The organism is Croceivirga sp. JEA036 (assembly GCF_011882165.1).
Classification (GTDB): Bacteria; Bacteroidota; Bacteroidia; order Flavobacteriales; family Flavobacteriaceae; genus Croceivirga.
In genome coordinates this window covers 1-57671 of the sequence record NZ_JAATON010000003.1, presented here as the reverse complement: position 1 = coordinate 57671, position 57671 = coordinate 1, and the positions used below count along the sequence as shown (strand labels likewise).

Here is a 57671-nt window from a genome sequence, read left to right as displayed (position 1 = left end):
GATATATCGCCATAGCTTCATGGTTTATAAAATACGTGTAGCTTTTACAAAAGCACCATTCCAATAACCTTCTTTAATAGAAGATACAATTACGCCTCTGGAGGTGGTAGAATGTATAAATTTAATATCCTTTCCGTCTACTTCTACTACTAGGCCTACATGATTTATGCGTTTACTGCGTTTGCTCGTTTTAAAAAATAATAAATCGCCTTTTTGTACCTGATTAAGTTTTATGCGTTCCCCTTCATTGGCCATCTGATAAGAAACTCTAGGAAAAGAAATATTGTTTTCTAGTAAAGAAACGTATACCAGACCACTGCAGTCCATTCCTTTTCTGGTGGTTCCTCCATAACGGTACCGTGTACCTGCAAAACCTAATGCTACGCCAACTATGGCATCTGCCTTAGTAACCCCAACTTCTTCCTTGCGCTTAGGTTTTCTACCAGGCTTCTCTTTTTCTAGTTCAATTGGGTCTGCATTAACGGTAATACTGCGTTCTTGATCCTTCGCATAAGTAGTTTTCTTTTTCACCCCGCAATTTGCTAGGCAAAACAGTAAAGATAAAAGGGATAATTTTTTGAACATACAAGGTGGGTTGTCTCTTGTAGGTTAAAATTAAGCATTTTCTATAATCAATTGGGCCGTTTTTTCGCTAGCACCAGCACCACCAAGTTTGTGGATTAAAGCATCATACTGCTGTACGACAGAATTTCTGTGAGACGGTTCTAAAATTTTGGCTAACTCTTGTTTTAAATTTTTAAGGTTTAAATCGTCTTGTATTAACTCTTTTACCACCTCTTTATTCATTATTAAATTGACTAAAGAGATGTATTCCAAAGTTATGATTCGCTTTGCGATTTGGTAAGATACCCAATTACCGCGGTAACAAACCACTTGTGGTACTCTAAACAAGGCCGTTTCTAAAGTAGCGGTACCACTAGTGACCAAGGCAGCATGTGCATTAGATAGTAGCGAATACGTCTGATTTTTTACAAATGCCACATAATCTTTTTTTAGAAATTTTTGATAAAATTCATTATCTAAACTTGGAGCACCTGCAATAACAAATTGATACTCTGGAAAGTTGTTTGCAGTTTGCAGCATTAATGCCAACATTTTTTCTACCTCTTGTTTTCTGCTGCCTGGCAATAACGCAATAATCTTTTTGTCTTTAGATAAATTGTTTTGAGCACAAAATATGGATAAAGACTGGGTTGGTGTGTTGGCAATAGCATCTAACAAAGGATGCCCAACAAAATCTACCTTATAATTGTATTTGGCGTAAAAAGCTTTTTCAAACGGTAGGATTACATACATTTGGTCAATGTATTGTTTTATCTTTTCAACTCTGCTAGCTCTAGAGGCCCAAACTTGCGGACTTATATAGTAATTGGTGTTGTAATTTTTGGTTTTTGCCCATTTTGCAATCCTGAGGTTAAATCCGGAAAAATCTATAAAAATCAATGCGTCAGGAGAAAAAGCAGCAATGTCTTCCTTACAAAAGGCCATGTTTTTAAATATTTGCCTTATGTTTTTTACTACCTCTAAAAAGCCCATGAAAGCCATTGCCTTATAGTGTAAGGCTAGTGTTGCGCCTGCCTGTTGCATAAGATCACCGCCAAAAGCACGTATTTCTGCTTCTGGGTCTTTTGCTTTTAGAGCTTTAATAAGATTAGAGCCGTGTAAATCGCCAGAAGCTTCGCCTGCAATGATATAGTATTTCATTCTAGAAAATCTTAAAATACAGAATGGTCAGTGCAGTAATGACCGTGGCAATCATTACCCCTCTAGCTCGATAATCCCTTTTTAATCGCAAGAAACCAAAGAATGCTAATAAATTCAGGATAGCACCTAAGGCTAATATGCTCCCTAAATGATCTTGTTGGCGTGCTACTTTTAAGGTTTCTAAAATGCCCAATTTAGAAAATAGGACAATGTATAGTAAAGAGCCAAAAGTATTAGCAATTAACCCTACCACCAACCCAATCAGAACGTCTTTTTTACTTGTATTCATTTAAATATTCCAACTATTTATTGTTTGTATGGCATGGTGTGCTGTTAAGTCAAATTGGGTGGGGACTACAGAAATATAACCGTTGTTTAACGCGTAGATATCTGTGTCTTCACCTTTGTCTAGAAGCTCAAATTCCCCAGTTAACCAATAATATTCTCTGCCACTAGGACTAAAACGTTTATCAAATTTTTCTTTCCAATTGGCCTTTGCCTGCCTACATACTTTTATGCCTTTTGGCAACTTGCCATCCGTCTTGGGTATGTTTACGTTTAATGCCGTTCCTTGTGGTATCCCATTAGTTAGCGCTTCTTGTACTATTGTTTTAATAGCCTCAGTGGCGCCATCAAAATTAGCATCCCAAGTATAATCACATAACGAAAAACCTATAGCAGGGAGCCCTTCTATTCCTGCTTCTATGGCAGCACTCATGGTTCCAGAATAAATAACATTTATAGAGGCATTAGACCCGTGATTAATGCCACTTACCACCAAATCTGGCTTTTTATCTAGTAATTCTTGTAGTGCCAATTTAACGCAATCTGCCGGAGTACCACTACAAGAATACTCTAAGGGAGCACCGTGCTCATGGTCTATTGTCATTTGCTTGGAATGTAGCGTATTATCTATAGTTATGGCATGGCCCATACCAGATTGGGGACTGTCTGGCGCTACTACTACTACATCACCTATCTCCTTCATAATAGCAACTAATTTACGTAGTCCTGGTGCTGTAATGCCATCATCATTGGTTACTAAAATCAAAGGTTTTTCCATTGGGTATAATTAATAGTGTAAAAATACGTTTTTCATAAGGATGAGACGGGTTTTCCGTTTAACAAAAAATTAAAAGGGATATAGCAAACTGGCATGGTTTTTTCTGTATCTTAGTTAATTAAGAGTGGTTTTTACGGTGGTAGGAAGCCAAGGAAATCGTGAGTTTAAACCTAAAAACACTTCTAGCAATATATTATGAAGAAGAATTTAATCTTAGTCCTTTTGGTCAGTATGGTGGCAGTTGCTTCTTGCAGCTTTACCAACAAATCTTTTGAGAATGATGATAAAGACAAACTCCTATTAGACTTAATTACCTACGTTTTAGAGCGTGGGCATTATGAGCCTAAACAAATAAATGATAAATTTTCTGCTAATGTTTTTGAAGATTTTCTAGATATCCTAGATCCAACAAAACGTTACTTTTTAGAGGATGATATTAAAGAGTTTGAAAAGTACAAGTACCAGATAGATGACCAAATTAAGAATACAGATATTACATTCTTCAACTTGGTTTACCAACGCCTCATGACTCGTATGGACGAAGCTCAGGCGGTTTACACAGAAATCTTATCGGAGCCTTTTGATTATACCAAGAAAGAGGAAATAAAAGTGGACTACAAAGACGAGCCTTACGCCTCTAATAAAAGAGAATTAAAGGAACGTTGGAGAAAGCAATTAAAATATAACACCCTGGGTACCTACGATAATAAAATTAAAATCAGAACTAAATCCATAGCTTCTGGTGGTAGTGGTGAAAGTGCTGTTGGAGAAGACTTAGCAGCAGTAGAATTTGAACGTGCAAAGAGTGATGGCAAAAAGCCACTTAGAGACATGACCTTAGCGGAGGTGGAAGCTTCTTCTAGAGAAAGCACCAAAAATACTCTGGACGAATTTTTTGATTTTGTTGCTGGTTTAGAGCGTAAAGATTGGTTTGTACAGTATATAAATACTATTGTGGACGAGTTTGACCCACATACATTCTACTTTGCTCCAGAAGAAAAAGATAAGTTTGATATTAGCATGTCTGGTAAATTTGAGGGCATTGGTGCCCGTTTGCAGAAAAAGCCAGAAGGAGCAAAAATTGTTGAAATTATTAGTGGCGGTCCAGTTTGGAGAGAAAAAAGCCTAGAGGTAGGGGATGAGATTTTAAAAGTAGGTCAGAACGGAGATGAACCTATAGATATTGTAGGTATGCGTTTAGATGATGCTATAAAATTAATAAAGGGTCCAAAAGGTACTATTGTAGATTTAACAGTGCGTAAGGTAGATGGTACCGTTGAGGTTGTGTCTATTACCAGAGATGTGGTTGAATTAGAAGAGTCCTACGCTAAATCTGCTACGGTAATCCAAGAGGATAGAAAATATGGGCTTATCCATTTACCTAAATTCTATGTGGATTTTGAGGATTATACGGAGCGTAACGCGGCTACAGACGTGGCTAAAGAAGTAGAACGCTTAAAAGAAGCCGGTGCAGAAGGTCTCATCTTAGATTTAAGAGATAATGGTGGTGGGTCTCTAAAAACCGTGGTAGAAATGGCTGGTTTATTTATTAAAGATGGCCCTATTGTACAGGTCAAATCTTCTGGTCAACGCAAAGAGATTCATGAAGACAATGATGAGCGAATTCAATGGGATGGTCCTTTGGTAATCTTGGTAAACGAATTATCCGCTTCTGCTTCTGAGATTTTAGCAGCCGCAATGCAAGATTATAAGCGAGCTATCGTAATTGGTAGTAAGCAGACTTTTGGTAAAGGAACCGTACAAAATGTAATTCCATTAGAAAATATAGTGCGTAGTAATGAGCACGGAGATTTAGGTGCCATCAAACTAACTACACAAAAATTTTATAGAATTAATGGAGGTTCTACCCAGTTAGAAGGGGTTAAGAGTGACATTGTGGTTCCAGACCGTTATAGTTATATAGATTTAGGAGAACGTGATCAAGACAATCCTCTGGGTTGGGATAAAATTTCTCCTGCGGATTATAATACATGGGATGGCTATATTGATTACGAAGGTACCGTCTCTAGAAGTAAAAATCGACTAGAGAATAATCCGCAAATAAAGCTATTAGAAGAAAACGCAAGATGGGTAAAAGAGCAACAAGATGAAAATGTGGTTTCTTTGAATTATGAAGCGTATAAGAAAGATCAAGAGGCGAATAAAGAAAAGTCTAATTACTTTAAAAAATTAAGAGATTACGATTCTAAATTGACATTTCAATCCTTAGAATATGAGCAAGAATTATTTGCTCAAGATGAGGTGTTAAGAGAAAAGCGTGATCGTTGGCATAAAGATTTAGCTAAAGATATTTATGTAGAAGAGGCAATAAACGTGTTGCAAGATTTAAAGTTAAATGCAATTAAACATGAAAAGCATAAACTAGCCGTTAAAGGCTAGTCAATACTAAACAGCAAAGTAAAGCCCTAATGGATTTTCCGTTGGGGCTTTTTCTTTGCAAAAAAGTATTTTTGTAGCATGAAAAAAAAGACGACTTACTCCCTTATTTTAATTGCGCTCACTGTTGGCTTTTGGTTATTCCAGAATTTTTACACACCCGCTGCCTATTCTAATCCTGCCCAGCAATCTCAGCACAGTCCTTTTTTAGAACAATTACAGCCTAGTTCCACATATGGAGCAACCGTGGAGCATGACCATTACATGTTGTCTTATAGTGAGGCGCACGAACAGGCAGAATGGGTAGCTTACGAGTTAAAGCGAGAGCATTTAACGTATGACGATAGAAAACGTCCATATTTTATAGAAGACCCTAAGGTAAAGAGTAAATCTGCAGATTGGCGTAATTATAGAGGTTCTGGTTATGATAGGGGGCATTTAGTACCGGCTGGTGACCGTAAGTTCACAGAATATGCGTATAACGAAACATTTTATACCAGTAACATATCTCCTCAGAATAGAGCTTTTAATGCAGGTGTTTGGAACGAATTAGAAAAACAAGTAAGGCGTTGGTGTAAAAAGTACGGTGACCTATATATAATTACGGCTGGAGTGTTAGAAGATGGACTAAAGGAAATAGGGGATGAAGATGTAGATGTGCCCAATAGTTATTATAAAATTGTAATACGCCCTAAAGGCGATGATTATACGGTTTTAGCTTTTTTAATGCCAAACAGACCTACAACGGCATCTTTTATGGACTTTGTTGTACCAGTAGATGTAGTAGAAAAAGCTACAGGAATCGATTTTTTTCCAAAGCTACAAGACAATTTAGAAAACCAGCTAGAGTCAAAAACGTATCAATCAGATTGGGAGTTCTAAAGTTCGCTCAATCGCTCCGCATCAAACTTTAAAAAGATAAAAAGCATACCAGTAAAAAAGAGTAACCCAGAACCGCCGTAACTAAAAAAGGGTAAGGGAATGCCTATGGTTGGTAGTAAACCTATTACCATACCAATATTTACAAAATAGTGGGTTAAAAGTATAGATATAATGCCATAGCCATACATGCGTCCAAAATCTTTTTTCTGTCGCTCTGCAAGCATAATAAGACGTAAAAAGAATAAAGAAAAAACAAGTACAACAGCGGAGGTTCCTAAAAAACCCCACTCTTCACCTACCGAACTAAAAATGTAGTCTGTGTCTTGTTCAGGAACAAAATCTCCTTTAGTTCTGGTGCCTTCTAAAAATCCTTTCCCTTTAAGACCTCCAGATTCAATAGCCTTTTCGGCTTGGTATGTATTGTAGCCAATCGTTTTTTTAATTTGTTCTAATCGCACTGGGTCCTTCTCTAAACCCAACCATAAGCTAAAGCGATCTCTGTGGCGTTGCTCAAAAACATTATTGTACACAAAGTCTACGGATAAAGAAACAACAAGGCTTGCTACTAAAAATAAAATTAGAGGTACGGTCGGTATTTTTAATTGAGGTTTTTTGAACAAGAAAAATAAAGAGGTTAGAATACCCATACCAATAACTACCCAGATTACTCCATATTTTAATGTACAGACAAAGAGTAGAATTAGCATTAAGGCAAAACCTAAATACTTTAAGGGCATACCTTCTCTAAAGAGCACAAAGAACAAGGAAAAATAGACCAGAGCACTTCCTGGGTCTGGCTGCGGTAAAATTAAGATGATAGGTATTAAAAGGATAAGTACAGCGTACCATTGGTGTTTTCCTTTTCTTAAATCTGTTTGTATGTCACTCAAATATTTTGCTAACGCGAGAGCGGTGGTTAATTTGCCTAATTCTGAAGGTTGAAAATTGAAAAATCCTAAATCATACCAGCTAATAGCGCCGCCAATCTTTTTGCCAAAAAGGAAAAGACCTATTAGAAGAACAATAGAAATGATGTAAAATAAGCTGGCAAACCGCTCAAAAAACGAGTTTTCTATGGCTAATATGATGATAATAAAAACCAAGGAGGCGCCAACGAAAAACAGTTGTTTACCATAGCGGGTAGACATGTCAAATACAGAAACATCAGCGTCTACAAAAGTGGTACTGTATATGTTTACCCAGCCAAAAAACACTAAAATTAAATAAAGTAAAATGGTAACCCAATCTAATTTTTTAAGCATGCTACTACCAGACATACTCATTTATTTTAAACGGTTCTCCGCTAAACGGTTTGGCATACTCATGCTCCAAAGTCTTTTCTAGCATACGCTTTTCCAAATCTGTACGTGTAATTTCACCATTTACATATTTTTCTATCATTAATGATGCAATATGGCCAGCATAACGCGCTCCGTAGTATCCATTTTCTATGTAAACAGCAATAGCAATTTTAGGGCGTTTTAAAGGTGCAAAGGCGGTGAAAACAGAATGATCAGTAAGTTGTACACGTTCTCCATCTATTTTTGTGAAATTCTCTACAGTGCCTGTTTTGCCAGCAATTTCTATCCCAGGAATGTTTAGATAGCGTGCAGTCCCCACTCTATACACATTAGCCATACCTTCTATTACAGGTTCAAAATGTTCTGGCGAAATAGTAGTGTATTTCTTTTCTGTAAAACTCTCATCAATAGTAAGACCGTTGCCTATTTCTTTGATGATGTGGGGTGTATAGTAAAACCCTCTATTAGAAATTGCAGCCATTACATTAGCTAATTGTATAGGTGTTATAGCAACCTCTCCTTGCCCAATAGAATTAGATATTATTGTTGAAGAGCCCCAGCGATTGTCTCCGTACCATTTATCATAGAATTCTTTGTTAGGGATTCTTCCAGGTCTTCCAGTAGGTAAATCTACACCTAGGTAATTCCCAAGCCCAAAACTTTTCATGTGTTTTTCCCAAGCATCCATACCTTCATCTGTGGTTTGGTACTTGGCGTATATTTTTCTAAAGGTACCTGCAAAATAAGCGTTACAAGATTTATAGATACCAGAATTCATGTCTCTAACACCACCACCGCAATGACATCCTTTCTTTTGTCTGCCAACGTAGAACCCGTTGTAGCAAGTGAATTTTGTGTGTTCGTCAATCACACCTTCTTCTAATCCTACAAGTGCATTTAAAGTTTTAAAAGGTGAACCTGGAGAGGGTTCTGCTAAAATGGAACGGTCCCAAGTAGGCCTCGCAACACTGTCATAATGTAGTTTACTATAGTTTTTAGAGCGTTCGCGGCCCACCAATAATGAAGGGTCGTACGTAGGTCCAGAAATTAAAGCTAATATTTCTCCAGTAGAAGGTTCAATCGCCACAATACCACCTCTTTTTCCATGCATTAAACGTTCTCCGTATTCTTGCAGGTCTTTATCAATAGTAATGTGTACTTCTTTGCCCAGTTTTGGTAGCGTATCTAATTTGCCTTCTTTATAGGGTCCAATGTCTCTATTAAACCGGTCTTTTTGAATGTACTTAACTCCTTTTCTGCCTCGTAGTAATTCTTCGTACTGCTTTTCTATACCAGTACGGCCTTTTAATTCGCCTGCACGGTAGTACGGATTGGCTCTTAAATCAGCCTCATTCACTTCACTAATATAACCAAGTACATTGGCAGCGCTATTTGTTTTGTAATCACGCAAAGAACGTTTTTGAATGTAGAATCCTTGGTATTTACGCATTTTCTCTTGTAGTCCGGCATAATCTTCTTTAGATAATTGTGGTACTACAACAGAGGGTAATCTAGGGGAGTAGATACGTGCCTTTTTAAGCTGTTCTATAAATTTTTCTTTTGTAATGCCTAAGAGTTGACAAAATTCTAGTGTATCTAAAGGTTTGGTCTCCCTAGGTATTACCATAACGTCATACGCAGGCTGGTTACCTACCATTAGTTTACCATTTCTATCATAAATATAGCCTCGTTCAGGATAATCGTAAACGGCTTTAATGGCAGGGTCTTCTAATATCTGATTGGGAGAAAAGCGCAGTAGTTGTAGGTAGGATAATCTACTAATAAAGGTTATCCCAATAATGATAATTATGGATGATAAAAGTAATCGCCTCATGGAAATTAACTATAGGTCTTGTTCTCTAGCAAAGAGAGAACTAAGTAATACACAAAATAGAAACGTAGTTAAACTAGTAAATAGTATTTTTTTCAAAATTAATAGGATATGCGAGAAACTTAAAATTTCTAGCGAAAAGAATACCACGTGTTGCACTATAATTAACAGTAATAAGAAAGTCGCGCGTTGTACTTTAGTTGTGTTTTTAAAGGTAAACCCTTGAAATTCAAAATTCGCGCCAAAGCAAAAGCGCATTAGAAGGGGTCTGGCGTAGGCAACTGTAATTGCAGCTATGGAATGTAACGCCATGGTGTCAGAAAATAAATCGATTGCAAAACCTAACAAAAAACTGACCAATAAAAAAACTGATTTGTTTTCCCTAAGCGGGTACCAGTAGAAGAACAATACATAAACTAGTGGGTTAATGTAACCCCAAAAGTTTAGATGGTTAAACAATAGCACTTGCGCAAGTACTAAAAGTACAAAACGAATAATGGTTAATGGTATTGGATTATTTTGCATCTTCTACCAATTTTTGCAATTCTAGTACTTCTTTTCTATTCTTATTTTTAATGATATAGACATTTTTAATGTTTGCCATATCATTAAACAAATCTACGTTGATGGTAAACGTACTTTGGTTTTGGTTCAAATCATACGCTTTGATTACACCAATTGGGATGTCTTCCGGAAAAATGCTGGACATAGCCCCTGTGGTGATAGTGTCACCAACTGTTAAAGGAACCGACCTTGGAATGTCTATTAATTGTACCGTTCTATAATCTTGGGCATTCCATACCAATGAACCAAAGTAATTGGTATTTTTTATTTTGGCGTTTATATTAGATTTTGTGTTTAAGATGCTTTGCACCACACTAAAGTTGTTAGATGTATTTTCTATGATGCCAAGAACGCCTAGGGGTGTAATTACACCCATGTCTTGTTTTATGCCATCCTTTTCTCCTTTGTCTAAAGTGATGTAATTTCTAGGTGAGGCATACATGTTTTTAAGAGCCTTGGCGGGTGTAACAGTAAAATTATATATACTATCAGATAAATAGGTAACAGGGGCATTGAGTAGTTGCTCCCGCAATTGTTCGTTTTCTAAAACGAGTCTTTGGTTTTCTTCTCTGAGATTAAAATAATCTTTTATGTTGTAAGATACGCCATATATACTACCTGTAATCCATTTAGAAGAGTTGAAGAATTTGGATTGATGATAGGAATGAGTGTTTACCGTAATTATAAGGCCAAACAATACCAATACCGCATAGAGAAATGCATTTCTGTTGTTGATTATAAAATTGATAATTCTTTGCATTCCACCTGATGTATTTTACCTTGGAATAAACCAGTAAGGCTACTAGAGCCTTACTTAATTAAAATACTCTTGTATCTATCCAAATTTTTAAGCGCTATTCCCGTACCGCGTACTACTGCCCTTAAAGGATCTTCGGCAATATAAACGGGTAAATCTGTTTTTTGAGATAAACGTTTATCCAGACCACGAAGCATTGAGCCTCCACCAGCAAGGTAAATACCTGTATTGTAAATATCTGCAGCAAGTTCTGGTGGAGTCTGTGATAGGGTCTCCATAACCGCATCTTCTACGCGTAAAATACTTTTATCTAAGGCTTTTGCAATTTCACGGTAAGTTACTTGTACCTGTTTTGGTTTTCCGGTTAACAAATCCCTACCTTGAATCTGTTTGTCATCTGGCGGGGACTGCAAATCTTCCGTAGCAGCTCCAATTTCAATTTTTATAGCTTCTGCAGTACTTTCTCCCACATATAAATTGTGTTGTGTACGCATGTAATAGATAATATCATTGGTAAAGACATCGCCAGCAATCTTTACAGATTTATCACAAACAATACCACCAAGGGCAATAACCGCAATTTCCGTGGTACCACCACCTATATCTACAATCATATTCCCTTTGGGTTGCATAATGTCTAATCCAATACCTATTGCTGCTGCCATAGGTTCATGAATTAGGTAAACTTCTTTGCCATTAACACGTTCTGCAGATTCACGAACGGCACGCATTTCTACTTCTGTAATACCAGAAGGAATACAAATTACCATGCGCAATGCAGGTGGGAACCATTTCTTTTTAAGCGCAGGTATGTTCTTAATGAACATATTAATCATCTTTTCAGAAGCATCAAAATCTGCGATTACACCATCCTTAAGTGGGCGTATGGTTTTAATGTTTTCATGGGTTTTCCCCTGCATCATACTCGCCTCCTTACCTACGGCAATTATCTTCCCAGACACACGGTCACGGGCCACAATGGAAGGGCTATCTACCACAACCTTGTCCAAATGTATTATTAAGGTGTTTGCCGTACCAAGGTCAATGGCAATCTCCTCGGTCATGAAATCAAAGAATCCCATAGAAAGGTCCTAATTTTAGATTAAAGGTAAAATTTATCGGTAAAAGTAAGCAATTTAATGCTTAAAATGTCTTGTGCCTGTCATTACCATAGAAAGTCCGTTTTCGTTGCAATAATCTACACTCAATTGGTCTTTGATAGAGCCACCTGGTTGTATAACGGAACTTATTCCTGCTTTGTGGGCAATCTCTACACAATCTGGGAATGGAAAAAAGGCGTCACTGGCCATGACGGCACCATTCAAATCAAAATTAAAAGAACCTGCTTTGTGTATGGCTTGGTTTAAGGCATCTACTCTAGAAGTTTGCCCGGTACCGCTAGCACACAATTGTTTGTTTTTTGCCAATACAATGGTGTTGCTTTTAGTGTGCTTACAGATTTTAGAAGCAAAAAGTAAATCTTCTATTTCCTCAGCAGTGGCTGCCTTATCGGTAACATTGTTTAAATCTTCTTTTGCATCGCTCTTGTTGTCTTTGTCTTGTAACAAAAAACCGTTTAAACAAGTACGTACTTGGTTGGCGGGCAATACTACTTCTTTTTGTATTAAGATTATTCTATTCTTTTTGCCTTTCAAAACCTCTAGAGCGTCATCAGAATAAGAAGGTGCAATTACCACTTCGCAAAACAGTTGGTGAATTTCATCAGCAGTTGCCTTGTCAATTTCCGTGTTGCTTATTAAGATGCCGCCAAAAGCAGAAACAGGGTCGCCAGCAAGTGCATCAACATATGCTTCTTTTATGGTATTTCTAGTAGCAAGACCACAAGCGTTATTGTGCTTTAAAATAGCAAAAGTAGGAGCGTCGTTTTGGAATTCTCCCATTAAATTAACGGCTGCATCCACATCTAAAAGGTTGTTGTAAGATAATTCTTTACCGTGTAGTTTATCAAACATAGCGTCAAAATCGCCAAAGAAATACCCTTTTTGGTGTGGGTTTTCTCCATAACGCAATACCTGTCCCTGCGTTTCGCTGATTTTTAAACTAGTAACTTCTTGTTTTTGATTAAAGTAGTTGAAAATAGCGGAATCATAATGTGATGAAACATTAAACGCTTTAGCAGCGAACAATTTTCTTTCTTCTAAGGTAGTCTCGCCATTACCATTGGTTATAATATCCAAAAATTGGCCATAATCTTCCATAGAGGAAACGCATAGCACATCTTTGAAATTTTTTGCGGCCGCTCTAATCAAAGAAATACCGCCTATGTCAATTTTTTCAATAATATCTTGTTCAGCAGCACCACTGGCTACCGTTTTTTCAAATGGATACAAGTCTACAATAACGATGTCTAACTGTGGAATTTCAAATTCTTGCATCTGAGCCACATCGCCTTCATGATCTTGTCTGTTTAATATGCCACCAAAAATTTTTGGATGTAAGGTTTTAACGCGGCCACCTAAAATAGAGGGGTAGCTAGTTACATCTTCTACGGCAACTACATCTATGCCTAGGTCTTTAATAAACTTCTCCGTGCCTCCGGTAGAATATAGGGTAACCCCAAGTTCGTCTAGTTTTTTAACAATAGGTTCTAGTCCGTCTTTATGAAATACGGAAATTAATGCCGATGTTGCTTTTTTGGTAGTACTCATTAGAATTTTGAAGTGGAAAAAATTAAGCTTCAAAAGTACTTTATTTCACCAGAAAAACCTTAATGGGTTATTAACAAAAAACCTTAAGTTTTAAAGAATTTGAGAAACACCTTCGTTTACCCATTCCAGAAAACATTCGTCTTCTGCTGTAAAAGGGTCCGGTGTGTTAGAGTCTATGTCTATCTGGCCAATATTCTCTCCATTTTTAAACAATGGAATTACAATTTCTGACTTTACGGTAATGCTACAAGCAATGTAATTATCTTGGGCTTGTACATCTGGTACTACAAAGTTTTGGTTGCTTTCTGCCACTTGTCCACAAATGCCCTTACCAAAAGGAATAATGGTATGGTCTGTAGGTGCACCCGCATAGGACCCTAATTTTAGTTCGCGCTTATCACCATTTTTAAAGTAAAAGCCAACCCAATCATAGTGTGGAATATTTGCCTTCAATAGCTCGCAAATAGCTTGCATGCGTTGCTCTGCGGTTTGGGTTGTGTTATTTAGTAGAGTTGTTATCTGTGGTTTTAAAGCGTCGAACATTGCTATCAAAATTTATAGAGTGCAAAAGTCGGTAGTATTCCTATTCCTTACAATAGAAGCTGTTAAAAATATATCAAACAAAAACGCGTTTAAGTATCGAGCTTAAAATTTTGTATTTTTGCAGGGTGAAAAAAGCGGTAAAACATAGTTTTTCTATAGCATTAGCTTGCCTAGTATTGCTTTCTACATTCTCTTGGACGGTAGACAAGCATTTGTGCATGGGTAGACTTATGGATGTTGCTTTTTTTCATAGTGCCGAAGAGTGTGGAATGGAAGCTGCTCTTGCTTTATTGGATACCGAGCAAGAGAAGCCTGGTTGTTGTGATGACGATTCCTTTACCCTATCTGGGCAAGACGATTTAATTAAAGCCTCTTGGGACGATTTAGATTTTGAGCAACAAGCTTTTCTACAAACCTATACGGTTGCTTATCTTCATTTGCTATCCGTAGAGCTAGATACGGCTACTGCGCATCTTATTGAGGCGCCTCCTTTACCTGAGCGGAAACTACATCAGCTTTACGAAGTATATCTAATTTGATTTTAAGGTTTTACAAGAAACTGGTCTATGATGACCTGAAAAATTGTATGTAACCTTATGATATCAAATTACAATGAAAAATACTTATTGGCTTTTCGCCATTTTACTACTAATTTTAAACTTTGGTCATGCCCAGGATAAAGTGGAAGGCATGATTATGGAGGGCAATGCAGCAGGAAAGCATTTGGCACTGCCTGGGGCTAATGTGTATTGGCTCAACTCACCTATAGGAACCATTACTAATAAAGATGGTCTTTTTGCTATACCCTATACTGGAGAATACGATAAACTGGTGGTAAGTTATATTGGTTTTAAAACCGATACATTAACCATTACCGAGCCAAAAATGGTGCAACACACCCTACAGCCTTCCAATCAATTAGATGAGGTTGTTGTGGAACAAAAGAGAGAATCTTTGCAGAAAACATACTTTTCTCCGCAAAATGTAGTAACTGTAAATAGTGCAGAGTTGCTTAAAGCTGCTTGTTGCAATTTGGCAGAAAGTTTTGAAACTAATCCATCAATAGATGTAAATATTTCTGATGCTATAACGGGTACTAAACAAATACAAATGTTGGGTCTTACCAGTCCCTATTTGTTAATTACGCAAGAAAATATACCAATGGTCCGTGGAGCATCACAGGCATTTGGATTAACATTTACCCCTGGAACGTGGATAGAAAGTATCCAAATTACCAAAGGGGCGGGCTCTGTGGTTAACGGGTATGAGAGTATTTCTGGTCAAATAAATGCAGAGATAGTTAAACCGTTTACAGATAAAAAGCTTTTTGTAAATGGTTATGCCAATGAAAATGGGAGGTACGAATTAAATACACATTTCAATCATAAACTCAACGCTAAATGGAGTACGGGTTTGTATGTGCATGCCAACAAAAGAAGCCAAATAGAAGAAGAAAATGGTGATGGATTTTTAGACGCCCCTTTATCGGATCAAATAAATGTGATGAACAGATGGCAGTTTCAAGATGCAGAGAAAGGCTGGGTTAGTTTTTTGAATATTAGATTCTTAACGGATAATAAACAATTAGGAGCGTTAGATTTTAATCCAGATACTGATAAGTTTACAATCAATGCATGGGGCGCAGAAATTGATACCAAGCGTTTGGATGGATCCTTAAAAATAGGTTACGTTTTTCCTGAACTTCCATTTCAAAGTTTGGGCTTTCAAGCATCGTATAGCAAGCACCAACAAGATTCTTATTTTGGATTACGTGATTATTTTATAGATCATGAAAGCATTTACGGTAATATGTTGTTTAGTTCTATCATAGGTGATACTCAGCATAAGTTTAAAACAGGGGTAACTTTTGCTTACGATGGTTATGAAGAAATTGCTCTTGCGTTAGATTATTCTAGAAATGATGTTTCTGGTGGTGCTTTTTTAGAATACGCTTTTGATAATATGGAGCGACTAAGTTTAACCGCTGGGGTAAGGGTAGATACTCACAACAGATTGGGAACATTTATTACGCCCAGATTTCATCTTAGATATACACCTTGGGAGCGTGCTAGTCTAAAAGGGTCTTTTGGTAGAGGTAAGCGTGCTGCTAATATTTTTGCAGAAAACCAGCAATTATTTGCCACGGCACGCACTATTAATATCCTAAATGCAGGAGGAGAGGTGTATGGGCTTAACCCTGAGGATGCATGGAATTATGGGCTTAGCTTTTTACAGGGATTCACTTTTTTAGGTAGGCCAGGGGAATTTAATGTGGATTTGTACCGTACAGATTTTAGAGATAAAGTAGTGGTAGATTGGGAAACTGCTGGCGAAATTAATTTTTACAATTTAGAAGGAAAAAGCGTAGGGACTAGTTTGCAAATAGAGCTCAATCATAGAATATTACCACAGACAGAGGTGCGTACGGCTTATAAATATTATGATGTACGGACAGATTACAGAAGTGGTAGTTTACAGCAGCCGCTGCAGGCACAACATCGCTTTTTTGCAAATTTGGGATATGAAACTAAAGTAAAAGAAAACGGTTCTCAATGGAAAATGGACTATACCGTACATATTTATGGTAAGCAGCGTTTGCCTAGTGCAATTGTTAATGGGGCTCCTCTAGATGATTTTGCAGGCGGATATAGCCATATGAATGCGCAGCTAACAAAAGTTTTTAGTCCAAGCGTTGAATTTTATGTGGGCGGGGAAAATCTTAGTAATGTTAAACAAGAAAATCCCGTGCTCGGCGCCAATGACCCTTTTGGTCCAAATTTTGATACAAGCATAGTATATGCGCCCATAATGGGTAGAATGTTCTATGCTGGATTTAGATATAAACTTAATTAAACAATACGATGAAAAAACTTATTTTATTTTTAGGAGTAGTTTTAATGGCGCTTACCGCAACAGCGCAAGACAAGAACAAAAAGTTGAATTTTGAGGTCAATGGTAAATGCGGCATGTGTAAAACACGCATAGAAAAAGCTTGTTTGGGAGTTAAAGGGGTTAAATATGCCAACTGGGATGTTCCTACGCACGAATTGTCTTTAATAATAGATGAGCGCAAAACCAATAGCATGGAAATAAAGTCTGCCATCGCGGCGGTGGGTCATGATAGTAAAGAATTGAAAGCAACAGAAGAGGCTTATGCTCAAATTCATCCATGTTGTAAATACCGCGAGGATAATACAGACGATTCTAAGCATCACGATTAATGAAGCAAGAATTCTTGGTAAATGGGATGACTTGCAATGGCTGTGTAGCATCCGTGACCAAAAAAATAGCAGCTATAAAAGGAATAGAACAGGTTGAGGTGAATCTGGAATCTTCCTTGGCTACTATTACTTCAAACCGGGTTATTGCTGCTACTGAATTACAATCTGCTTTGCCTGAAAAATATACGGTAACTAGTACAACCGAAACTCATCCTGAAGCAACCTCTGAGGAAGTAGTATCTAAATGGAAGCAGCTTAAGCCTTTGTTTCTCATATTTGCATATTTGTTGGTTGCAGCTTTTTTACTCAACTACAAAAGTTGGGATTGGAGTAGTGCTATGTTAGATTTCATGGGGCTATTTTTTATTGTTTTTAGTTTTTTTAAACTGTTAGATCTAAAGGGCTTTCCAGAAAGTTTTGGCATGTATGATCCCTTGGCAAAGCGGGTTCCTGTTTATGGTAAAATTTACCCTTTTATAGAAGTGGCGTTAGGGCTGATGTTCTTAATGCGATTTCAGTTGCGATTGGGGCTAGTAATTACCTTGATTGTATTGGGTATAACAACTGTTGGTGTAACTAAGTCTATCTTGGATAAGAAGGCAATAAAATGTGCTTGTTTGGGTACAACTTTAAATTTGCCAATGACAGAGGCTACCTTTATAGAAAACGCTATAATGCTGGTAATGGCGGTGTCCATGCTTTTAGTTAATCTTTAGCCAAAATTGACCAACGGATTGATCCATCATCTACATTTACATCGGTTTTTAAATTAACAATTATGGCAAAAGCTAAATCCTCTGGAAAGTCTCAGTCAGCTAAAGCAGCTCCTGCTGCTAGAGCTCAAAAGACTACCCAAGCTACTGGCAAGAAGAAGTAATTTGGTGGTTAGATTCCAAGATGGAATCTGGTTTTAAAATAACAGGAAGAGTCGTTTTAAACGACTCTTTTTTTTAATTAGGGTGATAGAAGACTCCGTAAATACGGGGTCTTTTTTTATTTGATTTATACGTGAATTATGGATAATAACACAGTTTTAATTGTCAGTGATACAATTAAGAATAGTTTAGCCATGCAAGCACTTTAGTTTTGCGTTGATTCTGTGGCTGTTTAGTTTCCTCCTTCCCCATATGGCTTTAGTGGAATCATATCTAAAAAATGTAAACATTTAATATTTATATGATATGAAAACCATTGCTTCGATTAAATTGTGCGTCTCTTTTTGCTTTTGTTTTATGATGACTTCTTGTGGGCCTCTCATTTTTAGCGCAAATTTTAATGCTGATAACCTAGGCTCAGCACCAAACCCTAATCCGCCAGGAGAACCTTCTGGGGATGAAATAAAAGGTAATTGTGGTATAACGGTTGTAGACAACGCTACTATTGGGTCTAAATCCATGCGCTTCTACAATGAACCTAACTGTTCTTTTAAATTGATGTGGTTTGAGTCTGATAATGTGCCATCTTCTAATAAATTTTTGAACTATAGCTTCTTGGGTACACCTGAAAGTACGAATCACAAAACATTCCATATAAGTTTTTCTGGAGGGCACTTTGAGTCTGCCTTTGATATAAAATTCAAAGATGGCCACCTGCTATTAACGGATGGTGCTTATAACGAACATGTTATTGGGACTTATACCGCTAATGAAAAGCAAACATTTTTAGTTGGCATAAACCGCGAAACAAATGAGTATGCTTTGAATATTTATAAAGAGAGTGGCAATATAAACCTGCAGAATAGACCGGTAAAATCGGACACATTTTGGGGTAAGTCTGCTTATTTGTTATATGTTTATTATGACGTGGACGATACCAGTAATGCTGCGGCGGGTTACGTTTTTGACGATGTAAAAATTAATAAAGAGAAGGAGTAGGGGTGAAAATGAAAAAGCCATGTTGAATACAACATGGCTTTTTGTTATTTGTAGTTCTTAAAACTAGAATTACATCATACCTGGCATACCGCCACCTGGCATTGGAGGCCCTGCAGGCGTATCTTCCTTAATGTCTGTTAATGCACACTCGGTAGTCAAAATCATACCTGCAACAGAAGCTGCATTTTCCAAAGCAACACGAGTTACTTTCTTAGGGTCAATGATACCAGCCTTCATCATTTCTACATACTGGTCAGATTTTGCATCATAACCAAAATCACCTTTACCTTCTAAGATTTTAGCAACCACTACAGATCCCTCGCCACCAGCATTAGAAACAATAGTTCTGATAGGCGCCTCAATAGCTCTTGCTACAATTTGTAAACCGGTAGCTTCATCAGCATTTTCAGTCTTAACTTTGTCTAGAACAGATTTTGCTCTAACCAAAGCAACACCACCACCAGCAACAATACCTTCTTCTACAGCTGCTCTAGTTGCGTGTAAGGCATCATCTACGCGGTCTTTCTTCTCTTTCATTTCAACTTCAGAAGCAGCACCAACATAAAGTACGGCTACACCACCAGCTAATTTAGCAAGACGTTCTTGAAGTTTTTCTTTATCGTAATCAGAAGTAGTAGTCTCTATTTGAGATTTAATCTGGTTTACACGAGTTTTAATGTTATCAGCAGCACCAGAACCATTTACAATTGTTGTATTGTCTTTGTCTATAGACACACGCTCTGTAGTACCTAACATATCAATAGTAGCAGTCTCCAAGGAGAATCCTCTTTCTTCAGAAATAACGGTACCGTTAGTTAAGATTGCAATATCTTCCAACATTGCTTTTCTTCTATCTCCAAAACCAGGAGCTTTAACAGCAGCAATTTTTAAAGAACCACGTAATTTGTTTACCACTAAAGTAGCTAGTGCTTCACCATCTACGTCTTCTGCAATAATCAATAAAGGCTTGCCAGATTGTGCCACAGGCTCAAGTACTGGTAATAAATCCTTCATAGAAGAGATTTTCTTGTCAAATAACAAGATGTAAGGGTTGTCTAACTCAGCAACCATCTTTTCAGAATCGGTTACAAAGTATGGAGAAAGGTATCCTCTGTCAAACTGCATACCTTCTACTACATCTACGTAAGTATCTGTACCTTTAGCTTCTTCTACCGTGATTACACCTTCTTTACCTACTTTTTCAAAAGCTTGTGCAATTAAGTCGCCAATAGTTTCGTCGTTATTAGCAGAAATAGAGGCTACTTGCTTAATTTTATCTGTAGAATCTCCTACTTTTTTAGATTGCTTAGCTAAATCCTCAACAATAGCTTCTACAGCCTTGTCAATACCTCTTTTAAGGTCCATAGGGTTAGCGCCTGCCGCAACATTTTTTAAGCCTTCTTTTACAATAGCCTGTGCTAATACGGTGGCCGTAGTAGTACCATCACCTGCAAGGTCGTTAGTTTTAGAAGCTACTTCTTTTACCATTTGTGCTCCCATATTCTCTAGCGCATCTGCCAATTCTATTTCTTTAGCAACAGTTACACCATCTTTAGTGACTTGTGGAGCACCAAAAGATTTGCTGATGATAACGTTTCTACCTTTAGGGCCTAGGGTTACTTTAACCGCGTTAGCCAATGCATCTACACCTTTTTTTAGGCCGTCACGTGCATCAATGTCAAATGTTATGTCTTTTGCCATTATTATAATGTTTTAAAAAATTAAAATTTCAAGATTTACTGTTGACGTAAATTTTTGAAACTTTAGAATTTGAGATTTGTTTTAATTTGGAATTTGCGGATTATACAATTGCAAGTATATCGCTCTCTCTCATAATTAGGTAGTCTACACCTTCTAGTTTTAAGTCGGTTCCGGCATATTTTCCATAAAGCACGGAATCACCTACTTTAACTGTCATTGCTTCGTCTTTGGTTCCAGGACCAACTGCAACAACTTTACCTTTTTGTGGTTTTTCTTTGGCAGTGTCTGGAATAATGATACCAGAGGCCGTTTTGGTCTCGGCCGCCATAGGCTCAATAAGAACCCTGTCTGCTAATGGTTTAATATTAACTTTCGCCATTTTATAAAATTTTAGGTATTAGTTTTAAATATTCTGCATTGCAGTGGGCAGAAATTGTGCCAATTGCCAAAAACTGACAATATGTAAAACTAAAAATGCCAGCTTGTCATCCAAGCTGGCATTTTTAAATTTTTTAGCATCCGTTTTGTTTATTGGATGGTGTCTGCAGTGCCATCACTTGGGGCTGCAGGGGTGGTTTCTGGGACTGTTTCCGGAACAGTTTCTGGAACTGTCGTTTCAATATCCTCACCTTGTAATACTTTAGATTCTGGAGCGCCAAAGCTACCTTTTAGAGATAAATTACTTAAAAGGATTAGCACAATTAACAATACTGCTAATGTCCATGTACTTTTATCCAAAAAGTCTCCAGTTTTCTTAACGCCACCTACAACTTGGTTGCCACCACCACCAAAAGAAGAAGACAATCCGCCTCCTTTTGGATTCTGCACCATAATAACCAAGACTAATAGTAGGCATACAACAATAATTAGGCCTAGAAAAATAGTAAACGTACTCATGTTATCAATTCTTTTCTTTCTGAAGCTGTTTTACAGCTCGAATTTGATCCGCAAAGAAACCACTTTTTTCCGGATATTTCAAACTCAATATTTTATATGCCTGTATAGCCTTTTTGTACTTCTTTTGTTCTAAATATACTTTGGCTAAGGTTTCTGTCATTAACTGAGATGCATCTACCTTTTGTGTGTCGCTGATATCTACTTTTTTCATAAGCTCAGCATTAGGTACAATTTTGGGATTAGTGCTTATGAATTTGTCTAACAACTCAAATTTCTTCTTCTTATTTAAACCTTTTTGAGTATTAGTTTTGACTGTTTCTGCCTTAGATGCTAGCGGATAATCTTTTACCTTGCTCACCTTGGAGATAGGGGTTTCTTTTATATCCTCGTTGTCTCTAGCAATAGGTTGATGTGTGCTAGTAAGCTGCAGCCACTCTGTAAACGAGTGTTTTTCTGATTTTGTAAATTGAAAAGGTTTACCGATTCCCAATTCTCTTTCTACAACGGTTTTTTCTTCTAACGCACCTTCTTTAAGTGTTAATTCGGTAGCAGCTTTTACATTAAATAGTGCGGGGTCCAGTATTTGCTCAGCGTCGGTGATATTTTGCGGTAAAGGGGCTTCTTCAGTTTCCTCTAGCATCGATTTAGCATCAGGATTTGGAGTAATTACTTCAGAAATGGTTTCCTGTTCCGCTAATGGCGCTGTTCTACCCAGTATGGTGTTAGCAATTTGGTGGTTGCTAAAATCTTCTGACGTAATGTAGTCAAACAATACCTCTCTGTCTGTGGTGTGCGCGGCCGTTACCTTTAGTGCATTATTATATTTATAAGATTCCAAAGACTTAAGACCTTTTAAGTGTAAGGCCCTGGCGGCTTGAAAGTACGGATATTCTTCTAGCATACCTTCTAACTCCTTAGTTTGTTGTGGAGTTAGCGTGGCTTTTGGTTCTTGTAAAAGTTGTATGAATTCCGTTACATTCATAGGTTACCAGTCTGCTAAAGAAGCATTGAAAATATCTTGTGTTATTCGCTCAAAAATTACCTCATGCGCTTCTGTTTTTACATTTTGTAAAAGGGATGCTTGTGGATAATCATAAAAGAAAGAAAAACGCCTTTCAAAATCCGCGTCTTCTTTAGTTTTATTATAAAAACGGACGTTTACGCTAATTGTTAATCTATTCTGAGAAGCTTGTTGATTGGCTGTAGCAGACATGGGGGATACGCGGTATTCAACAATTTCTCCTTCATACAATAAATCTCCTCCGTTGCTGGTAAGATTAAGACTGGTAAGGTTGGTAATTAAGTCTTGCAGTGCGTTGGTAAAATCTCTATCTAATCCTGGTTCAATCGTAGATCCTGGAGTTTGGTCTGCGTAATTCTGAAAAAAGTTTACCTGAACTGTTTCTGCGGTCCCTGTACTAGCGCCAGAGAAATTATAAAATCCACAGGCTTGTATGGTGAGTAAGCCTACAAAGGAAAGAATTCTAAAGAATGATTTTATCAATTTCATTTACAAGTCATATTGTTTTATTTTACGGTACAAAGTGCGTTCAGAGATGCCTAATTCTGCTGCTGCAGCTTTACGTTTACCTTTATTCCGTTCTAATGATTTTTTTATAAGCTCTATCTCTTTTTCTTGTAGAGACAGGGTTTCTTCTTCTTGTATTTCTTCTGCAAAGTGGTAGCGGTCTTCTAAGGGAGCGGGTCTTTGTGGTTTTACTGTTGATTCTGCAGTTGGTTCTGGCAAATGCAAAATTTCAGTAATTGGCTGCTCCTCTTCATAAGATTCTTCTTTATCGCCGTAAATTTTACGAATTAAAGTTTCGTTTTCTTCCTGTACCTTCTCAGAATCATTCTCTTTCATCAATTCCAAAGTCAACTTTTTTAAATCATTTAAGTCGCTCTTCATATCAAAAAGAACCTTATAAAGAATTTCGCGTTCGGTACTAAAGTCGCTCTCTTTCTTTTGTTGATTTACCAAGGCTGGTAAATTGCCTCCAGTCATATCTGGTAAATAGCTGCCCAGTGTAGCGGCTGATACCTCTCTGTTTTCTTCTAAAACAGATACTTGTTCGGCTATATTACGTAGTTGACGAATGTTTCCGGGCCATCGGTAACGTTGTAAAATAGCCACGGCCTCTTCTTGCAGTCTGATGGTGGGCATTTTATATTTTTGACCAAAGTCTGAAGCAAACTTTCGGAACAACAAATGAATGTCTCCTTGTCTTTCTCTTAAGGGAGGTATGTTGATTTCTACCGTACTTAAACGATAGTATAAATCCTCTCTAAATTTCTCTTTTTTAATCGCCTCGAACATATTTACATTGGTCGCGGCCACAATACGCACGTTTGTTTTTTGTACTTGAGAAGAGCCTACTTTTAAAAATTCGCCATTTTCTAATACTCGTAATAAACGTACTTGTGTAGTTAGGGGTAATTCTCCTACTTCATCTAAAAAAATAGTACCTCCATCGGCCACTTCAAAATAACCACTACGGGTTTGTGTCGCGCCGGTGAAGGCTCCTTTTTCGTGTCCAAAAAGTTCAGAGTCTATGGTGCCTTCTGGTATTGCTCCACAGTTCACAGCAATATATTTGGCGTGTTTTCTATGTGATAAGGAATGAATAATTTTTGGAATAGATTCTTTACCTACACCACTTTCCCCAGTAACTAATACGGAGATATCCGTAGGTGCTACTTGCATAGCTTTTTCCAAAGCTCTATTAAACTTTGGGTCGTTGCCTATAAGTTCAAAGCGCTGTTTTATGGATTGTACGGATTCCAATAGCTTAATTGTTTTTAGAAAGTGAAACTGCTTCTCCTATTAATGTAGCAGAAGTACAGTCGTTAATTTTTACATTTACAAATTGCCCAACTTTGTAGTCCTCTTTAGGGAATACAACAACGGTGTTTTGAGAGTTTCTACCCATCCAATGCGCATCAGATTTTTTAGAGGTTCCTTCTATTAAAACCTCTTCTGTCTTGCCAACATGTTGTTGCGTACGGTATAAAGCATGCTCTTGTTGTAAGTTGATAATTTCTGTAAGTCTGCGTTTTTTTATAGCTTCTGGAACATCATCTTCTAATTTACGAGCAGCTAAGGTTCCCGGCCTTTCGGAGTAGGCGAACATAAATCCAAAATCGTACTTTACATACTCCATTAAAGATAAAGTATCTTGGTGGTCTTCTTCGGTTTCTGTTGGGAAACCAGTAATCATATCTTGACTAATGGCGCAATCCGGAATACGGGATTTTATATTATCTATAAGGGTAAAATATTCTTGTCTGGTATGCAGGCGATTCATTTCTTTTAGTATTCTATCGCTACCACTTTGTACAGGCAAGTGTATGTATTTGCAGATGTTGTCAAATTTAGCCATGGTGTCTATAACATCCAAGGTCATGTCTTGCGGATTAGATGTAGAAAAACGAATGCGCATTTTAGGTTGTGCAAGTGCCACCAATTCTAATAATTTCGCAAAGTTTACAGAAGTTGCTTTTTGCATATCCGTAGCCTTGTCAAAATCTTTTTTTAATCCGCCACCATACCATAGGTAACTATCTACATTTTGTCCTAGTAATGTAATTTCTTTAAAACCTCTGTCCCATAAATCATTGACTTCATCTATGATAGATTGTGGGTCACGACTACGTTCCCTACCTCTAGTAAAGGGCACAACACAAAAGGTACACATATTATCACAGCCACGGGTAATGGAGACAAAAGCGCTAACCCCGTTAGAATTTAGACGTACGGGGGCAACATCACCATACGTTTCATCTTTAGATAGAATGACGTTAACTGCGTTTCTACCTTCGTCTATTTCTTTAATTAGGTTTGGTAAATCTTTGTAGGCATCTGGGCCTACAACCATATCTACCATTTTTTCCTCTTCTAAGAATTTACTTTTAAGACGTTCTGCCATACAACCCAATACGCCAATTTTCATCCCAGGGTTGGTGCGTTTTACAGCATTGTATTTTTCTAAACGTTTTCTAACAGTTTGTTCTGCCTTTTCTCTAATAGAACAGGTATTTACCAAAACCAAATCGGCCTCCTCTAACTTTTGGGTGGTGTTAAAGCCTTCTTTAGCCAATATGGACGCAACAATTTCACTATCCGAAAAATTCATTTGACAGCCGTAGCTTTCAATGTATAATTTACGGGTGTTTTTGCTGTTGTTTTCTAGTGATAGGGCAGTGCCCTGTACTTTTTCGTCTATAATTTTTTCCGTGTCGTTTTGCATCATCCTTACCTTTCTGCGGGGGGCAAAGATACTATTTTTAGTAAACGATAATGACAAATTGGCAGTTAAATTAAGACGATTTTAAATAATTGCACGTTATATCCTAAATTTAGAACAACCAAAATCAATATTTTATGAAAATAGACCAACTAAAGTCTAGAATTGAATCCAGTGTTAATCTGGATTTCGGTGGAATTTTTAGTGAATCCATCGAGCTATTTAAAAAAGTGTGGGTGCAAGGATTAGTGACCTTTCTAATTATGATGGCTTGCATTATGCCTTTTTATCTTATTATTTACATACCAATGTTTGCTGCAGGCTTTAATGACCCTCAGTCTTTTGAATCTGACCAGCCACCAGTGTGGTTTGCTGTGTTGATGATTGTATTCATGCCTATTTTTTTATTGGCAGTAATGACCATTAGTAATGGCCTAATGGCTGCTTTTTATCGAATCTGTAAGCTAAAAGATAAGGAGGAGATGGGCAAGGATGATTATTTTAGGTTTTTAAAAGGAGAAAATTTAAAAAAGTCTTTTGTTCTTGGGTTATACGCAACAGGCCTTACTTTTTTAGGTATGCTTGCTTGTGGTATAGGGGTAATCTACGTTATGGTCCCTGTTTCTTTGTTTCCTGTGTTTTTAGCATTTAGGCAAGATTTGACTGCTGCAGAGATAGTGAAAGCGAGCTTCGCTTTGGGAAATAAAAATTGGCTAGTGATATTTGGGTTGCTGTTAGTCTGTGGTTTTTTAGCTAATCTAGGTGTTATTGCCTGTTACATAGGATTGTTTTTTACTGCTATGTTTGGCAAAATACCATTGTATTTTGTGTATAAAAATAGCCTTGGTTTTGATGCGGATGAGCAACATGAACAACCAATTTTAGAAGCATAAATTAGTAATTTATTTACAGTAAGGTTGCGTAATAACAACATGTTAAAGTGTTAGTTGTTACGCAACTTTTTATTTGGGCTTCATCTATAAATTGTATTCAACTAACAATCAATAAAACAACAATCATGAAAAAGAACCTTTTTATAGTAGTCCTTTCTATTTTAGTGTGTATGCTAAGCTGTACGGATGATAATGATGCTTCTTATGCAGAAGTTGTAGTGGCAAAACCTTTGGTAATTAGCAAAACAGAATTTGTAAATAGTATAGCTGTTCTTCCGCCGCAGGCGATTGATGAGTCTGGTAAAATGTATGCTTATAAGGAATACATTTTTGTGAATGATAAATACAAAGGCATACATGTTATAGATAACAGTAATCCATCTAACCCAAATAAAATAGGCTTTATAAAAATTGCAGGCAATGTGGATATATCTATTAAGGATGATGTATTGTACGCAGATAGTTTAATGGATTTATTGGTTTTTGATATTACAGATATACATAACATTAAACAGTTGAAACGATTAGAAAACGTATTGCAAGATAATGTAGTTTGGCCTGCTGCAGATGTATTTGAATTTGATGGCGTAGATTATGAAAACGAGATTTTGGTAGGTTGGGAAACTGTGGTGGAACGCCGGAAAATAGCAGAGGTGAATACGGTAGATTTTGCTTTGGAAAATGCTAGCGACGGCACAAGAAGTACAGGTCAAGGTGGCTCTCTGGCTCGGTTTAAAATTGTGTCAGATTATCTGTATGCAGTAGACAATCATAATATCAATATTTTTGATATTTCCAATTTAGACGCTCCAGAAGTTTTAGATAAAGTATACGCTGGTTTTGATATTGAGACCATTTTTAATAAAGGGGAGTACTTGTTTTTAGGAAGTATGCGCGGTATGTACATCTATAATATTGGCAATCCAGAACAGCCTACCTTGGTGAGTGAATTTGAGCATGGAAAGGCTTGTGATCCTGTGGTTGTAGATGATAATTATGCCTATGTAACGCTGCGGGGAGGTAATACCTGTGGTGCTACAGAGAGTGGTTTGTTTATTATTGATATCAGTAATATGGAGCAACCAGAATTAAAAGTGATGTATCCCATGGATGAGCCTTACGGACTCGGAATTAAAGATGATAAGCTTTTTGTGTGCGATGGCGCTTCTGGATTAAAAGTGTACGATAAGCGTAATGTTCCGGACTTGCCGCAGCTAAACCATTTTAAGGATGTTGTTACGTTTGATGTTATTCCGTTAGAAGACCATTTATTAATGGTAGGAGATGGTGTGCTATATCAATATAAATATTTAGATGCTTCCATAGCGTTGCTTAGCACGTTTCAACTTAACTAATTACAAGGTGAATTTGGTGTGTAAATATCCCGCAATTAGCGGGATATTTATGTATTGGTACGCTTTTGAGTTAAGTCAAATAAAAAAATTCATATACTTTTGTTTTCAACAAACCGCAGCTAATGCCAAAGAATCTAGTTATCGTAGAGTCGCCTGCTAAGGCAAAGACCATAGAAAAGTTTTTAGGAAAAGATTATCAAGTAGAGTCCAGCTTTGGACACATTGCCGATTTACCGTCAAAAGAATTGGGGGTAGACGTGGATAAAGACTTTACGCCTAAGTATGTGGTGGATAAGGATAAAAAAGCCCTGGTTAAGAAATTAAAAGATTTAGCTAAAAAAGCAGAGATAATCTGGCTTGCGAGTGATGAAGACCGTGAGGGAGAGGCTATATCTTGGCATTTGGCAGAAGAATTAGGTTTGGAGCAGAAAAAGACAAAAAGAATTGTTTTTAATTCCATTACTAAAGCTGCAATACAACGAGCTATCAAAAACCCAAGAGAAATTAATTACAACTTGGTAAACGCACAGCAAGCGCGTAGGGTTTTAGATCGTTTGGTGGGATACCAGTTGTCTCCGGTACTTTGGAAAAAAATTAAACCAGGACTTTCTGCGGGTAGGGTACAATCTGTATCTGTGCGTTTAATTGTAGAAAGAGAAAGGGAAATAGAGGCTTTTACTCCAGAAGCATCTTTTAAAATAAAGGCAGAATTCAAAACGCTAGGCGGTGTTTCTTTTGAAGCTAAATTGAATAAAAGTTTTGCATCAGAAAAAGAAGCTCAAGCATTTTTAGATAGCAATATTGGTACAGATTTTAAGGTGGCTAAATTAGATACTAAACCTGCTAAAAAATCACCGGCTGCTCCATTTACCACATCTACCCTTCAGCAGGAAGCCTCGCGAAAGCTATACTTTTCTGTGGGTAAAACCATGCAAGTAGCGCAACGTTTATATGAGGCGGGTCTTATCACCTACATGAGAACGGACAGCGTAAATCTTTCTAAAGAAGCACTGGATGCTGCAAAAGATGCTATTGTATCTAACTATGGTGAAAAATATAGTGAAGTTCGTAATTACACAGGTAAGTCTAAAGGGGCACAAGAAGCACATGAGGCGATAAGACCTACAGATATGAAATTGCAAGCTCCTTCTTTAGAAAGAGACCAAGCTAGATTGTATGAGTTAATATGGAAACGTACCTTGGCTTCGCAAATGAGTGATGCTCAATTAGAGCGTACTAATGTTAAAATTAGCGCAAGTACTCACCAAGAAGAATTTACAGCCAATGGTGAGGTAGTTAAATTTGATGGTTTTTTAAAAGTCTATTTAGAAGGGGTAGATGAAGAAGATTTAGCAGAAGAACAAGAAGGGATGCTGCCAGCTATGAAGGTGAGTGATGCTCTAAATAATAATTACATCTCTGCTACAGAAAGATTTACTAGACCACCATATAGGTATACAGAGGCTTCTTTGGTAAAGAAATTGGAACAATTGGGTATCGGTAGGCCTTCTACATATGCTCCTACAATTTCTACCATACAAAACAGGGGTTATGTAGAAAAAGGAGCTATAGAAGGTGTGGAGCGTAAATACACCCAATTGGTTTTAGAAGGCGGTAAGATAGACGCTAAAACACTGACAGAAACTGTAGGGTCTGATAAAGGCAAAATGGTGCCAACAGATATTGGTATGATTGTAAATGATTTTCTGGTTACCAATTTTTCTAAAATTTTAGATTACAATTTTACGGCACAATTAGAAGAGGACTTTGATGAAATAGCAGCAGGAGAGGAAGATTGGAAAAAAGTAATGAAAGATTTTTATGCTGATTTTCATCCAACTGTAGAAGATGTAGAAGAAAATGCAGAACGCGCTAGTGGGGAGCGCATATTAGGTACCGACCCAGAATCTGGTAGGCAAGTATCCGTAAGGTTGGGTAGGTTTGGGCCAATGGTCCAGATTGGTACATCAGAAGAAGAAGAAAAGCCACAATTTGCAAGTCTACTGCCAGAACAATCTTTGACAACAATTACCTTTGAAGAAGCCATGGAGCTGTTTCAATTGCCTAAAAAGTTGGGTGTTTATGAGGGGGAAGAAGTAGAAGCCAATGTAGGGAGGTACGGTCCGTATGTAAAATTTGGGAAAAAATTCATCTCTTTAGATAAAGGAGAAAGCGCTTTTGATGTAGATATGGATAGGGCGGTAGAATTAATTAAGGCAAAGCAAAAGGCAGATGCCCCTATTGCTACGTATAAGGGTACTGATGTAACCAAGGGCGTAGGTAGATTTGGACCATTTATAAAATGGGATGGCATGTTTATTAACGTGAATAAGAAATACGACTTTGACAATCTTAGCCAAGCAGATATAGAAGAATTAATAGAAGCTAAAATTCAGAAAGAGAAGGATAAATTAATTCAAGAATGGCCAGAAGAAGGAATCCGTATAGAAAAGGCACGCTGGGGCAGGCACAATATTATAAAAGGTAAAATTAAGGTAGAGCTGAGTAAAGATGTAGATGCTACTAAAATTGCCTTAGATGAAGCCAAAGCCTTAATAGAGCAAAAAACACCCAAGAAGAAAACAAGAGCAAAAAGCAAAAAATAGCAAACCAAAATCCTTTAAAACTAGAAGAAATATATGGCGTTCGACTTTTTAGTGCCCGTAAGTGAAAAAGTGTTGGCCTTTTCAGAATTCTTACCTCCCCAAGCACTAGGAATGAATATTCACAAGCATACCGAAAAAAAAGGTATGCCAGTATTTGCAAACGCTACGGTGGCTCTATTTGGTGTTCTAGAATCTAGAAATGCATTTGAGAAAAAGACAGCCAAGTTAGATACAGACGGCCTACGTTTAGAGCTATACAGGTTAATGATGGGGAATTGGAATGGTACTATAATAGATATAGGAGACATTCATGAAGGAGCTTCTGTAGAAGACACTTATTTTGTAGTTAAAGAAATAACAGCAGGTCTGTTAGAAGAAAACATTATACCCATAGTTTTAGGGGCTACACAAGATTTAACCTTTCCTATTTATCGTTCTTTTGATGGTATAAAGGATATGGTCAATATTGTTAATGTAGATGCTAAGTTTGATTTTGGTATGGATGATGAATTAATCTCTTCAGAGTCTTACATGAGTCGTATCATTACAGATAAACCAAATAATTTATTCAATTTTAGCAATCTAGGATACCAATCGTATTTTAATGCACAAGAAGAGATGGACCTTATGGACCGCCTGTTTTTTGATGCATACAGGTTAGGAGAACTTATTGGGGATATCAAGTTAGTAGAGCCAGTAATGCGTAATGCACATTTGGTGAGTATAGATATGAGGGCGGTTATGGCATCTACAATGGGGGTAACCACTAATTTTTCTCCAAACGGATTTGATGGTAGAGAAATCTGTGCCATAGCAAGGTATGCGGGGATGAGCGATAAAATATGTGCTTTTGGTATTTATGAAATGGAGAATGCCGTACTCTCTCATAAATTAATTGCACAAATAATATGGTACTTTATAGAGGGTTTAAATTACCGCATTTTAGAAGAGCCAACTTCTGATAGTGAAGATTTTACAAAATTTACCGTACCCACAGATGCGGATGAAATGGTATTCTTTAAAAGCCATGTAACAGAAAGATGGTGGGTAGAGGTGCCATCTGTTATGATTCCACATAATAAATCAAAATCCGTTGCGTTATTACCTTGCACTCAACAGGACTATTTAGATGCTTGCAATCAAAATATCCCAGAGAGATGGCTAAAAGCCTATAAGAAAGGTTTAAACTGAACATTAAAATTTTTTGACACTTAAATTGTATTTGTACAATAAAATATTCAAAATCAAGTTTTGAGAGTATGAAATTGTGTTATGCAGTTTATAAATCTTAAATCGAAAATTTAACCTAAAGTATGAGAAAGCTATTGTTATCATCTCTAGCATTTGCGTTTTTACTCGGAAGTTGCGGGTCAAAATCAAATTCAAAAGGTGAATTAGTTGGAGTTAAAGGGAAGAAATGGTATCCCGAGAAGCCTTACGGTATGGAATTGATACCACGAGGTTCCTTTATCATGGGTAAGGCAGATGAGGATCAAGCTAAAGTTCTCAATGCACCAACCAGAACGGTTACCGTTAGGTCCTTCTATATGGATGATACAGAGATTACGAATAGTGAATATCGTCAGTTCGTAGAGTGGGTAAAGGATTCTGTTGCTAGAACCAAAATGGCCATCTTAGCAGATGAGTTAGGTTTGGGACCAGATGATGATGGTACTATTGGGGAGTATGCTTTTAAAAGTGCCGATACTTCAAAGCTTTCTGTATGGGAAAAATATAAAATAGACAACTTTATTGGGGGTGATGGTTATGAAGGCTATGCGCTTAATAAAGATGTTGATCTTATTTGGGATACTAATGATTATCCAGATGAGTACTATGCAGAAATTATGGATACCTTGTATTTAGATGATGAGGAAACCTATAATGGACAGCGTACTATTGATGTAAAACAATTAAAGTACAAGTATAACTGGATGGATATTGAAGCAGCTGCTAGAGCAAAAACTGGTAAGCGTAGTGATTTCATTAAAAAGGAAGAACTAGAGATATATCCGGATACAACGGTTTGGATTAGAGATTTTGAGTACTCTTACAACGAACCAATGCATAACGACTATTTTTGGCATGATGCGTATAGCGACTACCCTGTAGTTGGTGTAAATTGGCAACAAGCCAAAGCGTTCTGTCACTGGAGAACCAAGTTCAAGAACGATGATCAGAAAAGCAGAGGAAAGCAATTTGTAAATCAATTTAGATTGCCTACAGAAGCAGAATGGGAATATGCTGCTAGAGGAGGCATTGAAGGAGGTACTTATCCTTGGGGTGGTCCTTATGTAATTAGTGATACAGGATGCTTTATGGCTAACTTTAAACCACAACGTGGAGATTATGCAGCGGATGCCGCGTTATACACAGTAGAAGCGCAGTCTTACGAACCTAACGATTATAATCTTTACAATATGGCTGGTAACGTGTCTGAATGGACCAACTCTAGCTACGACCCAGGAGCATACGAGTATGTTTCTACAATGAACCCAAATGCAGGTTCTGGCCAAAACAAGCGTAAAGTTATCCGTGGTGGTTCATGGAAAGATGTTGCATACTTCTTACAAGTAAGCACTAGAGATTACGAATATCAAGATTCTGCTCGTAGCTATATCGGCTTTAGAACGGTACAAGACTACATGGGAGAAGAAGATTCAACAAAAGGTAATAACGGACTATAAACAAGAAATAGCTTACGAGAACACTGAATTAAACTTGTAACCAAATTCTTTATTTATATAACTTAATTTAATTATCATTATGGCACAGTCAAAATCAACAAAAAAACTGTTTAACATGGCCTACGGGCTTGGAGCATCAGTAGTAATTATTGGTGCACTTTTTAAGATACTTCACTGGGAGTTCGGTCCTTTAACAGGGGGGTTACTTTTAGCTATTGGTCTTATTACAGAAGCATTAATTTTCGCAATTGCAGCTTTTGAACCCGTAGAAGAAGAAGTAGATTGGTCTTTAGTGTACCCAGAATTAGCTGGTGGTGAGCCTAAAAAAGCACAAAAGAAAGAAGCTGCTGAGGTTAAAGAAGCAGAAGGCATCCTTTCTAAGAAATTAGATGAAATGCTTAAAGAAGCTAACATTGATTCTCAATTGTTTAGTAGCTTAGGAGAAAGCATCAAAAGTTTTGAAGGTGCAGCTAAAAATATTGCTCCTACTACAGATGCTATTCAACATACTAAAAAATACTCAGAAGAGTTGTCTCAGGCAGCCACTCAAATGGAGTCTTTAAATAGTCTTTACAAAGTACAGTTAGAAAGTGCAAGTCGTCAAGCTTCTATCAACGAAGAAGTAGTACAAAACGCTGGTGCTTTAAAAGAGCAAATGCAATCTTTAGCCACTAACCTTTCTTCTTTGAATGGTGTTTATGGTGGAATGTTGTCTGCAATGTCTAAGAACTAATTAGTTTCTATTACAATAACCCCAAATTATTAATTTTTAAAACTAATTAGAAAAACATGGCAGGAGGTAAAGCAAGTCCACGTCAGAAGATGATCAACTTAATGTATTTGATCTTCATCGCGATGTTGGCACTAAACATAGGAAAAGAAGTTCTAGCAGCATTCGGTGTAATGAATGAAAAGTTTGAAGCTTCTAATATAAAAGCCAGCGATAACAATATGGCCTACTTAGAAGGTTTGGAAACCAAAGCTTCTGAAAACGAAGAGGAGTATGCTCCTTTGTATGCTAAAGCTAAGCAAGTAACAGAAATGTCTAACGAGTTCTATAGCTATATAGAAGGTCTTAAGACAGAAATGCTTGCAGGTTACGAAGACAAAAAAGATTACGAAAAAATGGATAAATCAGATTTTCTTGATCAAAAATTCTTCGGTGGTGATAAAGTAACAGAAGAAGGACAAAAGTTCTTAAACTGGGTAAACAAGTACCGTACAGATGTTAGTAAGGTGTTACCAGAAAACATGAAAGATATTAAGGAATCTGTAAATGCTCGTTTTGCTACTGGTGATGCCAATGGTAAAGTAGAAAAGAGTGACGGTACCAAAGAAGATTGGTTAAACTATCACTATGAAAGAGTACCTATGGTAGTTTCTTTAACTAAGTTAACTGCGTTGCAGTCAGACATCAAAGCTACTGAGCAAGATGTATTAAAAGGCTTGTTAGAAGGTAACCTTACAGAAGCAGTATCTTTAAAGAACTTTGCTACTTCTTTATCAGCATCTAAATCTGCTTTCTACAGTGGTGAAAAATATGATGGTAAAATCATCATCTCTAAAACAGATAAGACATCTACACCTGTACGTGCAGAGTTAACTTTAGATGGTAGAAAATTAACTGCAGATAAAGATTACAAATTAGAAGCTGGTGGTGTAAAAATGTTAATCAACGCTGGTGGCGCTGGTGATCACACTGTAGCGGGTAACCTTTACTTTATGCAAGATGGTAAAGAAATAGAAGTTCCTGTAAACAATTCGTTCGCAACTATTTCTAAGCCTAACGCTGCTGTGATTGCTGCAGATAAAATGAATGTAGTTTATCGTGGGGTTGCAAACCCAATGACAATCTCTATTCCTGGTATTCCAGATAACAAAGTAAGTGCTTCTGCACCGGGATTAAGAAAAGTTAATGGTAGTAGATACGTAATGAACCCAGGTACGGGTAGAGAAGTGACAATCAGTGCTTCTGGTGTATTGCCAGATGGTCAAAGAATTAGTACTCCAGCAACTTTCCGTATCAAAGATATTCCAAGACCTAGCGGTACCATCCGTGGAGAGGCAGGTAGCGTTAAGATGCCAAGAAGAAACTTGGAAATCTCTACTGTTAGTGCAATGTTAGAAGACTTTGATTTTGATTTGAATTTAGGCGTAAGCGGATTTAAGTTCAAAGTTCCTGGTCAACCAACGGTAGTAGTTAGCGGTAACAAATTAAATGCAAAAGCAAAATCTGCATTACAAAGAGCTAAAAGAGGTGATGCAGTACAAATTTTTGATATCAACGCTTATATTTCAAACAACAAAGGATATAAATTGAAGAAAGTTTCTCCTGTTGTTGTAGAATTGACAAACTAAAGATTTAGGTAAAATGAATTGGAAAAATGTTTTAGTAATTGCTGCGGTAGGTCTATTGCCATTATCCATGATGGCACAAGCAAACATCCTTAATGCAAAATTGCCAGAGGAGATTGGTAAAAAGACCGATGCACAAATAGCTCAAGATAATGACAAACCTTTAGATTACGGCTATGTGGACGATAGGGATATTCTTTGGTCTAAAACCGTATGGGAGGTAATAGATTTAGATGAGCGCGTTAACTTTCCGTTGTACTATCCTACTGATACTATTGGGATAGGTTCTGATAGAAGGTCTTTATACCACGTATTGATTAAAAATATCAAGAATGGGAAACTAACAGACATCTATACGGATTCTTACTTTACAGAAAAGCTTCAAGGTCTTGGAGATTTAGAAGCAACTCTTAAAAAAGTAGATACAACAGACCTTGGTTATGAGCAATTGAACGCAGGAGAACAAATCTCAGAAGAGTTTATTAACAGAAGAGATTTAGATGCTGCAGATATTGAAGAATACCACGTAAAAGGTATTTGGTATTTTGATAAGAGACAGGGAGAATTAAAGTACCGTTTATTAGGTATAGCTCCAGTAGCTCCAGATGTAAACTTTATAGATGATGAGTCTGTAGATCCAAACGAAAACAAGGTAGAATTGTTCTGGGTATGGTACCCAAGCGCAAGACAAATCTTGCACGAAGCTAAGGTCTTTAACAACAGAAACTCGGCGCAACCTATCACTTTTGATATGTTGCTAAACGCTAGAAGGTTTAATGGTACCATTTATAAGGAAGATAACGTACATGGAGACCGTAAAATAGACGATTACGTTTTTGATAATGCCTTGTTCCAATTACTAGAAGCGAACAGAATAAAAGAAACTATTCGCGATAGGGAGCAAGATATGTGGGCATATTAATTAGTACCCAAAAATAATTTCCAATTCAACAAGATTAGACGCCTTGGCAATTTGCCAAGGCGTTTTTTATTTTCTATAGCCTAGCGATGTATTTTTGTAATATGAAAGACGTGCTTATCGTAGGCTTAGGTTTAGCGGGGATATCACTTTGCGAAAGATTAGAAGCTAAGGGGAAAACATTTGATGTGTACACAGATACCTCTCAAAAATCTTCTTTAGTTGCTGGTGGGCTATACAATCCGGTTATTTTAAAACGATTTACCATGGCATGGCGAGCAGATGCCCAAATGGATGTAGCCATACCGTTTTATCAGCAATTACAAACTAAACTTGGCACTCAGTTAGATTATAAGGTTAAGGTATTAAGAAGATTTACTTCTATAGAAGAACAAAACACGTGGTTTGAGGCTGCTGATAAACCCCGTTTAGCCCGTTTTTTAAATACACACTTGCACAAAAACACAAATGACGGCATAGATGCTCCCTTTGGGTATGGAGAAGTCTTAGAAACGGGTCGTGTTGCTACGGAAAAATTAGTACAGTTGTATGCAAAATACCTTGAAGGCATAAGCGCTTTGCACAGAACGACATTTCTCTATCAAGATTTACAAATGCTTAAGGATGGCGTAGCCTATCAAGGAAAAAAATATGAGAAAGTAGTTTTTGCAGAAGGTTTTGGACTTAAAAGCAATCCTTATTTTAATTATCTGCCCTTAAATGGTACAAAAGGAGAATTACTCACTGTAAAGATTCCGGGTTTAAGAGAAACGAGTGTAATTAAATCTTCTGTTTTTATTATTCCTTTAGAAGAAGATGTATACAGAATTGGAGCTACTTACAAATGGAAGGACAAAACGAATACACCAACTGATGCGGCTAAAGAGGAGTTATTAGAAAAATTGGAAAAATTTTTAAAGCTTCCTTATACAGTGGAAAAGCATGTAGCAGGGATTAGACCCACAGTAACAGATAGGAGGCCATTAGTTGGGGGACACCCTATTTATGAACAGTTATATGTGTTGAATGGTTTTGGCTCAAGAGGTGTTTTAATTGCTCCAGAGGTATCAAACCAATTAGTAGATGCCATGTATGGTACCGCACAATTGCATCCAGAAATAGATATTCAAAGATTTCAAAATAAATATGTGGCTAGTACTTAATGTGCTTTTGCCGTAGTATTGGCTTCTTTTTTATCCAAACTAGGGTCGTAAGACATAAAAAAGTTAATCCAAATATTTCTAGATAAGCGCATAATCACCGGCATAAAAACTATTAGAGTACCAATAATGCTTATAAAAGTAGCTACAAGGTCTGCTCCTAAAATTAGATTGCTAATAACAAATGCAGCTACAGCAAAGGCAATTCCCACAGCATAACTAACATACATTGCCCCATAAAAAAAGGATGGTTCTATTTTATACTTAGTATTGCAGTGAGAACAACGCTCATGCATTTTTAAAACTTGGCTTAACGCATACGGGTTTGAGTTAACATACATGCTTTCGTTTTGACATTTAGGGCAACTTCCTGTTAAAATACTGTTGATTTTAGAGCCTTTTTTTAACATTTGCATCAGTTTTAAACAAAAATACAGAATATCCAATTCTGGGTTTGTAACCTATATCACAAATTATGCTTAACATTCACAACCTTTCTGTATCCTTTGGAGGGGAATATTTATTCAATCAAATTTCATTTCGCCTAAACCCAGGAGACAAAGTTGGTTTAATTGGTAAAAATGGAGCTGGTAAATCTACCATGCTTAAACTTTTATCAAAAGAAATGCCTTTAGATGAAGGTACCATAGCATCAGACAAAGATGTTAAGATTGGTTTTCTTAAGCAAGATTTGGATTTTGAAGAAGGTCGTACGGTATTAGAAGAATCTTATCAAGCCTTTAAAGATATTAAAGACTTAGAGCTAAAGTTAGATTACATCAATAATCAACTAGCAGAACGTACGGATTATGAGAGCGAAGGATACAACCAGTTAATGATAGATATAAATGATGTTACGCATCGTTATGAAATATTAGGAGGATATAATTACCAAGGCGATACAGAAAAAGTACTACTTGGACTTGGGTTTAAACGCGAGGATTTTGATAAGCAAACAACAACTTTTTCTGGCGGTTGGCGTATGCGTATAGAATTAGCCAAACTTTTATTACAGTCTAATGATGTTTTGCTATTAGATGAGCCTACGAACCACTTGGATATTGAATCTATATTATGGTTAGAGCAATTTTTAAAGGGGTATGTAGGTGCTGTGGTAATTGTCTCTCACGATAAAATGTTTTTAGACAATGTTACTAACAGAACTATAGAAATATCCTTAGGGCGTATTTACGATTATAACAAACCTTATTCTGCATACCTAGAATTACGTTCAGAAATAAAGGAACAGCAACGTGCTGCACAGAAAAACCAAGAAAGAGAAATACAACAAGCAGAACGCTTAATAGAGAAATTTAGGGCAAAGTCCAGTAAAGCATCTATGGCGCAATCGCTTATCAAAAAATTAGATAAGATGGAGCGTATAGAGGTAGACCAAGATGATAATAGCGTGATGAACGTCCGTTTTCCTATTTCTGTGAATCCAGGAAAGGTAATTGTAGAACTGGATGAACTAGGTAAAAATTACGGGAGCAAAAAAGTACTAGAAGATGTTTCTATGTTAGTAGAGCGTGGAAGCAAAATAGCATTTGTGGGGCAAAACGGTCAAGGTAAAACTACGCTAGCCAAAATTATAGTAGGGGAGCTAGCGTATTCTGGAAATCTTAAACTGGGACATAATGTGCAAATAGGATACTTTGCTCAAAACCAAGCAGAGTATCTAGACGGCAATAAAACCATCCTAGATACCATGATAGATGCGGCTAATGAAACCAACCGTAGTAAGGTAAGAGATATTCTAGGTTCCTTTTTGTTTGGTGGTGATGATGTAGAAAAGCAGGTAAAAGTGCTTTCTGGTGGTGAACGTAACCGTTTAGCACTGGCAAAACTCTTGTTACAACCTTTTAATGTGCTAGTGATGGATGAGCCTACTAACCACTTAGATATTAAATCTAAGAATGTGCTAAAGCAAGCGCTAAATCATTTTGAAGGTACGTTGTTGCTGGTTTCTCACGATAGAGATTTTCTACAAGGACTAACAGATAAGGTGTACGAATTTAAAGATGGGAATATTAAGGAATATTTAGGGGATATTGATTTTTACCTAGAACAGCGTAATGTAGAAGATTTTAGGAGTATAGAAAAAAGAAGTAAGGAAAACGTAGCAGCAACTGCACCCAAGGCACAGAACGATTACAAAGAACAAAAGCGCATAAAATCCTTAAAAAATAAATTAAGTACGCTAGAAAAGAATATTGCAAAACTAGAAAAGCAAATTGCAGACTATGACCATAACCTTTTAATGGATTATGAGGGTACCATTGCAAAGCCAGATTTTTTTGATACATACAATGGTTGTAAGAAAAAATTAGAGGATTATATGGCAGACTGGGAAGAGGTTTCTATGCAATTAGATGGCTAACCACAGTTTTTAGCATTTTCACAACAATATGGTTTAGTTTCACAACAATCCGGGGTGCGTTTAACGATTTAATTTTTTTGTAAAGAATTCTTCCTTTTATTTTGTAGGTAAATTCTTATGAAGTAAATTTGAATTGTATGAAAACGACCAAATCAACCATCCTTTTTTTAGTAGCAGTACTACAAACCGCTGTTAGCCTTGCTGAAATTGGCAAAGCAGAGAAAGCAGCTTTGGTAGAACTGTACCAAAACACAAGAGGAGCGGAGTGGACAAATTCATGGAATTTAGATGCGCCAGTATCAGAATGGCAAGGTGTTGTTGTAAGAAATGATAAGGTTGTAGGCTTAAATCTTTTTAATAATAATCTTACTGGGGTTTTACCAGAGAGTTTAGGGAATTTAGAGTATTTAGAGCATCTAAATTTGGCGTTTAATAGCATAACAGGTGAGTTACCAAAGAATATAGTAGAACTAAAACGCTTAAAAACGTTCAAGTTAGAGATGAATAGGCTTAAAGGGGGTATCCCTACAGAAATTGGGAATCTAACAGCCTTGAAAGAATTCTCTGTTTTTAATAATTTTTTGAGTGGGCCAATACCCGAAAGTTTTGGGGCTATTACGGGACTAAAAATATTGAATTTATCTAGCAATAACTTTAGGGGTACTATACCACAAAGTATAGGGAGCTTAACCCAGTTAGAGAAGTTAGGATTGTTTGAGAATGCGTTAGAAGGAGAAATACCTTCTAGCATAGGGCAATTGGTTGCTTTAGAAGAATTAGTGTTGGCAAATAATGACTTAGGTGGCGGTATACCGCAAGAATTTGCGCAACTTTCAAAATTAAAAGTACTTCAAATACAAAATAACAAGTTCAATTCTTACAGGGGTATTGAGGCCATGGACACTAAACAGTTTTTGGTATTAGATACAGATAGCGAAAAGCTATCGCCTTACAAGGAATTAGACTTACAAGCTGTACCTAGTAGGATGGCTGATACAAAATTTGAAGACAATGATAATAAGTAGTTAGTTATACTTTAGTTTGTTTGGTTCGGGGGTGCAGAGGTGTGCCCCCTTTTTTTGTGTCTATTTTTCTTTTTATGAAATATTTAACCCAGAACAGCCGTAGCTTGCGATAAGTTTGTATTTTAACAAATACCAAACTAATGCAAAGAAAAACCATCTCCGTTATCCTGGGGGTATTGCTAATTATTGCGGCTTTTTTTGGAGCCAAAGCAATTATCAATAGTAAAAAGGATAGAAAACCAACTCCCCAAAAGGTTGTAAAAACCGTTTTTGCAGAAGAAATTAAGAATAAGACGATACCTATTGTGGTTCCTGCCAACGGTAATTTGGTAGCTAAGGACCGCGTAGAACTATATGCAGAGGTACAAGGCGTTTTTAAAAAAGGAGCTAAGCCATTTAAAGCAGGTCAAGAATATCAGGCTGGGCAAACATTAATTCGTATAGATGCCTCTGAATATTACGCTAGTGTGCAAGCTGCTAAAAGTAATTTTTACAATCAACTTACCGCAATAATGCCAGATTTGCAATTAGATTATCCAGAACATTTTGATAAATGGCAGGCGTATTTGGTAAATTTTGATTTGAACAAAACTACCCCGGAGTTACCAGAGGTAACTTCTAACAAAGAGAAATTTTTTATTACGGGTAGAGGCATTTTTAGTAGTTATTACAATGTTAAAAATTTAGAACAGCGGCTTTCTAAGTATTCGTTGTCCGCACCATTTTCTGGTATCTTAACAGAAGCCTTGGTTACAGAAGGCTCTTTGGTACGGTCTGGCCAAAAGTTAGGTGAGTATATAAAAACGGGTGTATACGAGTTAGAGGTGGCAGTGAGTAAAACCTTTGCAGATTTTTTATCAGTAGGTAAAACAGTACAACTTCAAAATTTAGAAAAAACTAAAAAGTTTTCAGGTAAAGTGGTACGGGTAAATGGTAGGGTAGACCAAACATCGCAAACCATTACTGCCTTTATAGAAGTAGAAGGGAATCAATTAAAAGAAGGACAGTATTTAGAGGCTCAGTTAGACGCTAATGAAGTTGAAAATGCCATAGAGGTAGACCGTTCGCTTTTAACGGAAAGCAATCAGATTTTTGTGGTTAAGGACTCTATTTTAGATGTAATAGACGTAAAGCCCGTATATTTTTCAGAAAAGAAAGTTGTACTAAAAGATGTGCCAGAAGGGACTACAATTGTATCTAAGCCAGTAACGGGTGCGTACGCGGGTATGTTGGTTAAGGTGTTTAAGGATAAAGCAGAAAGTACAGAATAATGAAGAAGATAATAGAATACTTCATTAAATACCACGTAGCTGTTAACGTGGTAATCATATCCTTCTTCATCTTTGGTATTGTGGGGATGCTTTCTTTAAAATCATCCTTCTTTCCTTTAACAGATTCCAAAAATGTACTCATTACCATAGTTTATCCTGGTGCTTCTCCGCAAGAAATTGAAGAAGGGGTCGTACTTAAAATAGAAGATAATTTAAAAGGATTACAAGGAGTGGATAGAGTCACTTCTACGTCTAGAGAAAATTCGGGTACCATTAATGTAGAGATAGAAAAGGGGTATGATATTGATTTTATGCTTCTGGAGGTTAAAAATGCGGTGGATAGGGTACCAACCTTCCCCACAGGTATGGAGCCTCTAATTGTTGCCAAACAAGAAGCCATAAGGCAGACGATTAGCTTTGCAATTAGCGGGGAGCATGTTTCTCTTGCCGTTTTAAAACAAATTGGCCGTCAAGTAGAAAATGATTTACGGGCCATGGAGGGTATTAGTCAAATTAGCATTGGTGGTTACCCAGATGAAGAGATAGAAATTGCGGTTAATGAAGATAATTTGCTGGCTTACAACGTCTCCTTTTCAGAAGTAGCAGCAGCAGTTTCTAATGCCAATATTTTAGTTACAGGGGGTAATATTAAAACAGATGCAGAAGAATACTTAATTAGAGCTAATAATAGGTCGTATTATGGTGATGAATTGAGCAATATAATTGTTAGGGCAGATGCTAGTGGTAGAACGGTTCGTTTAAAAGATGTTGCGACTATAAGAGATAGGTTTTCAGAAACCCCAAATGCCTCTTATTTTAATGGTAATCTTAGTGTTTCTGTTACCATAACTAGTACCAATACAGAAGATTTAATTGGTTCTGCAGACAAAGTAAAGGCCTACATAGAAGAGTACAATCAAAAATACAATAACGTACAATTAAGTGTGGTGAGCGATTTGTCTAAAACACTGAACCAACGTACACAATTGCTAACAGAAAATGCTATTGTGGGTATGTTGTTAGTGCTGGTATTTTTATCTCTTTTCTTAAACACACGCTTAGCCTTCTGGGTGGCTTTTGGTTTGCCAGTGGCCTTTTTAGGAATGTTCATATTCGCTCCTATGCTAGATGTAACCATTAACGTCTTGTCTTTATTTGGGATGATTATTGTTATTGGTATTCTAGTAGATGATGGTATTGTAATAGCAGAGAACATTTACCAGCATTATGAAGATGGTAAAAGCCCTGTTAAAGCAGCTTTAGATGGTACTTTAGAAGTAATACCCCCTATTGTTTCTGCTATCATAACCACTATTTTGGCGTTTTCTATTTTCTTGTTTTTAGAAGGTAGAATTGGTGAATTCTTTGGAGAGGTATCTGTGATTGTGATTTTGACTCTAGTAGTTTCTTTGGTAGAAGCGTTAATTATTTTACCCGCTCACTTAGCACATTCCAAGGCCTTAACCAAACAAACTTCACAACCCAAAACTACCTTGGGAAAAATGTTTGCCAAGCTTAGAGAAGTTAACAAATATGGGGATAGGTCTATGGCATGGATGCGTGATAAATTATATGCGCCGGCTTTATCTTTTGCTTTACAGCATCGTTTTTTGACCTTCGCTATTTTTATTACGGCCCTTTTTCTCACTATAGGTTCTATTGGTGGCGGAATTGTAAAAACAGCCTTTTTTCCGCGAGTAGCTAGTGATAGGGTAAGTGTACAATTAGAAATGCCTAATGGAACCAATGAAAAGATAACAGACTCTATCATCAGTCTAATTCAAGAGAAAGCTCATATTGTAAATCAAGAATTAACAGACCAATATTTAGATGGTTCTGGTAAGGAATTGTTTGAAAATATGATTAAAAAACTGGGACCTGGAACAGCTACAGCTTCATTAGAAATTAATTTATTGCCAGGAGAAGAAAGACCAGACGCTATTGTTTCAGATATGGTTACTAGCCGTTTGAGAGAGTTAATGGGACCAGTGATAGGCGTAGAAAGTTTAATTTATGGTTCTGGTGGTAATTTTGGAGGAGACCCTATATCGGTTTCGTTATTGGGCAATAATATAACCGAATTGAAAGCTGCTAAAAAAGAACTTAAGACGGCTTTAGAGGAAAATTCGCTTTTAAAAGATGTCAAGGATAACGACCCTGCTGGAATAAAAGAAATACAGTTACAGTTAAAAGAAAATGCCTATCTCTTAGGGTTAGATTTACGTACGGTGATGAATCAAGTGCGCTCTGGGTTTTTTGGAGTACAAGCACAACGTTTTCAGCGGGGACAAGACGAAATACGGGTCTGGGTACGCTATGACCGCACTAATAGAGAATCTATAAATCAACTAGATGAAATGCGCATTGTAACGCCAACAGGTTCTCGGGTGCCTCTAAAAGAAATAGCAAGTTATACCATTGCTCGTGGAGATGTAGCAATAAATCACTTAGACGGTCAAAGAGAAATACAGGTTGGTGCTGATTTAAAGGATGCTAAGACCACAAGTGCTCCAGATATCATGTCATGGATTAAAACAGATATTATGTCAGAGATACAATCCAAGTACCCAACTGTTTCTGCATCTTATGAAGGTCAAAGTAGAGAGCGTAACAAACTTACAGACAGTTTAAATTATGTTGGGCCTGTGGTGCTATTTCTTATTTATATCACTATTGCGTTTACGTTCAGAAGTTTCAGTCAGCCATTGCTACTTATATTATTAATTCCGTTTAGTTTAACTGCGGTAGCATGGGGACATTATATTCATGATTTTCCAGTGAACTTGTTGTCTATGTTAGGTATTATAGCGCTGATAGGTATTATGGTGAATGATGGTTTGGTGCTCATTGGTAAATTCAACGGAAATTTAAAATCTGGGATGAAATTTGATGATGCTCTATATGAAGCAGGAAAATCTAGATTTAGAGCTATATTCTTAACCTCTATTACTACCATAGCTGGTTTAGCGCCTTTACTACTAGAAAAGAGTAGACAAGCACAATTTCTAAAACCTATGGCAATCTCTATTGCCTATGGTATTGGTTTTGCTACAATACTTACTTTGCTAATGTTACCTATTTTTCTGTCTTTTAGCAACCAAATTAAAGTAGGGGCTAAATGGTTAAAAACAGGAGAAGATGTGAGTAAGGAAGAGGTAGAGCGGGCTATAAAAGAACAACAAGAACATCACGATGCATAATTTAAAGAAGAGTAACATTATGCCTATACATATTAGTAAGTCAATTACATTAATCTTATTATTTACAGGATTCTTAGGTATTAGTCAGACTGCTTTTTTAAGTAAAGAAGAGGCTGTAAAACAGACTTTAGAAAACAATTTGGGAATTAAGGTGGCCAACAATAATGTAGCCATTGCAGACAATAATCAAGGAATATTAAATTCTGGTTACTTGCCCACTGTAACGGGACAAGCAGGAGCCAATTATAATAGGGACGATAGTACTATAGAATTTCCAGGACAATTTTTAACAGAAGGTGAGGGCGCTATTTTGGTAGATGAAAGTACGGGTAACCCAATTGCACGCCCAGATGTAGAAATTAATAAAGCCGAAGCACAACGTTATAATGCCTCTGTGAATGTAAATTATACGCTGTTTGATGGTTTTGGGCGCTATTACAATTATAAGCGCTTACAAGAAGAGTACAATCTTTCTAGTTTGCAAGCAAGAGAAACTATAGAGAATACCATTATACAGTTATTCTCTGTGTATTATGAAGTTGCTCGTATAAGTGAGAATGTAGGTGTTTTAGAAGAAACTTTCGCTAACACAAAAAACAGACTTACCCGTGCAGAATATGGTTTTGAGTATGGTCAAGTAAATAAATTAGATGTGCTTAATGCTCAAGTAGATTTGGTAAATGATAGTATTAACCTAATGACGGAAAGACAGCTGTTAGAAAATACGCAGCGCGATTTAAACATCATCCTAAATCAAGAAATAGAAAGCCAGTTCAATGTAGATACCACAGCAGTTTTTGTGTCGCCTATAGAATTAGAAAATTTTGTGGGAGATGCGCCAAATAATAATGTGCGTTTGTTACAAGCCAAAAGCAATATGACCATTAATGATTATACGGTGAAAAATGCAAAATCTGTGTTTTTACCTACTATTGGGTTAACGGGTTCTTATGGGTGGAACCTAAATCAATCTGCGGCTTCTGCCTTTTTTCCTGGAACCAATAATACTACTTTTAGTTTTGGTTTGGGTGCTAATTTAACCTGGAATTTATTTGATGGTGGTTCTGGTATAACCCAGGTTAAAAACGCTAGATTGTTACTAGATTCTCAAGACCAATTACAGCAACAACTGGTATTGGAGGTTACAAGAGATATAGCGAATGCTAAGGGTAATTATGAAAACCGTTTAAAAGTGTTCCGTTTGCAAGAACAGAATGTGCTTACTGCCACTAACAATTTTGATAGGTCTAATGAGCGTTATAAGTTAGGACAGATTACCTCTGTAGAATTAAGGCAAGCGCAAATTAACCTGCTTAATGCTCAAACCAGTAAAAATTTAGCTAAGTACAATGCCAAACTAGCAGAATTGCAATTGTTGCAATTAACAGGCCAGTTGTTAAATGTAAGCTATTAAGATGTTAGAACACTTTTTTCAATGTCCATACTGTTGGGAAGAAATATCCATGCTTTTAGATACTTCTGTGAGCCAACAAACGTATGTGGAAGATTGTGAAGTGTGTTGTAATCCGATAGAAATACAAGCCAATTTTCAGAATAACGAAATAATTTCCTTTGTTGCAGTGGAGTTGGGGCAATAAACAATTACGCCCTGCCTTGTGGTAGCTCAAAAGTCATAGTGGTGCCTTGCCCTGGAGTACTATTGATGTTTAGAGTGCCTTTATTTTTCTTTAAGTAAAATAAGCATGTTCTAATACCAAAGCCCGTACCTTTTTCATTAGAAGTACCCTTGGTGGTGAACCAATTTTCACCTTCCATAATTTTTTCTATTTCTCTTTCAGAAATCCCTACACCAGTATCCGTAATTTCGGTATAGACCTTACCGTACATTTGATAGGTGCGCAGGTAAATTTTACCATTTTCTGGAGTAAATTTTATGGCATTGTGTAAAACATTTCTAAAGATAAAAGCGTAACTATTTTCATCTGCGTAGATATCATGCGCGCTTATATTAGCAAGTATTTTAATATTTTTTTCATCGGCCAAGGGTTCTAAGAGTTTGCAAACTGGTTTAATTGCTGTAGCACAAGAAAACACCTGTTTTTCTAAGGGTTTATCTAAGGTTTGCCTTTTGGACCAGTCTAGTAAGCCATCTAAAAAAACAGTAACACCGTCTAGCTTATCTGCTACTTGGCCCAAGTATTCTTTAGATTCCTTAATGTCTGCATCCTCATTTAAAAAAATATCTAACAGGCCTTTTAAGTTGATTAAAGGAGAACGGACGTCATGAGAAATTAGCGCGAATAATTTTTTATTGACGTTGTCTAATTGCTCCAATCTAACTTTTTGTTGTTTTAATTTTTTAAGGGTATTGTACGTAAATAAAGCTATGGGTATTGCAATTAATAGTGGAATTACAGAAGCCAAAATTAACCCTTCCCAAAAGTGAATCCATCCTACTAGTTTATGCCCTAGAAGGTAGAACAGCACAGATAGTATCGTTGAAACGATAACTATAAAAGCTGGGTGGTGTCTTGTGATTTTAGGTAATTTCATGATTTTGGGACTTAAAACATTCTACATCATTTAATCATTTACGAAACAATATTTTTTAATTTAGTTTCTACAAAGATATTTTAGCTTTGTAGGAATTTATCTACTTTTTTGATTAATGGGTAGCTAAAAGGGTTAAAATCCAATTTGCTATCGATGGGTGGTTTTTGTTTTGTAGGAATTTTTGAGTTTTGTCTTACTTTTTATCGTTTTTCCTACAAAAAAATAAGGTCTGTTTTTGTATGCCAGTAGTAAGGTACATAAAAAAAGAAAGGGTTCCTATATGGAACCCCTCTGGGATAATTGCTAACCAACAATCAAGTGCAAAGTATGTGTAATAGTATTCTTTATTCGCTACGTTGTTTGCTTATATAATCTGTGTATGTAGTGGCTAATTCTTTAATTTCTACCTCTGGTAGTACTTTACCCGCTAATTGAAAAAAGCTATGTTCCTCGTCTTCTAGGTGATGGGTAACTTTCTCCTGAAGGTCTTTAGCATACTTTAGCCAAGCAGAGCTAGAAAATTCGGTTTCTTCTAATTTCTCTACTAACTCATCTATTTCATGATGTTCTGCAACCCCATGTCTAGCATGGTCCTGCGTTTTATCTATTTTCATTAAAGGAATGTAGAAGTGTCGTTCCTCACCATCAGCATGTATTTCCAATTCTCTCTTAAGCGTATTGAAAGCATCTCTTCTAGTTTTACTATCCCCACTAGTGTCTACCAATACATCTAGTAATTTGCGTTGTACATCGTGGTCGTTACGGATGGCTTCAAAAATGGTCATAGTCTTCTGTTAAAATTGTTCATTTTTAGTAGTGTCTTTATGGTTTGCTTTTTTTATTGCTTCCGGAGATTTATCAAAATTGCTACCGTCAGCTTCAAAAAAGGAACTTAAGTCGTGCTGGTTAGCTACAAGTTTTGCATGTTCCCCTTTTATAATGATGGGAGTAGCTAATACTTCTGGGTTGTTCTGTATCACTTTAAGCCAATCATGCGTATCCATCTGCTCATCGCCATTAATATCTTTAGAAAGATTATGAGAATCTCCAAATAAATCCTTGGCAGACATGTTTAGCAGCTCTAAAATTTCGGTCCAAACGGTATCAGAAATTTTTTCATTATCTATATTTATGGTCCTCACTGGGCCATCTATACTTTGAGCATACGCTAAAAGGCGTTTGCCCGATTCTGATTTATTAGAATAAATATAAATGTACTGCTTCTTATCTGTGGCTAAAACTCCCATATCTTGTGGCATCACTGTAGTATTGTTATTCTTTACAAAGATGACCACCTTTTATTCTTATAAGGACTCCATTAAAATAAAATATGAACTGTATTACTTTGATAAAGAAATAAATAGGTAAAACTGTTGGCAATTGGATTGCGTTACTAAAAGTTTGGTATGAGTTAAATTGTAAACTTTGGTGAGATCATCTTTGCAATATAAGTTTACGGCTAGGTATACTTATAGTGGTGGTATTAAAAGGTTGTCTCTGTAGACAACCTTTTTTAATTTTTTTAAACTATGCTGAAGACGGAAATCAGAAAAGTGCTCAAAGGAATAGAGCGGTTTTACGAAGCACCACAGGAAGATTTAGCGTATTTTAATTTGGTCTACGCTACGCCAGACGTGTTGTGCATATCAAGGAAAAAAGACGAAGAAAAATATGCATATATCCTTGCCACCGGAGAGCGCTTGCAAAAAGAAAAAGAAATAAAACGAATAAATGCATTGGCCATACCGCCAGCCTGGCAAAAAGTAAAAATAGCTTCCTTAGCCAATGCACATTTACAGGCAACGGGTAGAGATGGAAAAAACAGAAAACAATATCGCTATCATCCTAAATGGACTACAATTAGAAACCAAACTAAATTCTATAGAATGTTGCCATTTGCTGGAGTTTTACCCAAAATTAGGAAAAGAGTAGAGGCAGATTTAACGGCCAAGGGTTGGCAAAAAGAAAAAGTATTGGCACTGATAGTACGTTTGTTAGAAGAGTCTCATATAAGAATTGGAAATAGCTATTATGCAGAGCGAAATAAAACCTATGGTCTTTCTACCTTAAGAAATAAGCATGTATCTATATTCAATGATAAAATAAAGTTTCAGTTTATTGGTAAAAAGGGAAAAGAGCACAAGGTTACCATAAAAAATAAAAAGTTGGCGCGTTTGGTAAATCGTTGTGAAGAATTACCGGGATGGGAACTTTTTCAATATTTTGATGAAAACGGAAATAAGCAAAAAGTAGATAGTGGTTTGGTAAACCAGTATTTACAAGAATGTAGTGGAGCCCATTTTACGGCAAAGGATTTTAGAACATGGGCAGCAAGTCTAATAGTTTTTGATACACTTAACACAATGCCAACAGTAAATAGTGATAAAGAAAAGCATAAGCAATGGCTATTAGCCTTAGATGCTGCAGCAAAAGAATTAAACAATACCAGAAAGGTATGTCAACAATATTATGTACATCCGCTTATAGAAGAACTGCATAAATCTGAAGAATTAACGCCCTATTTTAAAATAGCAAATTCAAGAAGCAAAACCAATAATACTAGCTTGCAACCTAATGAAGTAGCATTACATCAATTGTTAGAAAACTATAAGCCAGAAATACTACAAAAGTTAAAATAGCCAAATAAGCCAAGAATATTCTTACCTGTTTAGAAATAGAAATAATAATAAATAGTTTTTGTTTAATCTTTTTGTGAATTAATTGACAATTTCTACGACTGTGTTAGACTAAATATGGAAAAGTTGCGTTATTTTTGAACACGCTTTTGAATAAGAAAACCCCTACCTAAAAAAGTTAGGACAATTGGGGGATTGCTACTGACAATCGCGGTAGGGGTTCTTTAAAAGTATTGAAAAAATTGGTAACGGTAATTATTTCTTGTTTTTTGTACGCAAGACAGCATAAAGTTTAATTTGGTCCGTTACTATGTTAGTTACAATTAGACTCTGTAACTACTTAAACCATTTAGGGTGGGATTACTATCTAGAGTACGATTGGTCTTGGGGGAGACAAGTTGGCAAAAGAGGTTTTCCCTCCTGGGATGGTACTTTTTCTTCTATTAATAATACATAGTTTATAACGGTATATAGGATTGTAGAATGTATTTACGCTGCAACCTTAAAGCATAAAAAAAGGTAAGCGCGGAAGCTTACCTTTTTGTTTTAGTGATAGTTTGTGATGACGTCCTTTTTATATTTTAAAAGTGCTTCACGGGTTTAAATATAGAAAAAAATCTATATAATAGCATTTTGATAGAAAATAAAATTTTAGTTTTTCGATTAACTGCACAACTTGGTCTAGTATACACTGTAGAAAATAGTATCTTTGGGTCTAGCTTAAACAATTAGAAAAAGTAGCGTGATAAAGACCATTGATAGATTGATGCAGTTTATTGAACATGCAGGTTTGAGTGCCCGCCAGTTTGATATTAGTATTGGAGCCAGTAATGGCTATACCTTACGCATGCGTAAGAACCATGCATCTATAGGTAGTGATGTTATAGAAAACATTATTAAAACCTATCCACAGTTAAATTTAATATGGTTAATTACGGGAGAGGGTGAGATGCTTAACCCGGAAAAACAATTCTTATCTGCGAACAAACTTCCAAAAGAAAAGGAGCTAGAAATAGAGCGAATCATTGCCGCTAAAATTAGAGAGCGACAAGAAAAAGAATTGCAAGAACTTTTACGAGAAGTAAATAAGGAATTAGACAAACGAGAAGATAAGGATTAAGTAAGCTTTTTAAGTTCTTCTTCTAGTTCTTTTTTAAGCGCAGCTAATTCTGCTTTACTCAGGTCTTTCTTAGTAGCCAAGCGTTGTTTTTTCTCTTCAATACGCTGTTGTCGTTTACCAAAACGTTGCTCTACGGCATGTTCTATGTGTTGGTACTGCAATTTTAGAAAAGCTTTAATCCGTTCTTGGTGGTCTGCAGCCTGCCCTAATAGGAGCAAGGCAATTAAGAGTATAAACAAAAGCGGACCAGACTGGTAAAGTTCAAACTCGTCTACTATATCTTCCTCGTGGTAATAACTTATACTATTATAAAATTGGTTTACCAGCAAAAGAATAGGAGAAAGGATAGCGTAGCGCCACCATTTTTTTTCAGTTAGGAACCAAATTAGAAAAGCAATACAACCATAAATTTTGATGATAACAACTAAATGGAAGATGTTCAAATTATAAAATCCGTAAGAGCCAATTATAGTAAAACCTAGGTTTAATTCTTTGGTGGAGTATGGAAAAATTTCTAATCTAGTACAAATGTAAAGGATTCCCATAGTAATTAATATAATATTTATAGGGTTAACCTGATGATTTATACCGATTGTATTTAGAAAATCTTTCTTCAAATAAAGTATAGTTAGGTGAACAAGAGGAAATGATAGCCAATAGAGTTTTATCTCTGTAATATAGTCTGGAAAAGGGAAAGTTATTATATTGGTTATTAATGCTGTAAGAATGAATATGACACCATAGAAATGTTTACGTTTTACGTTTTTTAACCATATTAAGAATAGGAATGTTAAGTACCAATACGTTAATTCTACATATGCTAAACTTTCAAAGTTAGTATTAAAAAATTTTTCCTGATAGAGTTTCCAGAATTGATTGTTTAAATCATGTGGTAAATAAATATTTATGTAAAGTACAAAAGGCAACAAAAATATCGCTAGAGCCTTTATACCATCTTTTACTACGGGGTTTTTAAACATTGGACAAAAATAGAAAACTATGTTTGTCTAATACCTAACAGGTTTTGTTAGGTATTAAGATAGTTTTTTAAGTTCTTGTTCTAGTTCTTTTTTCAAGGCTGCTAATTCTGCTTTGCTCAGGTCTTTTTTAGTAGCCAAGCGTCGTTTTTTCTCTTCAATATTTTGTTGTTGCCTGCCAAAACGCTGCTCTACGGCATGTTCTATGTGTTGATACTGCAACCGTAAAAATGCCTTTATCCGTTCTTGATGGTCTGCAGCTTGTGCTAGTAGCAGTAAGACAATCAAGATTGCGAGTAAGAATGGACCAGATTGGTAGAGTTCTATTTCGTCCATAAATTCAGAGGTAGTATTAAATACATTTATGATTTGATTTCCTGTAACTAGTATTGGAGCCAAAATTGCATAGCGCCACCATTGTTTCTCAGTAAAAAACCAAATTAAAAAGGCTGATATTATTGCTATTTTTCTAAGAATTACAAATGAGAATTGGTGGATGTCTATAAAACCATATGAATCTATGGTTAGGTATAAAATATCAATACTTGTTGTACCTTTTGGTATCAGAATAGATAGTTCCGCAATTAACGGAATACAGAAAAGTAACGTATTGTAGAATAAGATTTTCTTTTGTGTATTTTTCTTTTGATTACTACGTGTATTATAGATTAAGTATATTAATAAAAATGTAAGCAATAGTCCTTTAACTAGGGGTATATAGCTAAATAAGTCTAGGAACATTAGCGTGCACATCTGCTGAAGTAACCAAAAAATAATTATATTTTGACCAATTCTAAAACTGAATTTTGTGGTATTTCTCCAAATAAGAAGCAAGAATATTTTTTGCAAAGTAATTAGCAGAAGATATATCCAAATGTTCAAAGATAATTCGTGATTACTACTTTCATCCAAGAAGCTTAAAAACGATTCGGATAATGGAATTTCATCAAAGAAAAGGTGTAAATAAGATAAAAACGGCAACAAAAATATTGCTAGGGCCTTTATACCATCTTTTACTACGGGGTTTTTAAACATTGGGTAAAAATAGAAAACTATGTTTGTCTAATACCTAATAGGTTTTGTTAGGTATTACGTAAGCTTTTTAAGTTCTTGTTCTAGTTCTTTTTTCAAGGCTGCTAATTCTGTTTGGCTCAGGTCTTTTTTAGTAGCCAAGCGTCGTTTTTTCTCTTCAATATTTTGTTGTTGCCTGCCAAAACGTTGCTCTACGGCATGTTCTATGTGTTGGTACTGCAGCCGTAAAAATGCTTTTATCCGTTCTTGGTGGTCTGCAGCTTGAGCTAATAACAATAAAGCAATTAAAAGGGTCAACAAAAACGGACCAGATTGGTAGAGTTCAAACTCGTCTATTATATCTTGACCATCTGTAGAGATTATACAATTGTGGAATTGGTTTATAAGCAGAAGAATAGGAGAAAGAATGGCGTAGCGCCACCATTTTTTTTCAGTTAAGAACCAAATTAAAAAAGCTACAAAGCCATAAATTTTAATAATAACAACTAAATGGAAGGTGTTAAAATCAAAAAACCCATATGAGCCAATTGTTACAAAACCTAGGTTTAATTCTTTAGAGGCATATGGAATAATATTTAAACTAGAGCATATGTAAAGCAATCCAATGGCAATCAATAAAAGGTTTACAGGATTTAGTTGATTGTTTTTTCTGATTCTATAATAGTAGTCCTTATTTAAGTATAGATAGGCTAGGCTACAAAGATGGAAAAGTAGACAAGATAGTTTTATAAAGCCATCAAATATTGGAAGTGGATAAGTAATAAAAATTGCTAGCAGGGAAATAACTATAAAATAAACCCCATATAAGTGTTTGTCTTTTGCATTTTTAAACCAAATTAGGAATAGGCATATTAAATACAAATAGGTTAATTCCATGTATATCAAACCAATAAATGTCGTGTCAAAAATTTCTTTTCGATAGTATTTCCAAAATTCATGGTTTAAATTTTCAGGAGCATAAGAATTTAAATACAACAAAAACGGCAACAAAAATATCGCTAGAGCCTTTATACCATCTTTTATTACAGGGTTTTTAAACATTGGGTAAAAATAGAAAACTATGTTTGTCTAATACCTAATAGGTTTTGTTAGGTATTACGTAAGCTTTTTAAGTTCTTGTTCTAGTTCTTTTTTCAAGGCTGCTAATTCTTCTTTGCTCAGGTCTTTTTTAGTAGCCAAGCGTTGCTTTTTCGCTTCAATATTTTGTTGTTGCCTGCCAAAACGCTGCTCTACGGCATGTTCTATATGTTGGTACTGCAATCGTAAAAATGCTTTTATCCGTTCTTGGTGGTCTGCAGCTTGTGCTAATAACAATAAAGCAATTAAAAGGGTCAACAAAAACGGACTAGATTGGTAGAGTTCTATTTCGTCGACAGCATTTGTCTCTGTAAATAGTATATTAAATGATTGGTTTGCTAAAAGCAATATAGGAGAAAGAATAGCGTAACGCCACCATTTTTTTTCAGTCAAGAACCAAAATAGATAGGTTAATAAAATTGCTAATTTATCAAGAATTACGAATGAGAATTGATATAGGTCTTTAAAACCATAAGAATCTATTGTTTGGTATAAAATATCAATACTTGTTTTACCTTCTGGCACCAGAATAGATAGTTCTGCAAATAATGGAATGCAGAAAAGTAAGGTATTGTATAATAAGATTTTCTTGTGTAAATCTATATTTGACTTTTGATAACTTCTTAACTTGTAAATAAAATATATTGAGAAAGATGTGAAGGAAAGTAATTTAATCAGATTTAAATTACTACGAAAGTCTAACAGGAACAGTGTACAAAATTGTTGTAAAAGCCAAAAGACCATTATATTTTGACCAATTCTAAATTTTAAATTTAAAGCACTCCTCCAAATAAGTATCAATAATAGAATTTGTAGCTTGACAAGAAAGTAGTATATCCATTCGCTCACAATGAATTTGTGAGTATTACCTGAATCCAAAAAACTTAAAAACGATTCTGATAATGGAGTATCATCAAAGAAGAGATGTAAATAAGATAAAAACGGCAACAAAAATATCGCCAAAGCTTTTACAAAATCTTTTGTGGTAGTGGATAAAATCAATCAGTAAAAATTAAAAGATTATTTCTTTTTACGTTTTTTAGGTTTGCATTCCTTGCAATAATCCGAGTATTCTTTTAATTCTTCTCTAACTTTTTGATGCGCTTTTTGTAAAAGCTCTTCTTTTGCTCCAAAATTCGAGGCATCGTAAAGCTGAGCGCTAATCGTATTGCGTTCAGCAATCATTTTACTATAATAAGGTTGAAAAAAATTAGCGTTGGAAAACGCTTTTTTATTTTCAAACAATTCTTTACGTATTTTCCGTGCATACAACTCGGACAAATCAAAATCATAAGATGCTAGACGTAGAAGCCAGGTAAGTTGCGCTTTATTTTGAGCTTTAAGAACCGCCGTGTTCTTATCTAGAATGCAAATTACTTTGTCATTAAAGTTTTTCGTAAACATAAATTCTATGTTCGTCATTTGAAAACCAAGCTCAATAGTAATACCTGTTTGCAGGTAAAGATTACTTACTTCTTGGTCTACTTTAGTAGTAGCTGCTTTAAAATCAGCTAAAGAAAATTCGTAGTTATTTATCCATTCTTGTCTAGATTCTTGTGCTCTTACAAAAGAAAAGAAGGTAAATACTAATAGTGTAGCAAAAAGCCATTGGGGGCACTTGAACATACTATAGTCAATTGGTTAGGTGCTAAAAATAACAAATTGTTGTAATAATACTATATTTTCCATCTGTTAAGATTACGATGGTCATCTGCTCCTTAAATAAAAAGCGTATCAGAAAAAATAAAGGAATACAGCTGAGATTTCAGCTAAAGGCCATATATTTCTTAGCTAGAATGTTCAATTTTTTAAACTAACCTTTTTAGATATGACCAAAAAATTATCTATTGTTATTGTGGCTATTTTATGTATCGCTTGTTCAAACAAGAATGCCGATAACAAAGCAATGGTTAAAGCTTACTATGATGGTTTTCTTAAAGGTGATTATGGTTTAGTTAAACAAGTAATGGCGGACGAGTTTATATCGGTAGAAGGAGATTTTACTACAAGGTACACCCCGGAAACCTATCATGAATTATTTAAGTGGGATTCAGTTTTTAAACCAGCCTACCATATTAAAGAGATAAAAACAATGCAAAACGAAGTGGTAGCAACAGTATCGGTATCTAGTGATAAATTTCAATTTCTAAAAAATAATCCTTTAGTGTTTAAGCATAAGTTTTCTTTTAAAAATGGAAAAATTGCTAGATCTGAATACATTGAATTTATTGGTACAGATTGGGACGCTTGGGAAGCTCAAAAACAAGCTTTGTTAATTTGGATTGCTAAAGAGCATCCGGAGCTAGATGGTTTCATGTACGATTTAACCGAAAAAGGAGCAATCAATTATAATCGTGCTATGGATTTGTATAAAAACCGTATCCTTAATGACAGTCTTTAGTACACCTTTCTTCTCTTTGTCAACCAAATAGGCAAGTAATAACATCGGTTTTTTAATACGCTGCTATTTTCTTCCAAATATTCTTCTTGACCTTTAAAGCAGGGGAAAACCACCTTTTCTATCCTAAATTACCAAAAAACTGTGTAAAATTACCGTTTACATTAAATTAACATTGAGTGCAGGGTAATATAGCATAGATATTGGCAAAAATTGGTGTAGAATGGCATAGGACAACGGGCGTATGTTTGCAGTGTAAGTTTTTACTAACATTTTAAACGATTGAGTTATGAAAGCAATCTTAAGAAACTTAACAGTAGTAGCAATCATGTTTGCAACAGTTGCAAGCTTTGCAAAAGGACCAGAAACAACTTTCGGTGGTAAAGTTAATGAGGTA

The 57671-nt window shown here is 36.2% G+C and carries 52 protein-coding genes (1 of these 52 running past the window's edge); 25 read left to right on the top strand and 27 right to left on the bottom strand.

Annotated features, from left to right (window positions below; translation table 11 throughout):
• The 5 genes from HCO57_RS08765 to surE form a co-directional block, all read right to left on the bottom strand.
• Positions 1-21 carry the 5' end (the start) of a ComEC/Rec2 family competence protein gene (locus HCO57_RS08765; RefSeq protein WP_167988736.1) on the bottom strand. The gene continues 1992 nt to the left of window position 1, outside the view, so the window shows 21 of its 2013 coding nt (coding positions 1-21); it begins with the start codon at positions 19-21; the stop codon falls past the left edge of the window.
• A gap of 3 nt (positions 22-24) precedes the next feature.
• Positions 25-531, bottom strand: coding sequence for a C40 family peptidase (locus HCO57_RS08760; protein ID WP_317171139.1), 507 nt, complete (start codon positions 529-531; stop codon positions 25-27).
• A gap of 84 nt (positions 532-615) precedes the next feature.
• Positions 616-1725 (bottom strand): lipid-A-disaccharide synthase, encoded by a 1110-nt coding sequence (lpxB, locus tag HCO57_RS08755; RefSeq protein ID WP_167988734.1) that lies wholly within the window; start codon positions 1723-1725, stop codon positions 616-618.
• Position 1726: 1 nt separating this feature from the next.
• Positions 1727-2014 (bottom strand): hypothetical protein, encoded by a 288-nt coding sequence (locus HCO57_RS08750; RefSeq protein ID WP_136951423.1) that lies wholly within the window; start codon positions 2012-2014, stop codon positions 1727-1729.
• The gene (surE, locus tag HCO57_RS08745; protein ID WP_167988733.1) at positions 2015-2788 is read right to left on the bottom strand and encodes a 5'/3'-nucleotidase SurE; all 774 of its coding nucleotides are present in this window, start codon (positions 2786-2788) and stop codon (positions 2015-2017) included.
• A 195-nt stretch (positions 2789-2983) separates the two neighbouring features.
• Here surE and HCO57_RS08740 point away from each other — a divergent pair, with 195 nt between their 5' ends.
• Positions 2984-5188 (top strand): carboxy terminal-processing peptidase, encoded by a 2205-nt coding sequence (locus HCO57_RS08740; protein WP_167988732.1) that lies wholly within the window; start codon positions 2984-2986, stop codon positions 5186-5188.
• A gap of 78 nt (positions 5189-5266) precedes the next feature.
• Positions 5267-6067 carry a DNA/RNA non-specific endonuclease gene (locus tag HCO57_RS08735; RefSeq protein ID WP_167988731.1) on the top strand — a complete coding sequence of 267 codons (801 nt, stop codon included), beginning with the start codon at positions 5267-5269 and terminating at the stop codon, positions 6065-6067.
• On the opposite strand, the gene rodA is transcribed toward HCO57_RS08735, so the two are convergent.
• The 6 genes from rodA to HCO57_RS08705 all read right to left on the bottom strand — a co-directional run bounded on the left by rodA (position 6064) and on the right by HCO57_RS08705 (position 13732).
• Positions 6064-7344, bottom strand: coding sequence for a rod shape-determining protein RodA (gene rodA, locus HCO57_RS08730; RefSeq protein WP_167988730.1), 1281 nt, complete (start codon positions 7342-7344; stop codon positions 6064-6066). The genes HCO57_RS08735 and rodA overlap by 4 nt on opposite strands.
• Positions 7334-9202: a peptidoglycan D,D-transpeptidase FtsI family protein gene (locus tag HCO57_RS08725; RefSeq protein WP_167988729.1), complete on the bottom strand. Its 1869-nt coding sequence runs from the start codon at positions 9200-9202 to the stop codon at positions 7334-7336. Before HCO57_RS08725 ends, rodA begins: the two co-directional genes overlap by 11 nt.
• 511 nt (positions 9203-9713) lie before the next feature.
• Positions 9714-10523, bottom strand: a complete 810-nt coding sequence (mreC, locus tag HCO57_RS08720; RefSeq protein WP_167988728.1) for a rod shape-determining protein MreC — start codon at positions 10521-10523, stop codon at positions 9714-9716.
• A gap of 50 nt (positions 10524-10573) precedes the next feature.
• Entirely contained in the window at positions 10574-11602 is a 1029-nt protein-coding gene (locus HCO57_RS08715) for a rod shape-determining protein (RefSeq protein ID WP_136951415.1), read from the bottom strand.
• A gap of 54 nt (positions 11603-11656) precedes the next feature.
• The gene (purH, locus tag HCO57_RS08710) at positions 11657-13189 is read right to left on the bottom strand and encodes a bifunctional phosphoribosylaminoimidazolecarboxamide formyltransferase/IMP cyclohydrolase (RefSeq protein ID WP_167988727.1); all 1533 of its coding nucleotides are present in this window, start codon (positions 13187-13189) and stop codon (positions 11657-11659) included.
• A gap of 90 nt (positions 13190-13279) precedes the next feature.
• A complete protein-coding gene (locus HCO57_RS08705; RefSeq protein ID WP_167988726.1) occupies positions 13280-13732 on the bottom strand; it encodes a GAF domain-containing protein in 453 nt (150 codons plus the stop codon).
• Positions 13733-13857: 125 nt separating this feature from the next.
• On the opposite strand from HCO57_RS08705, the gene HCO57_RS08700 reads away from it, so the two are divergent.
• From HCO57_RS08700 to HCO57_RS08680, 5 genes are all read left to right on the top strand, one after another.
• Positions 13858-14271, top strand: coding sequence for an HYC_CC_PP family protein (locus HCO57_RS08700; protein WP_167988725.1), 414 nt, complete (start codon positions 13858-13860; stop codon positions 14269-14271).
• Between the two features lie 73 nt (positions 14272-14344).
• Entirely contained in the window at positions 14345-16585 is a 2241-nt protein-coding gene (locus HCO57_RS08695; protein ID WP_167988724.1) for a TonB-dependent receptor, read from the top strand.
• Between the two features lie 8 nt (positions 16586-16593).
• Positions 16594-16953, top strand: a complete 360-nt coding sequence (locus tag HCO57_RS08690) for a heavy-metal-associated domain-containing protein (protein WP_167988723.1) — start codon at positions 16594-16596, stop codon at positions 16951-16953.
• Positions 16953-17669, top strand: a complete 717-nt coding sequence (locus HCO57_RS08685; RefSeq protein WP_167988722.1) for a heavy-metal-associated domain-containing protein — start codon at positions 16953-16955, stop codon at positions 17667-17669. Before HCO57_RS08690 ends, HCO57_RS08685 begins: the two co-directional genes overlap by 1 nt.
• A 465-nt stretch (positions 17670-18134) precedes the next feature.
• Positions 18135-18827, top strand: a complete 693-nt coding sequence (locus HCO57_RS08680) for a hypothetical protein (RefSeq protein ID WP_209066113.1) — start codon at positions 18135-18137, stop codon at positions 18825-18827.
• A 69-nt stretch (positions 18828-18896) separates the two neighbouring features.
• Here HCO57_RS08680 and groL read toward each other — a convergent pair whose 3' ends face one another.
• From groL to miaB, 7 genes are all read right to left on the bottom strand, one after another.
• Positions 18897-20528 carry a chaperonin GroEL gene (gene groL, locus HCO57_RS08675; protein ID WP_136951408.1) on the bottom strand — a complete coding sequence of 544 codons (1632 nt, stop codon included), beginning with the start codon at positions 20526-20528 and terminating at the stop codon, positions 18897-18899.
• A gap of 100 nt (positions 20529-20628) precedes the next feature.
• Positions 20629-20907 carry a co-chaperone GroES gene (groES, locus tag HCO57_RS08670; protein WP_136951407.1) on the bottom strand — a complete coding sequence of 93 codons (279 nt, stop codon included), beginning with the start codon at positions 20905-20907 and terminating at the stop codon, positions 20629-20631.
• A 149-nt stretch (positions 20908-21056) separates the two neighbouring features.
• Positions 21057-21425: a preprotein translocase subunit SecG gene (secG, locus tag HCO57_RS08665; RefSeq protein WP_136951406.1), complete on the bottom strand. Its 369-nt coding sequence runs from the start codon at positions 21423-21425 to the stop codon at positions 21057-21059.
• A 4-nt stretch (positions 21426-21429) separates the two neighbouring features.
• Positions 21430-22407, bottom strand: coding sequence for a hypothetical protein (locus HCO57_RS08660; protein WP_167988720.1), 978 nt, complete (start codon positions 22405-22407; stop codon positions 21430-21432).
• Between the two features lie 3 nt (positions 22408-22410).
• On the bottom strand, positions 22411-22935 hold the full coding sequence (locus HCO57_RS08655; RefSeq protein WP_167988719.1) for an LptE family protein: 525 nt from the start codon (positions 22933-22935) through the stop codon (positions 22411-22413).
• Complete coding sequence (locus tag HCO57_RS08650; protein WP_167988718.1) at positions 22936-24210, bottom strand: sigma-54 interaction domain-containing protein; 1275 nt, start codon at positions 24208-24210, stop codon at positions 22936-22938.
• A 4-nt stretch (positions 24211-24214) separates the two neighbouring features.
• Complete coding sequence (miaB, locus tag HCO57_RS08645; RefSeq protein WP_167988717.1) at positions 24215-25675, bottom strand: tRNA (N6-isopentenyl adenosine(37)-C2)-methylthiotransferase MiaB; 1461 nt, start codon at positions 25673-25675, stop codon at positions 24215-24217.
• Between the two features lie 131 nt (positions 25676-25806).
• Between miaB and HCO57_RS08640 the strand changes: the two genes are divergently transcribed.
• The 9 genes from HCO57_RS08640 to HCO57_RS08600 all read left to right on the top strand — a co-directional run bounded on the left by HCO57_RS08640 (position 25807) and on the right by HCO57_RS08600 (position 37647).
• The gene (locus tag HCO57_RS08640; RefSeq protein WP_136951401.1) at positions 25807-26562 is read left to right on the top strand and encodes a hypothetical protein; all 756 of its coding nucleotides are present in this window, start codon (positions 25807-25809) and stop codon (positions 26560-26562) included.
• A 125-nt stretch (positions 26563-26687) separates the two neighbouring features.
• Positions 26688-27917: an LVIVD repeat-containing protein gene (locus HCO57_RS08635; RefSeq protein ID WP_167988716.1), complete on the top strand. Its 1230-nt coding sequence runs from the start codon at positions 26688-26690 to the stop codon at positions 27915-27917.
• Between the two features lie 122 nt (positions 27918-28039).
• A complete protein-coding gene (gene topA / locus HCO57_RS08630) occupies positions 28040-30523 on the top strand; it encodes a type I DNA topoisomerase (RefSeq protein WP_167988715.1) in 2484 nt (827 codons plus the stop codon).
• A gap of 33 nt (positions 30524-30556) precedes the next feature.
• Entirely contained in the window at positions 30557-31714 is a 1158-nt protein-coding gene (locus HCO57_RS08625) for a formimidoylglutamase (RefSeq protein WP_136951398.1), read from the top strand.
• Between the two features lie 122 nt (positions 31715-31836).
• Positions 31837-33210: a gliding motility lipoprotein GldK gene (gldK, locus tag HCO57_RS08620; RefSeq protein WP_167988714.1), complete on the top strand. Its 1374-nt coding sequence runs from the start codon at positions 31837-31839 to the stop codon at positions 33208-33210.
• A 79-nt stretch (positions 33211-33289) separates the two neighbouring features.
• The gene (gene gldL, locus HCO57_RS08615) at positions 33290-33943 is read left to right on the top strand and encodes a gliding motility protein GldL (protein ID WP_136951396.1); all 654 of its coding nucleotides are present in this window, start codon (positions 33290-33292) and stop codon (positions 33941-33943) included.
• Between the two features lie 56 nt (positions 33944-33999).
• Positions 34000-35568 (top strand): gliding motility protein GldM, encoded by a 1569-nt coding sequence (gene gldM, locus HCO57_RS08610; protein WP_136951395.1) that lies wholly within the window; start codon positions 34000-34002, stop codon positions 35566-35568.
• Positions 35569-35581: 13 nt separating this feature from the next.
• Positions 35582-36487, top strand: coding sequence for a gliding motility protein GldN (gene gldN, locus HCO57_RS08605; RefSeq protein WP_167988713.1), 906 nt, complete (start codon positions 35582-35584; stop codon positions 36485-36487).
• 101 nt (positions 36488-36588) lie between these two features.
• Positions 36589-37647 carry an NAD(P)/FAD-dependent oxidoreductase gene (locus HCO57_RS08600; protein ID WP_167988712.1) on the top strand — a complete coding sequence of 353 codons (1059 nt, stop codon included), beginning with the start codon at positions 36589-36591 and terminating at the stop codon, positions 37645-37647.
• Here the strand turns inward: HCO57_RS08600 and HCO57_RS08595 are convergent.
• Entirely contained in the window at positions 37644-38054 is a 411-nt protein-coding gene (locus tag HCO57_RS08595) for a DUF983 domain-containing protein (RefSeq protein ID WP_167988711.1), read from the bottom strand. The genes HCO57_RS08600 and HCO57_RS08595 overlap by 4 nt on opposite strands.
• 65 nt (positions 38055-38119) lie before the next feature.
• Here HCO57_RS08595 and HCO57_RS08590 point away from each other — a divergent pair, with 65 nt between their 5' ends.
• From HCO57_RS08590 to HCO57_RS08565, 6 genes are all read left to right on the top strand, one after another.
• Positions 38120-40024: an ABC-F family ATP-binding cassette domain-containing protein gene (locus HCO57_RS08590; protein ID WP_167988710.1), complete on the top strand. Its 1905-nt coding sequence runs from the start codon at positions 38120-38122 to the stop codon at positions 40022-40024.
• Positions 40025-40161: 137 nt separating this feature from the next.
• Positions 40162-41049 (top strand): hypothetical protein, encoded by an 888-nt coding sequence (locus tag HCO57_RS08585; RefSeq protein ID WP_167988709.1) that lies wholly within the window; start codon positions 40162-40164, stop codon positions 41047-41049.
• A 140-nt stretch (positions 41050-41189) separates the two neighbouring features.
• The gene (locus HCO57_RS08580) at positions 41190-42320 is read left to right on the top strand and encodes an efflux RND transporter periplasmic adaptor subunit (protein WP_167988708.1); all 1131 of its coding nucleotides are present in this window, start codon (positions 41190-41192) and stop codon (positions 42318-42320) included.
• Positions 42320-45520: an efflux RND transporter permease subunit gene (locus HCO57_RS08575; protein ID WP_167988707.1), complete on the top strand. Its 3201-nt coding sequence runs from the start codon at positions 42320-42322 to the stop codon at positions 45518-45520. Before HCO57_RS08580 ends, HCO57_RS08575 begins: the two co-directional genes overlap by 1 nt.
• A complete protein-coding gene (locus HCO57_RS08570) occupies positions 45513-46934 on the top strand; it encodes a TolC family protein (RefSeq protein WP_245167572.1) in 1422 nt (473 codons plus the stop codon). The genes HCO57_RS08575 and HCO57_RS08570 overlap by 8 nt, the downstream gene beginning before the upstream one ends.
• Before the next feature lies 1 nt (position 46935).
• Positions 46936-47118, top strand: a complete 183-nt coding sequence (locus tag HCO57_RS08565) for a CPXCG motif-containing cysteine-rich protein (protein ID WP_136951387.1) — start codon at positions 46936-46938, stop codon at positions 47116-47118.
• A gap of 4 nt (positions 47119-47122) precedes the next feature.
• Here the strand turns inward: HCO57_RS08565 and HCO57_RS08560 are convergent, their stop codons facing one another.
• The 3 genes from HCO57_RS08560 to HCO57_RS08550 form a co-directional block, all read right to left on the bottom strand.
• Complete coding sequence (locus HCO57_RS08560; protein WP_167988706.1) at positions 47123-48034, bottom strand: sensor histidine kinase; 912 nt, start codon at positions 48032-48034, stop codon at positions 47123-47125.
• 344 nt (positions 48035-48378) lie between these two features.
• A complete protein-coding gene (locus HCO57_RS08555; RefSeq protein WP_167988705.1) occupies positions 48379-48819 on the bottom strand; it encodes a hemerythrin domain-containing protein in 441 nt (146 codons plus the stop codon).
• A gap of 9 nt (positions 48820-48828) precedes the next feature.
• Positions 48829-49329, bottom strand: coding sequence for an arsenate reductase family protein (locus HCO57_RS08550; protein WP_209066110.1), 501 nt, complete (start codon positions 49327-49329; stop codon positions 48829-48831).
• A 234-nt stretch (positions 49330-49563) separates the two neighbouring features.
• Here HCO57_RS08550 and HCO57_RS08545 point away from each other — a divergent pair, with 234 nt between their 5' ends.
• Together HCO57_RS08545 and HCO57_RS08540 are read left to right on the top strand one after the other, a co-directional pair.
• Positions 49564-50673, top strand: a complete 1110-nt coding sequence (locus HCO57_RS08545; RefSeq protein WP_167988703.1) for a DNA topoisomerase IB — start codon at positions 49564-49566, stop codon at positions 50671-50673.
• A 739-nt stretch (positions 50674-51412) separates the two neighbouring features.
• Entirely contained in the window at positions 51413-51790 is a 378-nt protein-coding gene (locus HCO57_RS08540) for a hypothetical protein (protein ID WP_136951382.1), read from the top strand.
• On the opposite strand, the gene HCO57_RS08535 is transcribed toward HCO57_RS08540, so the two are convergent.
• The 5 genes from HCO57_RS08535 to HCO57_RS08515 form a co-directional block, all read right to left on the bottom strand.
• Positions 51787-52335 (bottom strand): hypothetical protein, encoded by a 549-nt coding sequence (locus HCO57_RS08535; RefSeq protein WP_167988702.1) that lies wholly within the window; start codon positions 52333-52335, stop codon positions 51787-51789. The genes HCO57_RS08540 and HCO57_RS08535 overlap by 4 nt on opposite strands.
• Before the next feature lie 489 nt (positions 52336-52824).
• Positions 52825-53508, bottom strand: coding sequence for a hypothetical protein (locus HCO57_RS08530; protein WP_167988701.1), 684 nt, complete (start codon positions 53506-53508; stop codon positions 52825-52827).
• 348 nt (positions 53509-53856) lie between these two features.
• Complete coding sequence (locus HCO57_RS08525) at positions 53857-54414, bottom strand: hypothetical protein (RefSeq protein ID WP_167988700.1); 558 nt, start codon at positions 54412-54414, stop codon at positions 53857-53859.
• Positions 54415-54894: 480 nt separating this feature from the next.
• On the bottom strand, positions 54895-55401 hold the full coding sequence (locus tag HCO57_RS08520) for a hypothetical protein (protein ID WP_167988699.1): 507 nt from the start codon (positions 55399-55401) through the stop codon (positions 54895-54897).
• Between the two features lie 495 nt (positions 55402-55896).
• Positions 55897-56502 (bottom strand): hypothetical protein, encoded by a 606-nt coding sequence (locus HCO57_RS08515; RefSeq protein WP_167988698.1) that lies wholly within the window; start codon positions 56500-56502, stop codon positions 55897-55899.
• Between the two features lie 202 nt (positions 56503-56704).
• Between HCO57_RS08515 and HCO57_RS08510 the strand changes: the two genes are divergently transcribed.
• Complete coding sequence (locus HCO57_RS08510) at positions 56705-57277, top strand: hypothetical protein (protein WP_167988697.1); 573 nt, start codon at positions 56705-56707, stop codon at positions 57275-57277.
• The last annotated feature ends 394 nt before the right edge of the window (positions 57278-57671 follow it).

What these genes read in the sequence shown, in the direction of transcription:
- HCO57_RS08530 (WP_167988701.1), bottom strand. Translation starts at nt 53,508, where the DNA reads ATGTTCCTAGACTTATTTAGCTATATACCCCTAGTTAAAGGACTATTG.
- HCO57_RS08545 (WP_167988703.1), top strand. Translation starts at nt 49,564, where the DNA reads ATGCTGAAGACGGAAATCAGAAAAGTGCTCAAAGGAATAGAGCGGTTT.
- mreC (WP_167988728.1), bottom strand. Translation starts at nt 10,523, where the DNA reads ATGCAAAGAATTATCAATTTTATAATCAACAACAGAAATGCATTTCTC.
- groL (WP_136951408.1), bottom strand. Translation starts at nt 20,528, where the DNA reads ATGGCAAAAGACATAACATTTGACATTGATGCACGTGACGGCCTAAAA.
- HCO57_RS08510 (WP_167988697.1), top strand. Translation starts at nt 56,705, where the DNA reads ATGACCAAAAAATTATCTATTGTTATTGTGGCTATTTTATGTATCGCT.
- HCO57_RS08695 (WP_167988724.1), top strand. Translation starts at nt 14,345, where the DNA reads ATGAAAAATACTTATTGGCTTTTCGCCATTTTACTACTAATTTTAAAC.
- HCO57_RS08535 (WP_167988702.1), bottom strand. Translation starts at nt 52,335, where the DNA reads ATGGGAATCCTTTACATTTGTACTAGATTAGAAATTTTTCCATACTCC.
- HCO57_RS08660 (WP_167988720.1), bottom strand. Translation starts at nt 22,407, where the DNA reads ATGAATGTAACGGAATTCATACAACTTTTACAAGAACCAAAAGCCACG.
- rodA (WP_167988730.1), bottom strand. Translation starts at nt 7,344, where the DNA reads ATGTCTGGTAGTAGCATGCTTAAAAAATTAGATTGGGTTACCATTTTA.
- gldM (WP_136951395.1), top strand. Translation starts at nt 34,000, where the DNA reads ATGGCAGGAGGTAAAGCAAGTCCACGTCAGAAGATGATCAACTTAATG.
- HCO57_RS08600 (WP_167988712.1), top strand. Translation starts at nt 36,589, where the DNA reads ATGAAAGACGTGCTTATCGTAGGCTTAGGTTTAGCGGGGATATCACTT.
- miaB (WP_167988717.1), bottom strand. Translation starts at nt 25,675, where the DNA reads ATGATGCAAAACGACACGGAAAAAATTATAGACGAAAAAGTACAGGGC.
- surE (WP_167988733.1), bottom strand. Translation starts at nt 2,788, where the DNA reads ATGGAAAAACCTTTGATTTTAGTAACCAATGATGATGGCATTACAGCA.
- lpxB (WP_167988734.1), bottom strand. Translation starts at nt 1,725, where the DNA reads ATGAAATACTATATCATTGCAGGCGAAGCTTCTGGCGATTTACACGGC.
- secG (WP_136951406.1), bottom strand. Translation starts at nt 21,425, where the DNA reads ATGAGTACGTTTACTATTTTTCTAGGCCTAATTATTGTTGTATGCCTA.
- purH (WP_167988727.1), bottom strand. Translation starts at nt 13,189, where the DNA reads ATGAGTACTACCAAAAAAGCAACATCGGCATTAATTTCCGTATTTCAT.
- HCO57_RS08585 (WP_167988709.1), top strand. Translation starts at nt 40,162, where the DNA reads ATGAAAACGACCAAATCAACCATCCTTTTTTTAGTAGCAGTACTACAA.
- HCO57_RS08635 (WP_167988716.1), top strand. Translation starts at nt 26,688, where the DNA reads ATGAAAAAGAACCTTTTTATAGTAGTCCTTTCTATTTTAGTGTGTATG.
- HCO57_RS08740 (WP_167988732.1), top strand. Translation starts at nt 2,984, where the DNA reads ATGAAGAAGAATTTAATCTTAGTCCTTTTGGTCAGTATGGTGGCAGTT.
- HCO57_RS08560 (WP_167988706.1), bottom strand. Translation starts at nt 48,034, where the DNA reads ATGAAATTACCTAAAATCACAAGACACCACCCAGCTTTTATAGTTATC.
- HCO57_RS08750 (WP_136951423.1), bottom strand. Translation starts at nt 2,014, where the DNA reads ATGAATACAAGTAAAAAAGACGTTCTGATTGGGTTGGTGGTAGGGTTA.
- HCO57_RS08735 (WP_167988731.1), top strand. Translation starts at nt 5,267, where the DNA reads ATGAAAAAAAAGACGACTTACTCCCTTATTTTAATTGCGCTCACTGTT.
- HCO57_RS08625 (WP_136951398.1), top strand. Translation starts at nt 30,557, where the DNA reads ATGGCGTTCGACTTTTTAGTGCCCGTAAGTGAAAAAGTGTTGGCCTTT.
- HCO57_RS08575 (WP_167988707.1), top strand. Translation starts at nt 42,320, where the DNA reads ATGAAGAAGATAATAGAATACTTCATTAAATACCACGTAGCTGTTAAC.
- gldN (WP_167988713.1), top strand. Translation starts at nt 35,582, where the DNA reads ATGAATTGGAAAAATGTTTTAGTAATTGCTGCGGTAGGTCTATTGCCA.
- HCO57_RS08595 (WP_167988711.1), bottom strand. Translation starts at nt 38,054, where the DNA reads ATGTTAAAAAAAGGCTCTAAAATCAACAGTATTTTAACAGGAAGTTGC.
- HCO57_RS08685 (WP_167988722.1), top strand. Translation starts at nt 16,953, where the DNA reads ATGAAGCAAGAATTCTTGGTAAATGGGATGACTTGCAATGGCTGTGTA.
- HCO57_RS08590 (WP_167988710.1), top strand. Translation starts at nt 38,120, where the DNA reads ATGCTTAACATTCACAACCTTTCTGTATCCTTTGGAGGGGAATATTTA.
- HCO57_RS08655 (WP_167988719.1), bottom strand. Translation starts at nt 22,935, where the DNA reads ATGAAATTGATAAAATCATTCTTTAGAATTCTTTCCTTTGTAGGCTTA.
- HCO57_RS08640 (WP_136951401.1), top strand. Translation starts at nt 25,807, where the DNA reads ATGAAAATAGACCAACTAAAGTCTAGAATTGAATCCAGTGTTAATCTG.
- HCO57_RS08680 (WP_209066113.1), top strand. Translation starts at nt 18,135, where the DNA reads ATGAAAACCATTGCTTCGATTAAATTGTGCGTCTCTTTTTGCTTTTGT.
- HCO57_RS08705 (WP_167988726.1), bottom strand. Translation starts at nt 13,732, where the DNA reads ATGTTCGACGCTTTAAAACCACAGATAACAACTCTACTAAATAACACA.
- gldL (WP_136951396.1), top strand. Translation starts at nt 33,290, where the DNA reads ATGGCACAGTCAAAATCAACAAAAAAACTGTTTAACATGGCCTACGGG.
- HCO57_RS08555 (WP_167988705.1), bottom strand. Translation starts at nt 48,819, where the DNA reads ATGACCATTTTTGAAGCCATCCGTAACGACCACGATGTACAACGCAAA.
- HCO57_RS08715 (WP_136951415.1), bottom strand. Translation starts at nt 11,602, where the DNA reads ATGGGATTCTTTGATTTCATGACCGAGGAGATTGCCATTGACCTTGGT.
- groES (WP_136951407.1), bottom strand. Translation starts at nt 20,907, where the DNA reads ATGGCGAAAGTTAATATTAAACCATTAGCAGACAGGGTTCTTATTGAG.
- HCO57_RS08690 (WP_167988723.1), top strand. Translation starts at nt 16,594, where the DNA reads ATGAAAAAACTTATTTTATTTTTAGGAGTAGTTTTAATGGCGCTTACC.
- HCO57_RS08515 (WP_167988698.1), bottom strand. Translation starts at nt 56,502, where the DNA reads ATGTTCAAGTGCCCCCAATGGCTTTTTGCTACACTATTAGTATTTACC.
- HCO57_RS08580 (WP_167988708.1), top strand. Translation starts at nt 41,190, where the DNA reads ATGCAAAGAAAAACCATCTCCGTTATCCTGGGGGTATTGCTAATTATT.
- topA (WP_167988715.1), top strand. Translation starts at nt 28,040, where the DNA reads ATGCCAAAGAATCTAGTTATCGTAGAGTCGCCTGCTAAGGCAAAGACC.
- HCO57_RS08725 (WP_167988729.1), bottom strand. Translation starts at nt 9,202, where the DNA reads ATGAGGCGATTACTTTTATCATCCATAATTATCATTATTGGGATAACC.
- gldK (WP_167988714.1), top strand. Translation starts at nt 31,837, where the DNA reads ATGAGAAAGCTATTGTTATCATCTCTAGCATTTGCGTTTTTACTCGGA.
- HCO57_RS08570 (WP_245167572.1), top strand. Translation starts at nt 45,513, where the DNA reads ATGCATAATTTAAAGAAGAGTAACATTATGCCTATACATATTAGTAAG.
- HCO57_RS08565 (WP_136951387.1), top strand. Translation starts at nt 46,936, where the DNA reads ATGTTAGAACACTTTTTTCAATGTCCATACTGTTGGGAAGAAATATCC.